Genomic DNA, 57,671 nt, shown 5'->3' on the forward strand with positions numbered 1-57,671 from the left:
CGTTTGGTTTACAAAGTGCTGCGAATGAAACGCTTTTTCTTGAACAGTATATTGATGAGCCGGTAGAGCAGTTGATGTCGCGTCAGTTAGGGCGCTTGATTTTGCGTGACGAAGTGACTTGTATTGGTAATCTTGCAGTTGCCAACCCACGTAATGCCGGTGTGCTGATTGCACATATTATTCAGTACAGCATGAGTTTAAATCTGCCATGGGCGGTTTCAACTGTGCACCACAGTTTGCAAAATGGCCTGATTAAAGGCGGGCGTGATTTGTATCCTTTGGCGGAGGCCAACCCGGATAGGCTATCTGTAGAAGAGCGCCAGAAGTGGGGAAGCTACTATCGTAAAGTACCTCAGATTGTGGCTATTCGCGGTGTCGCAGCACCATAGGCTTAGGCGGAAATAAAATAGGAGTCATCGGTGCTAGACCGTATATATGAGTACGCTATCCGCACACCGGAGGTGATTGCGCTAGAGGGGGCCTCGACGACTATTTCGTATCAGGCGTTACCCATTGAAGTGCAGCATGTAGCTGATTGGCTGGCCGCACATATGCCCCGCTCATCTATTGCTTTGGCAATGGATAATAGCCCTGCATGGGTGCTGGTGGATTTGGCGGCAATGACTTTGTCTTTGCCTGCCATTCCGATCCCGGCCTTTTTTTCTGCCAGTCAAAAACAACACGCCTTGCAAGATGCGGGTGTTGGTATGGTGGTCACTGATGATTTGCAAAGCTGGGAGTTGCTGTATCCGCATGCAGAGGTCATCAGTCAACGCGAAGTGGCTGGGAAAGTGTTGACTCTGCTGCGTGTTTCTTCATCCATCGGCGAGCATGCGGCAGCAAAAATTACCTATACTTCTGGCACCACCGGTCAACCGAAAGGCGTATGTTTGCCTGCGCAGGCCATGTGGCAGGTTGCAAGTGCTGTACATCAGGCAACACAGTCTCCGCAGCATGACCGGCATTTTTGTATATTGCCGTTGGCCACCCTGCTGGAAAATGTGGCGGGTGTTTATGCGTCTTTGTTATCTGGCGCGACGGTCGTCATCTACAGTTGCCATCAGGTAGGGTTTACCGGAAGTCAATTTGATATCCAGCGCTTGTATGCTGGGTTACGCGAAACCCGGTCAACCACTGCAATTCTGATTCCGGAGTTGTTGCGTGCGTTGGTTATGCTGTTGCAAACCGGACAGCACGTGATAGACAGCTTGCGCTTTTTGGCGGTTGGCGGTGCACGCGTTTCACCTGCATTACTAGAGGAAGCACATGCGCTCGGCTTGCCAGTGTACGAGGGCTATGGCTTGTCTGAGTGTGCGTCAGTCGTCACACTGAATACCCCCGGGGCAGGCAAGACGGGCAGTATCGGTAAAGCCTTGCCTCATGTACAGCTCAAGCTGGATGCGGCTGGCGAGTTGTGGGTCAAAGGAGCTGTGTATGATGGCTATACCCACGGTCAGCAGGGCGTCCTGCCCGCCAGTACGGATGCCGATGGCTATATTGCCACTGGCGATCTGGCATTTCAGGATACGGACGGCTTTTGGTATGTGTCTGGGCGCAAAAAAAATGTATTGATTACTTCATTTGGGCGCAATGTTTCCCCTGAGTGGGTGGAAAGCGAGTTGATGTTCAGCCCGCATATTATGCAGGCTTGCGTATTTGGAGAGGCGCGACCCTTTAATGTGGCTGTACTGGTTCCACGCGCGACATCCACTGCGGTCGAGATTGCGCAGGCGGTGGCACAGATTAATGCTGGTTTGCCGGATTATGCGCAGGTGGCTGATTGGGTCATCGCCGAGACATCATTCAGCCCGCACAACAGCCAACTTACCGCCAATGGCCGTCTCAAGCGTGACCAGATCTGGCAATATTATCAACCCGCCATTGAGGCGGTTTATCAGGAAATATTATGAGTTTTTATCAAGAGTTATTGGCAGCAACGGCTGACGAACGCGATGCATTGATGTCTTTGCCGCTGATTGTGCACGGGGCACAGGGAAAAATCACGTTGGAAACTTATCGTGCATTTTTAATCCAGGCTTATCATCATGTCAAACATACCACCCCCTTACTGATGGCCTGTGGCGGACGTTTGTCTGGGGAATACGAGTGGTTGCGCACGGCAATTGGGGAGTACATTGAAGAGGAAATGGGACATCAGGAGTGGGTGCTGAATGATATTGCTGCTTGTGGCGGCGATAACGAGGCCGTACGTCACAGCGTGCGTGAAGACACATCTGCCTGTCATGCCACCGAAGTCATGGTGGCTTATGCCTACGATATGATTTACCGGGTTAACCCTGTAGGTTTCTTTGGCATGGTGCTGGTACTGGAAGGCACCAGTACGGCGGTTGCCACCCAGGCGGGGGAAACGCTGATGACCAGTCTGGATTTGCCTAAAAAAGCATTCAGTTACTTACTTTCGCATGGTTCGCTCGACATTAGCCATGTATCATTTTACGAGCGCTTGATGAATCAAGTAACCAAGCTGGAAGACCAAAAACAGGTTATTCACGCAGCCAAGCGTTTTTACCGGCTCTACGCAGACGTATTTCGGCATCTCGCTGATCAAAGTGCCGACATGGCACAATAAAGATAGGACGCGTCTATACACTTAAGAGGCATCAGCCAGACGCAGCGCGATTGGAAAAATTTGACGAGACGTACAATTGATCTGTGCGGCTAAATTTTGATAAGGGCACCTCTAAAAATTCAAATTCCGTTACTGCGTTGCTCATAAAAAATTTCTCCTTACATATCAACTATATGCGGCATCAAATGGGGTAAGCAGGCAATGCGTGAAACGCATGCTCGCAAAATTTTTTACTCGCGCCAAGGCTAGCTTGGTAATTTGAATTTTTAGAGGCACCCATAAGCAACATTGTCTGGCGATATTTTCTTGTCTCGCAGGCAGTTTACGTTGAAACGCTTGATGGGTTGAATGTATAGAAGTGCCGATCACCATACAAGGGGCAGGATAATGCAATTACACAATCAACATATTGTTTTGACAGGGGCTACCGGCGGACTGGGGCTCGCATTAGCGCATGCACTACAGGCCAAAGGTGCCGTGTTATGCCTGGTGGGGCGAGACCCGAAGAAATTGCATGCTTTGCAGCAAGCCTTGAGTGCCAAGGGTGGGCAAGCGCATTATATCGTGGTGGATTTGACTCAGGCACACATGGCCACTCAGCTGGTCAAACAGGCCGTTGCAGTGGTGGGCACCGTGGATATGGTGATTAATAACGCCGGTGTGATTGATTTTACTGCTTTTGAGCAACAGACGGATGAAGCGATTGCACAGATGATACACACCAATGTGACGGCCACTATCCAGATCAGTCGTGCTTTTGCGGCCTATTTTAAGCAGCGTGAGCATGGCCGTTTTGTGTTTATCGGGTCTATTTTTGGCTCGCTGGGCTTTCCGCATTTTGCCACTTACTGTGCCAGCAAGTTTGCAGTGCATGGATTCAGTCAGGCCTTGCGCCGCGAACTGGCCGATACGCCTATCGGTGTCACTTATGTCGCGCCGCGCGCGATCGCCACAGCCATGAATGATGATCGCACCAATGCCATGTGGAAAGCTTCAGGCCAGGCGATAGACCGTCCGGACGATGTGGCCAGCCAGGTTGTGCGCGGACTGGAGCGCGAAAAACAAGAGATCTTTATCGGCCAGCCGCAAAGCTTTTTTGCCTGGATGAATGGTGTGGCCCCCAGATTGGTAAATCTCGGCCTGAAACAACAGGCCAGTTTGGCGAAGCGTTTTTTATAAGCAGCGTGAGTTTGCTGGCTGGGTTTGTATACCTCAACCTATGCCGTCAACTGTGTATTATTCCCACTCCAGTTGCGGGTAAACCACATTGACATTGCGACGGTTGGCGATGTCAAACAACACCCATTTGTCACGTTCTCCCGAGGCGGCACTGTCCATGGTTTTTTCCATGCTGATGCCTTTTTGAATGCTGATGCGAATATCCGTCAATAATGTATTCAGATAGCGTAGTTCGTTGCCTATGATGACTGTCTGGTCTTTATTTTCCAGCCCATGTCCGGGCACAATCAACGCATATTTTTGTTGGTTGATGCTTTCCAGTACCGCAATCAACCCCTTGATGTCACCCTCTACAACTGGGGTCCGTTGTGCAAATAGTAAATCACCCGCAAACAAGGTGTCGGTCTGTTTGTCCAGCACTGTTAAATCAGTATGTGTATGGGCAACAGACCGAGCCTGCAGCAGCAGGCTTCGGCCGCCGAGCTCAAGCGTAATGTCCTGTTTAACAGCCATGTCTGGCGTAATGGTGGTGCTTGCCTGACCCTCTTCACCCAGCAGGCGTGTATTCAGTTTCTCGTATTGCTCCTTGCGGAGCAGCATGGTGTTGGCCAGCTTTTCATGGCCAACATAATGTGGATGCTCCGTCTGGAACGCAGCATTGCCATAGGTGTGATCCGGGTGCACATGCGTGTTGATGACATAACGGATAGGCAGTGGGCTGACTTTGCGTATCGCCTGCAGTAATTGTTCACCGGTATGTTTGCTGCCACCGCTATCAATGACTGCAATCCCATCTTTGCCAATAATGACGCCCAGATTGCAAATATCCCCTTGGTAGCCTTCATCAATATCGAGATGCTGGCCATGATGCACGTAAATGCCTTCTGTCACTTGACTTAGTTCAAAGTCACTGGCGCAGACAGGCGTACAAAATGATACAAAGCCGAGTATGATGCCAGCGCATAAACTTTTAATTTTTGATACCATGTGATTCACCCCCATGAATGATTCATGCATCATAATCAAAATACAAAATACCACAATGTGACAGCCGTCACATGGATTTAAGGAGACTACATGACTGCAACAACCCGTTATACCAAGGTGGCCATTATTCTGCACTGGTTAATTGCCTTGGCTATTTTCTTCATGATCGGTCTTGGCTGGTACATGACAGACTTGCCCAAAGACGGTCCCAAGCAGATTGCATTTGATTTGTTCGATTTAGGCATCTACAGCTGGCAATTGTCTGAGCCTGGCAGTCCGCGTATGTTCTATTTCAATCTGCACAAGTCGATAGGCCTTACATTATTTGCCCTGATTCTTTTCCGTGTCTACTGGCGTGTAACGCATACCCCTCCGGCCATGCTGAGCAGTTACAAAGCATGGGAACGTAAACTGGCCACAGGCACCCATCATTTTTTGTATTTGTTGATGGTGGCAATTCCATTGACCGGTTTGCTGATGTCACTGAATAGCAAGTTTGGCATTAACTGGTTTGGCATGCATGTGTTTGATGGCGTGGATAATAAAGAGGTGCGTCACACGTTTGAGGAATTGCACGAGCTGGGCGCCAATCTGGTCATTGCGCTGATCATTGTGCATATTGTAGGCGCATTCAAACACCATTTCCTCGACAAGGACGCGACCCTGTCGAAAATGTCGCTCAAATAGACTGCGCTGAAATGGACTGATGGTTGGTCAATGAAAGAAGCCCGCATTTGCGGGCTTCTTTCATTGTAAGGGTGGGAAATGCGCTATTGATGGTATTGCGGACTGAGTCTGCGTATCGTTTCCAGCATGCAGGCCGCGTGTTCTGGCGGTGTCCATTGGGTAATGCCATGACCAAGATTAAACACGTGGCCGTGGCCGTGGCCGTAGCTGGCGAGGACACTGGCAACCTCTTTTTCAATCGCTGCTAGTGAACTCAGTAAAATCGCAGGGTCCATATTGCCTTGTAAAGCGACCTTGTCACCGACACGTTGACGCGCCTGCCCGATGTCTATGCTCCAGTCCAGGCCCAATGCATCTGCGCCAATGTCTGCTTGCGCCTCCAGCCAGAGGCCGCCACCTTTAGTAAAGACAATGCTGGGTACAGTCTTGCCTTCCGCTGTTTTGGTGAGGCCGGTCACAATTTTCTGCATATAGTTGAGTGAAAACTCGCGATAGGCATTGTGTGACAATGCCCCCCCCCAAGAATCAAAAATCATCACGGCTTGCGCGCCTGCGGCGATTTGCGCATTCAAGTACTGAGTCACTGTCTGTGCGGTGATCTCTAAAATATGATGTAGCAGTTCTGGTCTGGCATAGCCCATCTTCTTGGTGTTGAGGAAGTCTGTGCCACCTTTGCCTTCTACCATGTAAGTGGCAAGTGTCCAAGGGCTACCGGCAAAGCCAATTAATGGCACGCGGCCATTGAGGGCTTTGCGGATGCTGCTCACCGCATCAAATACGTATTGCAGCTTAGCCATGTCCGGCACTTCAAGTTTGCGGACATCTGCTTCAGCCTGCAAGGTGCGCTCAAATTTTGGCCCTTCTCCTTCTTCAAAATACAGTCCCAGACCCATGGCATCCGGTACGGTCAGAATGTCACTGAACAAAATAGCCGCGTCCAGTTGCGGGTAGCGATCCAGTGGTTGCAACGTCACTTCTGTGGCAAACGCAGGGCTTTGGCATAGCTGCATAAAGCTGCCAGCGGTTTTACGGCTTTCACGGTATTCAGGCAGGTAGCGTCCGGCCTGACGCATCATCCAAACCGGTGTGTGCTCTGTGGGCTGGCGCATCAGGGCGCGTAAAAAGGTATCGTTTTGCAATGGGCTCATAGGGTGCGGTCTTCAGGCCTTACGCAAACAAAAGGGATCAAATCACTTTTGTTCAGTGTCAGGACCAGTAAAAAAATCAAAACAGCATTATAAAGTGCGCAACGCCGATTCACTGCACAGAATTGTGTTTTTTTGTGCTATCGCAAATAGAAACGCCGATGGTCTCACCATCGGCGTTTGCAGTCTTGCAAGGGCCTTGCCTTAGCGGGGCAGGGTAGAACTACCCATCAGGAAAGCATCGACTTCACGTGCGCACTGGCGTCCCTCACGAATAGCCCAGACCACCAGTGATTGCCCACGGCGCATATCGCCTGCAGCAAATACCTTGGCTTTGTTGGTTTTGTAGCAGCCCTCGCCGTCGGTGGTGGCCTTCGCATTGCCGCGGTTGTCTTTTTCGACACCAAAAGCATCCAGTACTTTTTGTACTGGTGCAACAAAGCCCATGGCCAGAAACACAAGGTCAGCCGGGATGGTGAATTCGGAGCCAGGAATTTCCTGCATTTTGCCGTCTTTCCATTCTACGCGGGCACCTTTGAGCGCTTTGACCTTGCCATTTTCGCCGATCAGTTCCTTGGTGGTAATCGACCAGTCGCGGTTGGCCCCTTCCTCGTGTGAACTGGAGGTGCGCATTTTGAGCGGCCAGTTAGGCCATACCAGTGGTTTGTTTTCTTTTTCCGGTGGTTGTGGCATTAATTCAAATTGTGTGATGGTCAATGCGCCATGACGGTTAGAAGTGCCTACACAGTCAGAGCCGGTGTCTCCACCGCCAATTACGATCACATGTTTCCCTGTGGCCTTGATCTGGTCAGGCACGGTGTCACCCGCGACCATTTTGTTATTCGGTGTCAAAAAGTCCATGGCAAAATGCACGCCATCCAGTTCGCGACCTGGTACCGGCAAGTCACGTGGATACTCTGCACCACCCGCCAGAACCACCGCATCATAGTCACGCTCAAGCTCTGCCGCGCTGACATTTTCCCCCACGTTCTGGTTGACCTTGAATGTGACACCTTCGGCTTCCATTTGCACCATGCGGCGGTCAATGTGTGACTTTTCCATTTTAAAGTCAGGGATGCCGTAACGCAGCAAGCCGCCAATACGGTCATTTTTTTCAAGCACAGTCACGCTATGGCCGGCGCGCGCCAGTTGCTGTGCAGCTGCAAGACCTGCTGGGCCAGAGCCGACTACAGCAATTTTTTTGCCCGTTTTATTCGGGTTGATCTGCGGCGTCACCCAGTTGTTTTCCCAGGCTTTGTCGATAATCGCGTGCTCAATCGATTTAATGCCGACGGGATCATTGTTGATGTTTAAGGTGCAGGCGGCCTCACAGGGGGCGGGACAAATGCGGCCGGTGAACTCCGGGAAGTTATTGGTGGAATGCAATACATCAATTGCATTGCGCCAATCCTGGTGATAGACCAGATCATTCCAGTCAGGAATGATGTTGTTGATTGGACAGCCGGTGGTACAGAAAGGAATGCCACAGTCCATGCAGCGTGCGCCTTGCTGTTTGGCTTGATCGTCTGTCAGATGCAGCACGAATTCTTTGTAGTTTTTGACACGATCCTGCACCGGCAAGTTAGCCTCGCTCAGGCGCTCGAATTCCATGAAACCTGTGACTTTACCCATGTGAAACCATCTCTTCCCTGGCACCCTTAGCAGGTGCACTCTTTACAAATGCCCCGCGATGCAGGGCATTTAATTAACAAAAACGATTATGCAGCTTGTTTGGCAGAAACCGCAGCCATCTCGGTCAGTGCGCGTTTGTATTCGTTAGGGAATACTTTTACGAACTTGCTACGTGCGGCAGGCCAGTCAGCCAGGATATCCTGGGCGCGTGGGCTACCAGTGAGGGCTGCATGCTGCTCGATCAGGCCTTTCAGCGTGACTTCGTCCGGTTGACCTAAATGCTGCACTTTACCGACATCGGCTTCGGCTGCTTCGACTTTTTCCAGGCTGACCATACTCATGTTGCAGCGTTTTGCAAACTGGCCGTCAATGTCATACACGTAGGCAATCCCTCCACTCATGCCCGCTGCAAAGTTCTGGCCGGTTTGGCCAAGAACCGCGACGGTACCGCCAGTCATGTATTCACAGCCATGGTTGCCCACGCCTTCTACGACAGCAATGGCACCTGAATTTCGTACACAGAAACGTTCACCGGCGACACCGCTGAGGAAGCTTTGTCCGGTAGTTGCACCGTACATGACCGTGTTGCCGACGATGATGTTTTCATAAGACAGCCCGCGGAAGGTGGCTGGTGGCTTGATGATGATTTGACCACCACACAAGCCTTTGCCCACGTAGTCATTGCCTTCACCTGTCAGTTCAAAGCTGATGCCTTTTGCAAGGAACGCAGCAAAGCTTTGGCCTGAAGTTCCTGTGAATTTGACACTGATGGTGCCATCAGGCAAGCCAGCGTTGCCGTAACGGCTGGCCACTTCATGCGACAGCATGGTGCCAACGGTGCGGTTGGTATTGACGATAGGCAGCTCGATGGTGACTTTCTCACCTTTTTCCAGTGCCGGTTTTGCCAGTTCTATCAGTTGGTTGTCCAGTGCCTTGATCAGGCCATGGTCTTGTATGTCATTGTTTTTGCGTGATACCGAGGCTGGCATGTCTGGTAAATGAAATACCTTGCTGAAGTCCAGACCGTTTATTTTCCAATGCTCAATCCCGGCTTTCATATCCAGCAAATCAGCACGGCCAATCAGGTCATCAAATTTGGCAATCCCCATGCTCGCCATCAGTTCGCGTACCTCTTCAGCGACAAAGAAGAAGTAATTAACGACATGTTCTGGCTGACCGGTAAATTTTTTGCGCAATGCAGGGTCTTGTGTAGCGACTCCGACCGGGCAAGTATTCAGATGGCATTTGCGCATCATGATACAGCCTTCAACGACCAGTGGTGCGGTGGCAAAGCCGAATTCATCGGCACCTAGCAAGGCGCCAATCAACACGTCACGGCCAGTTTTCATTTGGCCGTCTACCTGTACAACTACACGGCCACGCAACTGATTAAGCACCAAGGTTTGCTGTGTTTCAGCCAAACCAAGCTCCCACGGGGTGCCTGCATGTTTAATCGATGAAATTGGTGAAGCCCCTGTGCCGCCGTCATGGCCAGCCACCACAATATGGTCAGACTTGGCTTTTGCAACACCAGCAGCGACCGTGCCGATGCCTGTTTCAGACACCAGCTTGACTGAAATCGAGGCTTTCGGGTTGGCGTTTTTCAAATCATGAATCAATTGCGCCAGATCTTCAATCGAGTAGATGTCATGATGAGGTGGCGGTGAAATCAGACCTACGCCTGGTACTGAGAAACGCAATTTGGCAATATAAGGTGAGACCTTGTGGCCTGGCAATTGACCGCCTTCGCCCGGTTTTGCACCCTGCGCCATCTTGATCTGAATCTGATCGGCGCTGCTCAGATATTCTGCGGTCACACCAAAGCGACCTGAAGCCACCTGTTTGATGCGCGAACGCATGGAGTCGCCTGCTTTCAACGGCACATCTGCTTCAATCAGGTCGCTACCCAGTACTTTGGCGACGCTAGAGTCGACTTGTACAGGGATGAAGCGTTTGACATCTTCACCACCTTCGCCAGTATTGGATTTTCCGCCAATACGGTTCATGGCAATGGCAAGCGTGGTATGGGCTTCAGTAGAAATTGAACCCAACGACATGGCGCCAGTTGCGAAGCGTTTAACAATATCTTTGGCTGATTCCACCTGATCCAGCGGGATAGCGGCTCTTAAAGGCTTGATTTCAAACAGTCCGCGCAAGGTCATGTGGCGGCGGGTCTGGTCATTAATCAGCGCAGCATATTCTTTGTAAGTTTCGTATTGACCGGTACGGGTCGCATTCTGCAGTTTGCTGATGGATTGTGGTGTCCACAAATGCTCTTCGCCGCGGACACGGAAGGCGTACTCGCCGCCTGCCTCCAGTGCATTGGACATGACCGGATCATGACCAAACGCCAGGTTGTGCATGCGTACGGTCTCTTCAGCTACTTGCTCAAGCCCGATGCCTTCGATCTGGCTAACGGTGCCGGTAAAGTAATCATTTACAAATTGACTGTTAAGGCCGATGGCTTCAAAAATCTGTGCGCCACAGTAAGACTGGTAAGTGGAAATGCCCATTTTGGACATGACTTTATACAGGCCTTTGCCAATGGCTTTGACAAAGTTTTTGCCCGCTTTTTCAGCGTCAATGTTCAGTGTGTTAATGGTTTCATACACCAGCCAAGGACATACTGCTTCCGCCCCATAACCTGCCAATAAAGCAAAATGGTGGACTTCGCGGGCTGAGCCGGTGTCGATGACCAGACCTGTGCTGGTACGCAAACCGGCTTTTACCAGAAACTCATGCGTGGCTGAGCAAGCCAGCAGGGCAGGAATGGCGATGCGTGTCGCAGACACTGCACGGTCCGACAGAATCAGAATGTTGTAGCCATCCGCCACTGCTTTCTCGGCTTGATCATGCAGCGTTTCCAGTGCCTGTTTCATGCCTGCTTTACCAGATTGCGCATCGTAAGTGATATCCAGCACGATGGACTTGAACTGACCTTTGGTCAGCGCTTCGATGTTGATCAGTCGCTGCAATCCGGTCAGGCTGATGACTGGCTGGTTGCTTTCCAATCGGATAGGCGGGTTGGTTTCATCAATGCCGAGCAAGTTTGGCTTGGGGCCAATAAAGGTGACCAGAGACATCACCAGTTCTTCACGAATCGGGTCAATCGGCGGGTTGGTGACTTGCGCAAATAGTTGCTTGAAGTAGTTGTAAAGCGTTTTGGCTTTATTGGATAACACCGGCAGCGCCGCATCGTTACCCATAGAACCAGAGCCTTCTTCGCCGTTATCTATCATCGGCTGTAACACAAACTTAAGGTCTTCTTGCGAGTAACCAAATGCTTGTTGGGTATCCAGTAGGCTGGCGCCCAGGTTGACTTCACCTTTGCCTGCATCGGGCAGGTCGGCCAGGTGGAAGCGGGTCTGCTCAATCCACTGACGGTAAGGTTTGGCCTGCGCCAGTTCTTTTTTCACTTCTTCGTCATCAATAATGCGGCCTTGCTCCATGTCGATCAGCAACATTTTGCCTGGTTGCAAGCGCCATTTTTTGACGATTTTTTCCTGCGGGAAAGTAATCACGCCCATTTCAGAGGCCATCATGACGATGTCATCTTCAGTGACCAGATAACGTGCAGGGCGTAAACCATTGCGGTCCAGCGTGGCACCAATCATTTTGCCGTCAGTAAAAGCAACTGCTGCCGGGCCGTCCCATGGTTCCATGAGGGCAGCATGGTATTCATAGAATGCGCGACGGTCTTCATCCATCAGCGGGTTGCCTGCCCATGCTTCGGGAATCAGCATCATCATGGCATGGGGCAGACTGTAACCGCCAGCGACCAGCAATTCCAGGCAGTTGTCAAAGCAGGCAGAATCGGACTGGCCTTCAGCAATCAGTGGCCACAATTTTTCCAGATCTTCACCGATCACGGCAGACTTCATGGTTTCATGACGGGCAGCCATCCAGTTGACATTGCCTTGCACGGTGTTGATTTCACCATTGTGCGCAATCATGCGGAACGGGTGTGCCAAATCCCAGGCTGGGAACGTATTGGTGGAAAAGCGCTGGTGCACAAGGGCCAATGCCGACACGACACGCGCGTCTTTCAGATCCTTGTAGTAAATGCCCACTTCATTCGCCAGCAGCATGCCTTTGTAGACAATCGTGCGGGAGGAGAAGGATGGCATGTAGAACTGGGCTTTGTCTTGCAGATTGAGCGCGCGAATCGCGTGCTCAATACGCTTGCGAATCACAAAACATTTGCGCTCGAAGCTGATGTTGTCTGTCGTTCTGCTGACAATAAACACCTGGCGCATTACTGGCTCAACTGCGCGCGCAGCATCTGCGATGTTGCTGTTGTCGACGGGTACATCGCGCCAGCCCAGCAAGGTTTGCTGTTCTTCAGCAATGATCTGCGCAAAAATAGCTTCGCATTTGGCACGGCTGTCAGCGCTTTGTGGCAAGAATGCCTGGCCTACGGCGTATTGACCGGCAGCGGGCAGTGTCATGCCTAGTTTGGCGGCCTCTTCACGCATGAAGGTGTCCGGCATCTGCATCAGCAGCCCGGCACCGTCGCCCAGCTTGGGGTCATACCCCGTAGCGCCGCGATGGGTCAGGTTGTCCAGCAACTGCAGGCCTTTAGCGACGATGTCGTGGCTTTTCTGGCCTTTAATATGGGCCACAAAGCCCACGCCACAGCTGTCTTTCTCGTGGCGTCTATCGTATAAACCTTGGGATTGAGGGGCTAAACCAAACTTGTTATCCAGAGTGGTTGCGGTATCTTGAGGCGTACTCATCACGTTGTTGTCAGACTGCATATCCATTGCCAGATTCTTCACTTACAAAACATTTGGAGGAACCTTCAATGATACCGTCAAAGTTTAGCAATTTCAATTGTTTAGCATGCGTTAATTAACGGATAAATGCTTTTTTTGTTCAAAGGTGAGAATGATTTTTATTTACAATGTGCAGCCGGCCAGCCAATGCCTTTTGTGAAGAAAAGAGGTGGTTTTACAGTGTTGAATCGGGCGGATGGGGAAAGGCCGGAGGTCAGATGGCGGCGCCGTCATCCGCGTGGCTGTGTAGCCACGCCAATATTTCATCAATGTGCTGGTCTGGTGGAAACACTGGATAAAATACTTTTATGATCTGCCCTTGACTGCAAATCATGCTGAGTCTTTTATAGAGGGACTTTCCTTCAAGCGCAAAGGTTGGCAGGTTGAGTGCTTGCTTGAGTTGCAGGGAAGCATCACTCAGTAGTTCAAAAGGCAGGTGCAGGCGTTGTTTGGCTTCTTGCTGACAACGGCTGCTTTGCGTGCTGATGCCAAATACCTGCGTATGCAGCAAAGCCAGTTCGTGATGGTGATCCCGAAAGCTGCAAGCCTGCGGTGTACACCCGCGTGCGCCGGGAATGTGATCCCAGCCCTCCGGCAAAGGGTGGCCCGGGCGTCCTGTCATTGGATAAAAGTACAAAACAGTTCTTTGCTGACACTGCGAAAGTGTGACAGTCGCCCCGCTTGTGGTCTCTAGGCCAATAGATGGCAAAAACATGCCCGTTAAATGATCGGCGCCGCCATCATCGCTAGGGCGGGGTAAGTCTGGCGGTAGTGAGGTGAGGGTAGTCACCTGTGATTACAGGGCAGCAAACGCCAGTTCAGCCGCTTGTATGGTTTCTGCGATATCTGCATCAGAATGCGCAGCAGAAACAAAGCCGGCTTCAAATGCGGAGGGCCCTAGATAAATGCCCGCGTCCAGCATGCTGTGAAAGAAATGATTAAAGGCCTTTTTATCAGTCAACATCATTTCAGCAAAGCTGGTCGGATTGCTGTCGCTGAAATATACCCCGAACATGCCGCCAACATTTTGTGCGCTAAAGGTGACGCCAGATTTTTGCGCGGCCTGTTTGAGGCCGTGCATCAGTTTTGCAGTTTGCGCAGCGAGTCGATCATAGAAGCCGGGTGCTTGAATCAGTTTTAAGGTGGTTAAGCCCGCGGAGACTGCGACGGGATTGCCCGACAGGGTGCCTGCCTGGTAAACCGGCCCCAGTGGCGCCAGTACCTGCATAATGTCCTTGCGCCCACCAAAAGCGCCTACTGGCAAGCCGCCGCCAATAATCTTGCCCAGGGTGGTCATGTCAGGGGTGATGCCATACAGTGCTTGAGCACCGCCCAGTGCGACACGGAACCCGGTCATAACTTCGTCAAAAATCAACACTGCTCCATGCCTTGTGCAGAGTGTACGCAGGGTTTGCAAAAACTCCATATGCGGCAAGATCAGGTTCATATTGCCGACGACAGGCTCGATAATCACGCATGCGATTTCATCTCCCATCTGGTTGAAAATGTCCGCAAGTTGCTGCGTATTATTGTATTCTAGTGTCAGGGTGTGCTGGGCAATGCTGGCAGGAACGCCGCCAGAATCCGGCTCGCCAAATGTCAACAGTCCAGAACCGGCTTTAACCAGCAGGCCATCCGAGTGGCCATGGTAGCAGCCTTCAAACTTAATGATTTTATCGCGACCGGTAAATCCGCGCGCGGTGCGAATGGCGCTCATGGTAGCCTCGGTGCCGCTACTGTTCAAGCGTACTTGCTCCATGCTGGGGATCAGTTGGTTGATCAGTGTGGCCATTTCCAGTTCGAGGCCAGTTGGTGCGCCAAAACTCAGGCTGTTGGCAGCTGCCTGATGTACGGCAGCTACTACTTCCGGGTGGGCATGTCCCAAGATCATTGGCCCCCAGGAGTTGATGTAGTCAATATATTCCTTGCCATCCACGTCCCACAATCTGGAGCCTAGCCCTTTTTTAAAAAAAACAGGCGTACCACCCACGCTGCGAAACGCACGTACCGGTGAGTTAACACCGCCCGGAATCAGTTGCTGAGATTGTTCAAACAGATCTTGGTTGCGTGAAGTCATGGTCATTCGAGCGATAACGTAAAAAACAATATTCTAGCAGAGCCATAGGTCGCCAGCGTTGAAATTGTCACTTGCAATCAGTGCGCCAAAGGCGTAACTTTAATGTTACAAAAGGGCGTTTTACGTGTTTACCCGTCCGCATTCACAGTATTTGGCATTAAATTATCTGGGAAGAGGTGTGTATGGATAACAAATACGGCTTGGGTTCGCGTCGTTTGGCGACAGAACATCATCAGGTACATAAGCAGCCGCACAAGCATGCGTCACATCATGCTATGCAGTGTCGAGCCTGCAAAAGTACCCATTTACGATTGTGCCCGACAGTAGAAGACCATCAATGCAATGATTGTGGTGAGTGGCAGCAGGATATGCCAACCGGCTATGCCATTGGTCGGCACAGTCAGTATTGATTGCTTGTCAGTGACCTGTTTCGCTTTCACCTGTTGCATTGCTTGGTCTGGCTGTCGTACTTAGTCTGCTTTTCATGGCTTTATAAGCTTCTTCATCCAGAGCATTTAATTGTCGCATTGATTTTTCGAACAGCGCACTTTGTCCTGATTGTTCTGCCAGAACAGCCAAACCTTGCCAAGCTTCAATATGCGCCGGTTGTAATGCCGTGGTTTGTTCATAAGCGCTCCGTGCTTCTGCAAGTTTGCCTTGACCATGCAATGCGCTAGCCAGATAAAAGTAAGCTTCTGCTAGTTCAGGTGTTTGCGCAATCCATGCCTCTGCGATATTGTGTAAATCATTCCATTCGCTATGCAGGTAAGGTTGTGTGACCTGCATGAAAAAAGGTTGTTGCTGCGTCGGCTGATCCCAGAATGCATTTGTGACCGCTATATTTGCGGTGTGATTTTTGAGTAGTTTTTGTACCCACTCAACTGGAACACTGTAGTAATAGGCAAACTTACCAGGACTTTTAAATGTGTTGATGCCAATTAACTCTCCGGCATTGTTAAACAAAGGGCTGCCACTTGCACCCATAATGAAAGCGGCATCCGTACGAATAACAAGATCCTCTGCATAAGGGTAAAGTGCCCGTATTTTGCCAACTGTCGTCAGCGGTTTGGGCAGGCCTCCGGGAAATCCGATTGAAAATACCTCCTGACCATAATGAAGGTTGTTAGTCGTACTCAGTTTTACTGGCGGGAGATCAAGGTATTGGAAAGTCAGCAGGCATACATCGTGTACCCAGTCAGCATACATGGCGACCGGGGTGATGCTGTCACCAAACTTGGAGATGTTCACGCCGCTGGCATTGGCAAGCACGTGGCAATTGGTGGCGACCACATCAGGCGCGACTACAACCCCGCTGCCGACACCGTGCGCGCCTCCCTGCGTGAGTGCATGAACTTTCACAATCGATGTCTTAAGCTTGTATACCAGTTCAAGATCTGGCGCGGCTGAAGAGGTTTGCAGCAGAAGCACTGGCAGAAACAGAATGCTACTCAAGTAAACCGTTAATTGCTGCATCAGCATTGATCCTTTAAAGTGTGACTCGGGAAAGTATTTCTGGGAATGATGGGTAAACCACCAGAAACAAAAAAATTCCATAGCAATCTTGACAATTTCAGTGAAAAGCCGCCCAAACAGCGCTAGAATAGCCGATATTTTTGATTTTCTAAGGATTTACCATGCTGATTACAAGCGAAATCGTTGATTTGAACACTCCAACAGGAGTGATGCGCACTTATGTTCATCGTCCAAAGCATGATGGAAAAGTGCCTGCGGTTTTGTTTTATTCAGAAATCTTTCAGCAGACTGGCCCGATTGAGCGTGCCGCGCGATTTTTGGCAGGACATGGCTATGCTGTGTTGGTGCCCGAAGTGTTCCATGAGTTAAATCCTATTGGAACCGTACTTGGCTATGACGATGCTGGTCGCGACAAAGGCAATGCAGACAAAATGGCCAAAGATGTGCAGGACTATGATACCGATAACCGTGCCATGATTGATTTTCTGAATGCGCAGCCTTGGTATGATGGCAACCTGGGTGCGGCAGGGTTCTGCATTGGCGGGCATCTGGCCTTTCGCGCAGCTCTGCAGCCAGAAGTGAAAGCCACTGCCTGTTTTTACGCAACCGATTTGCACACGAACATCATTCCGAACAAACCTGGCCAGCACAGCATGGACCGCGTCAACGAGATTAAAGGCGAGTTGCTGATGATCTGGGGCAAGCAAGATCCGCATATTCCTGGTGATAAACGTGCAGAGCTGTATAACCGCTTTGCAGCTATCCCTGGATTGCATTACACCTGGCATGAGTTCAACGGACAACATGCTTTTATGCGCGATGAAGGTGAACGTTACGATGCGCAACTGGTCAACATCGGATATGAATTGACCTTGCAAATGTTTGGTAACGTACTTAAGTGAGCGAGTACTAGAGCCCTCGAGTAAAAAGAAAACTATGGTGCTGAATGTCTTATGCCTGTTGCGACTCTCAAAACAACTTGCGTGCGTCGTTCAATACATGCCCTAGTCCAAGCACAGGCCAAAAGCCTGTGCTTTTTTTTAACTAAATTAACCATTTATTAGAGAACATTATGACTACAAAAAATGCGGATATTGGATTGGTAGGATTGGCAGTGATGGGCCAAAACCTGGCACTGAACATTGCGGATCACGGCTACACCATCGCGGTCTATAACCGTGACCCGAAAAAAATGCTGAATTTTATTGAGGAATGCAAAAAGAACGAGCCTTCGCACGAGCGCGTGGTCGGTCATGCCGATTTGGCCTCTTTTGTATTAAGCATCAAGCGTCCTCGCAAAATCGTGTTGCTGGTCAAGGCAGGGAGCGCAACCGATGTGACGATTAATGCTTTGCTGCCATTTCTGGAGCAGGGCGACATTATTATTGATGGTGGTAACGCGTTGTGGACTGACACCATTCGCCGTGAAAAAGAGCTAGCCGCCAAAGGCATTGAGTTTATTGGCTCTGGCGTTTCTGGGGGAGAAACCGGTGCCCGTTTTGGTCCATCCCTGATGCCATCCGGTACACGTAAGGCCTGGTCCAGCCTGGAGCCCATCTGGCGAGATATCGCGGCCAAGGTTGACCCGGCAACAGGTGCTCCGTTAGAGGGCGGTGCACCTGGTAAGCCTGTTGTAGGTGGTTTTTCATGTGCCGAATATATCGGCCCTGACGGGGCTGGCCATTATGTGAAAATGGTGCATAACGGCATCGAGTACATCGATATGCAGTTGATTTGCGAAGCCTACTGGCTGATGAAAAACCTGCTCGGCATGCCTGCTGACGAAATTGGTAAAGTGTTTGCCGAGTGGAATAAAGGCGAGCTATCCAGCTTCCTGATTGAAATCACAGCGGATATCCTTCAACAAAAAGACCCTGCCGGTAAAGGTTTTCTGGTTGACCAGATTCTGGATACTGCTGGTCAGAAAGGTACTGGACAGTGGACGGCTGCCAACGCCCTTGAGTTGGGTGCGCCAGCGAACGCGATTGCAGCGGCAGTGTATGCACGTGCCTTGTCAAGCCTGAAAGATGAGCGTGTAGAAGCGAGCAAGATTCTCAAGGGTCCGGCGATTGTGCAAGAAAAAGACAAGGCAGCCATTATTGAGGCGATCAAGAATGCGCTGTATTGCTCTAAGATCTGCGCTTACGCACAAGGCTTCCAATTGATTGACAAAGCACAGGTGGCTTACAACTGGAAATTGAACTTTGGCGAAATTGCACAGATTTGGCGTGGTGGTTGCATCATCCGCGCACGTTTCCTGCAAAAAATCACCGATGCCTATGCGTTAAACTCACGCCTTAAAAACTTGATGCTTGACCCTTATTTCACTAATGCAATGAATGAAGGCCAGGCTGGGTGGCGTAAAGTGATCGCTCTGGCGGTGACTAATGGTATTCCTGCGCAAGGGTTTGCTGCCGCGCTGGCATATTACGATGGTTATAGAAGTGCGGATTTGCCTGCCAATCTGTTGCAAGGTCAGCGGGATTATTTCGGCGCGCACACCTATGAACGCAAAGATCAGCCACGTGGTCAGTTCTTCCACCTGGATTGGCCAGAAGCTGGTCGTCCTCAGCTGTCGATCGAGTAGTCATTACTTAATGATGGCGTCCTGAGCGGACGCCTCTGTGATTGAGGATGGCATACCGCCATCCTTTTTTCGTGTAATTGGGATGACAGGATTCAGCGCAAGACAAAAGGAGTCAGGTTAATCCCTGACGGATTAACCTTTACGGCAGTGAATGAACGTTTAATCTAGATGCAGCAGTATCAGTCGTGCGCTATACGCAGTCGCAACTGGATTCAAGGAAGCGGTGTAATTCGTTAATTGCTTTGAGGTGTTCTTGCGCTTTGGTTGCCGCGGCCATTGATTGTTTACCTGGATTGGCTGGGTCATTCAGATTGGGGGCATAAATTTCATCCGTCAAGAAATGGTTGGATGAGACAGCTTGGTATGATTCTACAATTTGCATTTCAAATTTCCTTTTGGGATCTAAATATTATCTGGCTTCAAGACAGCGAATTGTGTTCGCTGTGCATGTGGCGCCAAAATTAACAAAAAGTTCAAGTTACAGCAATTAGTAATCTGCCGTAGTGACTGAAATGGTCCATTTCTAGTCCGTATTTTGCGTCGCTACAACATATAAGCAAACATAGTGCCATGCTTGTGTTACTTTAACGCGGTGGTGTGATTGCAGGATGACAACATCAATTGTCTGGCCTTCTCACCAAAAACTAAAAGCCAAATGCGCTGATTTTTCGTAAAATATCGGTTTGATTAAACAAAAATTAAGAGTAGATGCAGATTTTTGTAAACGGGAAAAAAATACAGTTGCCTGTGGATGGATTGTCCGTTATGGGGCTGGTGGTGCATATGCAACTGGTGGGTAAACGCATTGCGATTGAGCGGAATGGCGATATCCTGCCACGCAGCCAGTTTGACCAAGTGTTTTTGCGCGATGGCGACAAGCTTGAAATAGTAGGCGCTGTGGGTGGTGGTTAATTGGCTGTCAGGGATGGCAGCCAACATTTTGATGATTGAAGAGAATACGTTATGAGTGACACACTGGCCATTGCCGGTAAAAATTATGCGTCCCGCCTGCTGGTGGGTACAGGCAAATACAAGGACTTTACTGAAACGCGGGCTGCAATTGATGCGAGTGGCGCAGAAATTGTCACTGTTGCCATTCGCCGTACCAATATTGGTCAGGATGTCAGCACGCCATCGCTGCTGGATTATTTGCCGCCCTCTGAGTTTACTTATTTGCCAAATACGGCTGGTTGCTACAGTGCTGAGGATGCTGTGCGCACCTTACGGCTTGCGCGCGAGCTGCTGGATGATCACCGTCTGGTCAAGCTGGAGGTACTGGGCGACCCGAATACCTTATATCCCAATGTCACTGAAACGCTGGCGGCGGCAAAAACCCTTGTCAAAGAGGGCTTTGAGGTCATGGTCTATACTTCTGATGACCCGATTATCGCCAAACAGCTAGAAGATATTGGCTGTGTTGCCGTGATGCCACTGGCCTCCCTGATTGGTTCAGGGATGGGGATTTTAAATCCGTGGAACCTGCAAATTATTATTGAGAGTGCCAATATCCCGGTGCTGGTGGATGCCGGTGTTGGCTGTGCATCAGATGCTGCAATTGCGATGGAGTTGGGTTGTGCCGGTGTGTTGATGAACACCGCAATTGCAGCTGCGCGTGACCCTGTCATGATGGCAGGTGCCATGAAAAAGGCCATCGAAGCCGGTCGCGAGTCTTTCCTGGCTGGACGCATGGCCAAAAAACTGTATTCCGCAACCCCCAGCTCTCCAACAACCGGCATGATAGGCTAATGGCACACGACCCGAATCAATATGCTTGTGAGGTCACCGTTGTGACCGAGTATCTGCAAGACCAGTCTTCCGCTGAAAGCGGCCAGTATGTGTATGCGTACACTATCACTATCCGCAATACCGGACAGGTGCCAGTGCAGTTGATTAGCCGGCACTGGGTTATTACGGATGCCATGCAGCAAGTGCGTGAGGTCAAGGGGTTGGGTGTGGTGGGTGAACAGCCCTTGCTGGCACCGGAGGCCGAATATAGTTACACCAGCAGTGTCATGTTCAGTACGCCCAGTGGCGAGATGTATGGCACTTATCAAATGGTCGCAGTGGATGGCACCTGGTTTGAGGTGGATATCCCGACCTTTTGGTTGCATCAGGCGGCCGGATTACATTGATTACGCAGGTAATGCGAATAGTTAACCTACGGATAGTGCATTGGTCAGATACAAAATACAGTTAAATTCATGCTGGGTCGCGTACATGTGTGCGCTGGTGTTGGCTGCCTGTCAGGCAACGGCGCCGTTGCCCAGGCCTGATAGCAAGCCGATTAAACCTGGTAGCGAGACCTCTCGTCCATCAGGCAGTGTGGCGCAGTCTGGCCAGTCACAGCCATTCGCGTTGTTAAAACCAGCCACATGGTCCGAATTGCCAGGCATCAACCAGGAAAACTGGCTGGCAAGCTGGCCGGTGTGGCTGAAAAGCTGTCAGGGACTCAAGCTCAAGCCTGACTGGCGGGAGGTTTGTGCGCAGGCACAAACGGTGAACGCGAATGATGGCGCTGCGATTCAAGCCTATTGGAAGCAGTATTTCAATGTGTACACAGGCAGCCAGAGCGATGCCACACAGCAAGGGCTGATTACCGGCTACTACCAGCCGGTATTAAAAGGCGCTGCTGCCAGCAGTCCACAGTACAGTGTGCCTTTGTATCAGCCTCCGCCGGATCTGATTACAGTGAATTTGAGCGCGCTGTTTCCTGAACTCAAATACAAGCGCGTGCGCGGGCGTGTGCAGGGGCAAACGCTGGTGCCATACCTCACACGTGCCGAAATCGAACAGCCAATCTCTCCATTGGCAGGAAGCGAATTGCTGTGGGTTGAAGATGCTGTCGAGGCTTTTTTTCTACAGGTCCAAGGCTCAGGTGTGGTGGAGTTAGAAAATGGCGAACGTGTGCATGTGGGCTATGCTGACCAGAATGGCCATCCATACCTGTCGATTGGAAAACTGCTGGTCGAGCGTGGTGAGATGACGGCAAGTGAGGCTTCCATGCAAAGCATTAAGGCATGGGGCCATCAGCACCCCGAGCAGTTGCGTGAGTTACTGAATGCGAATCCAAGTTATGTGTTTTTCAAGCGGCTTCCTGTCGGGCTGAGCGGGCCGCTGGGAGCATTGGGCGTGCCTTTGACTGCTGAGCGCAGTATCGCGGTGGATCCTTTTCATATTCCATTGGGCTCACCTGTTTATTTGTCCACCACATACCCAAATAATGAATCACCACTTCAGCAACTGATGATGGCGCAAGATACCGGCGGCGCCATCAAAGGCGGTGTCCGCGCTGATGTTTTTTGGGGCGAGGGTGCGTCTGCTGGAAAGTTGGCGGGTGCGATGCGTCAGCAAGGACGTCTGTGGGTATGGCTTCCAAAAACGTTCAAGCTAGCTCAATAATATCCTGCATGGAAGCTCGGGTATGAAAGCTGTGTTACACCGGCATGATGCTTATTGGCTACGAAAGCTGGTCGGTCAGCAGCAGGCATTGAGAAGCTGGCTGCTGGAAAGTGGATCACTTACTGCCAGGTTAAAAAAACAGTATGCAGACTTCTCTGTCATCCCGCTCAGACAGGAATGGCTTAGACCTCATCGCGATGAACGACAGATACTCGGTATTGCTTCCAGTCAGTCAGCCTGGGTGCGTGAAGTCTGGCTCACCGGCAATGGTCAACCCAAAGTGTTTGCCCATAGCGTGATCAGCCGTCATCATTTGCGCGGCCCTTGGTATGCGTTGCGCAAAATGGGGCGTCAACCCTTGGGGGGCGCATTGTTCGCAGATCCCAAGGTTAGGCGTGGCATTCTGCATTACAAAAAATTGTCAGTTGCACACCCTCTTTATCAGTTAATTGCCTCTAGAATGGTGGTTGCGGATGGAGAAGTGCTTTGGGCTCGGCGATCATTGTTCAGGTTAAATCAATACAGTTTGCTGGTGACCGAGGTGTTCCTGCCAGGATTTTTTACGGATATCAATTAACTGGCGGGTGAAATGATCATGATTTCTGCGCAGAAATGGCATGCCTATTATCGATTGACGCGGCTGGATAAACCGGTCGGAATCTGGTTGTTAATGTGGCCTACTTTGTGGGGGCTGCTGGTCGCTGGTAAAGGGTATCCCGATCTCAAAATTGTGATGGTTTTTGTGGTCGGCACCATTTTAATGCGGTCTGCCGGGTGTGCCTTTAATGATATTGCTGACAGGCATTGGGATGGTGCAGTTTCCAGAACAAAGTCTCGCCCCTTGGCTGCAGGCGAGATATCGGTACGGGAAGCCTATATTGTGGCTGCAGGGCTGGTTCTTCTTGCATTTATTGTTGTGTTGCAGCTTGATCGTGCAGTCGTACTTTGGTCGGTCCCGGCATTGTTGGTTGCCATCAGTTATCCCTATACCAAGCGTTTTTTTGCCATCCCGCAGGCTTATCTTGGGGTGGCATTCGGATTTGGCATTCCGATGGCCTTTGTCGCAGTACAGCATTCTGTACCAATGATTGCATGGTGGTTGCTGTTGGCTAACCTTTTTTGGTCTGTGGCCTATGATACGGCGTATGCCATGGTGGATCGCGAAGATGACTTGAAAGTCGGCATCCGTTCCTCGGCCATTACATTTGGCCGCCGGGATGTGCTGGCAATGATGCTTTGTTTTACCTTGATGTTGCTAATCTGGGCTATGTTGGCCGTGCAGTTGCAGTTTGCCTGGCCATTTTGGTTGGGGTGGGTGCTTGCATGGGGGCAAGTGTACGCACAATATCAACTGGTTAAGCTTAGAATGCCAGCGGCCTGTTTTACCGCATTTTTACAGAATATATGGATAGGTGCCAGTTTGACAATCGGTTTGGCTCTTGCCTTCTGGTTAGGCTGATTTACGTTGTTTGGGGTATTCTTCAAGCTCAAATGTGAAGTCAGACCAATACTGGAATGCGGTGCTGTCAGAAGGAGACAGTGCACCAATATCCTCTGAAAGTTGCTGTAGATCACGTAGCCCCTGGTGTTCATCCGTGGCGACTTGTTCTTGGGGAGCTTGCTGGTTGTTTGGTAAGGCTTGCGTAATGCATGCAATGGCTCTCAGCAACATCAGATCCTCAAATACGGTACGCTCAAAGCCGATACGTGGCACCAGACGCGTGTTGTAAATCAAATCATCTATCAATGTTACCACGGCAGGCGAGCCCCAGGCTTGTTGCAGTGCTCTGGTGATTCTGCTGAATGACTCTATGCCATGCAATGCGGAGTCAGGGTTGCGCTCAACATTGATATTGAAATATTTGCGGCATTCACTGGCGGCCAAGTCAAACTCTTGTTGTTTGCCCTCTCTACCCAATAAATCCAGCAAGTACAGCCAAACCCATGGCGAACATTTGGGTTGTTGCGCCAAGTGGTTTTGCAAGTGTTGTATGGCTTGATTGATCCTGCCGTGTGTCAGAAAGTGAGAAGCATTTTTAATAACCTCCTCACTGTCTGGTGCTGTCACTACACCAGGCTTTTTGCGGGGAGATAGCTCGTCATCGTTGGCATGTCGGGGAAGTGGCTGCACTCTGCTCATGGATGACTTGCTGATGTTGGATGGCGTGTTTGGCAACTCAGTTGAAGCTGGATTAACCAGAGGTTTGCCATGTGCAGGCGTAGCAGCAATGGGGCGCTCGCTCATGGCCTGGTTTTCTTGTGCGCTAATTTTATGTGAAGGATTAGTTGTTTGACGTGTGGTGCGAGGGGTTGCGGAGTGTCTGCGCAGCCAGTCAGCAAAAAAATAGCTGCTGCACAATAGTACAAAACCCAAACACATAACCAATGTCCGCAGTAGGTGGTTTTCGGATTTTATATGCGTGAGCTCAGTATTGCGTGTCTCAACTATATGCGATTGCTGTAGGTTGACCTTGTAGAGTGCATCTAATTGGCGTTGCAATTGTCCAAAGTTTTCCTGTAGTTGCGAGATTTGTTGCTCTAGTAACTCAAGCTCCTGGTCATTAAGCGGTGCGCTTGCTAGTGCCGAAATTTTGACTGATGTTTGGGCTGGTGGACTTTCTCTCAATGGTGTTGCAATGGCGCGGCTGGTGGAGACTCGAGTGATTGGGTCTATATCGAAAATATAGCTGGTACGCTGGCATTTGTTGCTCACCCGCAGTATGAAGGGTGTCATGGCAGCACTGTCAGACCAGATCGTCAAAATGCCTTGAGCACTTCCCAACGTTGTATATTCAGTCTGCATGGTTGAATCTTCGATAGACGACCTCGCTGAAAAACAACCCAGATCAGTGTCTGTTGAGAGATTACTGAGGCTAAGTTCGGCAATAAAAGGCTGATTAGGCACTGAAACTATGGTGAGTAGATTCTGTGAGTTTACTGTTGCACATGCAACAGACGTCATAAGCCACAACCAGCAAGCGGTTGAAAAAATAAGAGCCTGTTTAGAAAGGTGCGCGCTAAAACACATTCTTGATTAGAAATGATACTTTAGTAAGCTTTTGTAACCGGCATTATGATGTTCACTATTGCGCTTAACAACATCCAATTCAAATTTTCTGAGGGCAACAAAGTTCTATAAATCTGATTATATATTGTACACTTATACAACTATACTTGGTGCGCTGGAAATCAAGCATAAAGTGACGCGCGTTTAGTTGTGGCATGAGGCTCCAAATGCTTGAATTATTTTGGAATAGCCGTTGACAAGGTTTTTCAGCGGGCATATAATCCGCCCTCTTAATTTATACGCTATAACTCGGTAGTTATAAAATGAAAACATTTTCAGCAAAATCGCATGAAGTACAACGTGACTGGTTCGTGATCGACGCCACTGATCTGGTGTTAGGTCGTTTGGCTAGCGCCATTGCTCACCGTTTGCGTGGCAAACACAAAGCTATTTACACACCGCACGTGGATACTGGTGATTACATTGTTGTAATCAACGCGGACAAAATTAAAGTAACAGGTAACAAGGCTGGTGATAAATTGTATCACCGTCACTCTGGTTATCCAGGCGGCATTACGACGACTTCATTTGCAAAAATGCAAGATCGTTTCCCTGGTCGTGCATTGGAAAAAGCTGTTAAAGGCATGTTGCCAAAAGGTCCTTTGGGCTACGCAATGATCAAAAAAATGAAGGTGTATGCTGGCGACAAGCATGAGCATATTGCTCAGCAACCTCAACCATTAACACTTTAATATTAGACGATTAGGATAAAAGATGATCGGTAAATACAACTATGGCACAGGCCGCCGCAAGAGTTCAGTGGCACGTGTGTTTTTGAAGTCCGGTAGCGGTAATATCGTAGTAAACGACAAGCCAGTTGACATTTATTTCTCACGCGAGACCTCTCGCATGATTTTGCGTCAGCCCCTGGAATTGACTAACAATACAGCTAGTTTTGATATTTTGGTCAATGTGCATGGTGGTGGTGAGTCCGGTCAAGCCGGCGCTGTGCGTCACGGCATTACCCGTGCATTGATTGACTATGATGCTGCGCTGAAAAGTGCATTGTCTCACGCTGGTTTTGTAACGCGTGACGCGCGTGAAGTAGAACGTAAAAAAGTGGGTCTGCGTAAAGCACGTCGCCGGAAACAGTTCTCCAAACGTTAATTTTCAACGTTTGTTCCGAGAGTTGTGCAAAAAGGTCGCATTGGCGGCCTTTTTCATTTATTGTTTCATCTTTGCGCTTTTGTTTGGTTTGGCCATTTGTGATTTAACATGAAAAAAATTAAAGTCGGCATTGTTGGTGGTACCGGATATACTGGGGTGGAGTTGCTGAGACTATTGGCACGTCACCCAAATGTCCAGATACAGGTGATTACCTCACGTGGTGAAGCAGGTCTCCCTGTGGCTGACATGTTCCCAAGTTTGCGGGGGGGGGTGAAGTTAGCATTTAGTGATCCGGCCACGGTAGATTTGACACAGTGTGATATTGTATTCTTTGCAACCCCACATGGGGTTGCTATGCGTCAGACACCGGCACTGGTTGCTGCCGGCGTAAAAGTGATTGATCTTGCTGCCGACTTTAGATTGCAGGATGCAGCGGAGTTTGAGAAGTGGTACAAACTCCCCCATGATTGTATGGATATTCTGGAAAAAGCAGTCTATGGCCTGCCAGAACTCTATGCGCGGGATATTGCCCAAGCCGAAGTGATTGGTAATCCCGGCTGTTACCCGACCACCGTGTTGCTTGGCCTGGCGCCTCTGCTGGAACATGGCTGGATTGATTATTCAGCGCCTATTATTGCAGATGCAAAATCCGGCGTGTCAGGTGCTGGTAGAAAGGCCGAAGTCGGCACTTTATTTTCCGAGTCGAGTGACAATCTAAAGGCGTATGGTGTGGCAGGGCACCGGCATCATCCGGAGATTCTGGCGCAACTAAAGAAACTCTCCGGTCATAATGCAGTCCAGTTGATTTTTGTGCCACATTTAATTCCGATGATACGTGGTATGTTGACCACTTTGCATGTTAAGTTGAATGCCGAGGGTAAAAGGCAGTCTCTGCAATCGGTTTACGAGCAACGTTATGCTAATGATTATTTCGTTGATGTGATGCCTGCTGGCGCTTTGCCTGAAACTCGTTCGGTCAGAGGTGCCAACTATTTGAGGCTGGCCTTGTATCCTCAAGCGGCTGATTATGTCACAATCATTGTGGTACAAGATAATCTGGTCAAAGGGGCATCTGGGCAGGCGGTGCAAAACATGAATCTAATGTTTAATTTACCCGTAGATACCGGTTTGCAAATATTGCCGCTGTTGCCATAATGATACGACCCATACGCCGAAGGCTCAGAAATCATTTTGGGTTGACCGCCAGACAGGTTGCGGTGCGCTCACATCGGCCATGGTATTTTCAAAGCATGCTGGCAGTATCGTTTGTGGTGGTAGGGTTTGCATTGGCCTATTGGGCGTTGCATGACGACGATAGTGAACATGTACGCTTACGTTTGCAGCAAGTGACTTCCGAGAATATCGAACTTCAGAAAAAGCTGATTGCTTCGCAGCGGGAGTTGCAGGTTGAATTGGCCACCAGTAACAATCTGGCCAAAACCTTGACTGCTCAGCAAGATGAAAATATCAAGCTGAAAGAGGAGTTGGTGTTTTACAAAAAAATGACTAAACACTGATAATGTATCGTGAATGGTTACTTTAATTTGTCGTGATCGTGTATAAGTGAAGTTAATCTGGAATAGAAGGCATCATGTTTTTCAAAAAAAGTATTCAAATTGATAGTCATATTGACACACTGGTCGGGCATGAAACACATATCCATGGTGACATGCAGTTTGCAGGGGGCTTACGCGTCGATGGCGCTATTATTGGTAATGTGATTGAAAATCGTGAGCATCCAAGTACCTTGATCATCAGTGAGAATGGTAGCGTGACCGGCGCGGTTGAAGCCTCTAAAGTAGTTTTAAATGGCATCATTCGTGGACCGGTAAAGTCATCAGTGTTCATTGAGTTGCAAAACAAGGCACGTATTATTGGCGATTTGTATTACAAATCGCTGGAGATGCATACGGGAGCCGTCATTGAAGGAAAGTTGATTTATTTAGGCGAGCAGGCAGAAATTGTGCCGCCAGTTGATGCGCCTTGAAATAAATTAATTCATCGCCATATTGTAAAGACAGATTGATAGGAGTCCATGATGACCACAGCAGAAGCAATGATAGAAATGCCTAGCCCGTTGGTGTTTACCGACAATGCGGCCAAGAAGGTGAAAGAATTGATTGACGAAGAAGGTACACCAGATTTGAAGTTGCGTGTATTTGTGAGTGGTGGTGGCTGCTCCGGGTTTCAATACGGTTTTACCTTTGAAGAAGAGGTGAATGATGACGATACGCAAGTCGATAATGACGGCGTCACCTTGCTGATCGATCCGATGAGCTTGCAGTATCTGATGGGTGCTGAAATCGATTACACAGACAGCCTCCAAGGTTCCCAGTTTGTCATTCGTAACCCAAATGCGACGACGACTTGTGGTTGTGGCAGTTCGTTTTCTGTATAAAGGTGTTCAAATGCAAAAAAGCCGGGCATAGCCCGGCTTTTTTGCATTTGAACACCTGCTAGCGTTTATGCAGTGGCATAAACTCTCTGCGGGCTGAGCCCACATACATCTGGCGTGGTCGGCCGATTTTTTGTTCTGGGTCAGCGTTCATTTCGCACCATTGCGAGATCCAACCTGCGGTGCGGGCGAGAGCGAAAATGGCGGTGAACATTGAGTTTGGTATGCCCATGGCGCGCATGACGATGCCACTATAGAAGTCGACGTTGGGGTACAGTTTGCGGGTAACAAAGTAATCATCTTCCAGCGCAATTTTTTCCAGTTCCATGGCTAATTTGAACATGGGATCGTCGTGCAGGCCAAGTTCATTGAGCACTTCGTGACAGGTTTTACGCATGATGGAGGCACGCGGATCCATATTGCGATAGACGCGGTGACCAAATCCCATCAGTTTGAAGCTGTCAGATTTATCCTTCGCGCGCTTGATAAATTCGCCAATGCGGCTAACATCGCCCATTTCTTCGAGCATTTTGAGCGTGGCTTCGTTAGCCCCGCCGTGAGAAGGCCCCCATAGAGAGGCAATCCCAGCCGCGATACAGGCAAAGGGGTTGGCGCCGGAGGAGCCGACCAGGCGCACGGTCGAGGTCGACGCGTTTTGCTCGTGGTCCGCATGCAAAATGAGGATACGCTCAAATGCGCGTGCCAGAATCGGATTGGGTACGTATTCTTCACAAGGCGTGGCGAACATCATGTGCATGAAGTTCTCGGCGTACCCTAATTTGTTTTTGGGATACATAAATGGCTGGCCGATGTTGTACTTATAACTCCAAGCGGCAATGGTAGGAACTTTTGCCAGCAGGCGCATGGCGGCCACTTTACGTGATTCCGGGTCGGCCACATTGTTGTTGTCCGGATAGAACGCCGCCATGGCCCCAACGACAGCGATCATGACTGCCATCGGATGCGCATCGCGGCGGAAACCACGAAACACATTGCTCATCTGGTCGTGCAGCATGGTGTGTTCGCTGATGGTGCTGATGAATTCTTCACGTTGCTTGTGGTCAGGCAGTTCCCCGTGCAGCAACAGGTGAGAGACCTCGAGAAAGTCACAACTTTCAGCCAAATCCTCAATCGGATAGCCGCGATAGTAAAGTAGACCCTGCTCACCATCGATGTAGGTAATTGCCGAGTTGCAGGCCGCCGTCGACATGAAACCCGGGTCGTAAGTGAAATAGCCGTGTTTACCCAGATTGCGAATGTCGATGACATCAGTGCCCAGGGAGCCTTTCAGAATAGGGAGATCAATTGACGGACTGTTATTATCAAAAGAAATGGTCGCTTTGGTTGCCATAACGCACTCTATTTGTAGATGGGATTAAACTAAATTATACGCAATCAACTCATAAAATGGGGACTGGGCAAGTCTTGGGCAAAGAAAACATACAAAATCACTCAAAATCATGCACCAGATTAAAACAAACGTATCGTGCGATTGCACTGGATAAGTGAATATAGGTACAAGCGCCGGTTAGGCTGGGTAAATCGCCCCTAAAATACGTGGCCCAGCTGCGCCGGTGACTGCTGGCAGGTTGCCGCTTAATCCGTCTACGCAGCGTTGCGCCAGCCAGGCGAAAGCCACGGCTTCTACCCAGTCCGCCCCAATGCCCAGCTCCTCGGTTTTTTGCACCGGCATGTGGAGGGCTGCAGCGATGCGTGACATCAGCATGCCATTATGTACCCCCCCGCCGCAAACAAATATTTCATGCACGTCAGGGCAGTGTTTATGGATGGCATCGGCAATCGTCAGTGCCGTAAATTCAAGCAGCGTCCGCGCTACGTTTTGCGGAGTGTCTGTCATCTGTTGCAAATGGTGCGTCAGCCAGATCTGATTAAACAGGTCCCGGCCGGTGCTTTTTGGCGGGGTAATCTGCAAATAGGGCTCGGCCAGCATGGCCTGTAATAATGCATTATTCACTGTTCCGCAGGCAGAAAACGCCCCGTCTGCGTCGTAAGGTTTGCCCGTATGCTGGTTGATCCACTGGTCCAGCAACATATTGCCAGGGCCAGAATCAAACCCCGTCACTGCACCTTGCGCTGGCAGCCAGCTGATATTGGCAATGCCGCCAATGTTGATAATCGCACGGTTGTTTGTTGCATGCGCAAATACGGCCTGGTGAAATGCCGGTACCAATGGGGCACCTTGACCGCCCGCCGCGATGTCGCGACTGCGAAAGTCGCCGACAACGCTGATATTGGTCAATTCTGCCAGTCTGGCCAGATTGCCGATTTGGCTGGTGTAGGCCAGCCCGTCTTGCAAGTCCGGACAGTGGCGTATCGTTTGACCGTGACAGCCAATCGCTGAAATGGCTGAGGCCGGGATTGCCGCTTTCGCCAGCAGTTGATGTACGGATTCAGCATACAGGCGCGCGAGCGCGTTTGCTGTGATCGCTGCCTCATGCAGTTCGTTCATCGCGGGGTGATGCAGCGCAAGCAGCGTCTGTTTGATATTTTCAGGGTAGGGCAGGAAGTGTTCGGCCAGTTGCCGAACGCCCTCTACAGACTGTTGCACAAGCACGGTATCGACACCGTCAAGACTGGTGCCGGACATCATGCCGATAAAATAGCGGGAATGGAGAGGCGTGGCTGGGTTCATGGCGTGTAATAGTATCATTCTAGATTGACTTGCCTACAGTTAAGCGCTGTATTACGCTAAAATAGCAGCTTTTATTTCTTTGAAAAAGCACCTGCATGTCAAGACATGTTGCGTGTAAAACCAATATGACAGAAGCAACCCAAGTCAATGACGCACCAAAAAACGCAGTCAGCCTCAGCCCGGAGTTAATGCAAGCGTTAGCCGTCATCAAGCGTGGCGCAGATGAACTGCTGATCGAGCAAGAACTGATTGAAAAGCTGAAAACAGGCAAGCCTTTGCGCGTGAAAGCTGGATTTGACCCGACAGCGCCTGATTTGCACTTGGGCCATACCGTACTCATCAACAAGTTAAGACAATTGCAAGACCTGGGTCATCAGGTGCTGTTCTTGATTGGTGATTTCACCGGCATGATAGGCGATCCCACTGGCAAAAGTACCACGCGTCCACCACTGACTAAAGAGCAAGTGGCAGAGAATGCCAAGTCTTACGCTACCCAGGTATTTAAAATTCTGGATCCTGACAAAACCCAGATTGTATTTAACTCGCAATGGCTCACCGAGTTAGGTGCAGCAGGCATGCTCAAACTCGCCGCCAGCCATACCGTTGCACGGATGCTCGAGCGCGATGATTTTTCCAAGCGCTTTAAGGGTAATCAGCCGATTGCGATTCATGAGTTTTTATACCCCCTGTTGCAAGGCTACGATTCGGTCGCCCTCAATGCCGATTTAGAGTTGGGTGGCACAGACCAGAAATTTAACCTGCTGATGGGGCGCGAGTTGCAGAAACAGGCCGGTCAATCGCAACAGTGTGTGTTGATGATGCCATTGCTGGAAGGCCTGGATGGTGTCAATAAAATGTCCAAGTCACTGGGCAACTATATTGGTATTCACGAAGCCCCTGAGATTATTTTTGCCAAGCTCATGTCCGTTTCAGACCAGCTGATGTGGCGCTATATTGATTTGCTCTCCTTTGCTTCACTGGAGACCATTGCACAATGGAAAGCGCAAGTGGCTAACGGTGAAAATCCCCGCAATATCAAAGTAAGTTTTGCGCAGGAAATAGTCGCCCGTTTTCATGGGCAAGCCGCCGCTGAAAAAGCGTTGTTGGACTTTCAGACGCGGGCAAAAGGCGGGATTCCTGATGATGTGCCTGACGTTGAGGTGGCCCTTGATGCTGACAGTATAGGGATCAGTCAATTATTAAAAATGGCCGGGCTGGTAGAAAGTACCAGCGAGGCGATGCGCGCAATTCAACAAGGTGGTGTAAAGCTCGATAGCGTGAAGGTGGAAGATAAAAACTTGCAACTCAGCAAAGGGGCAGTAGTGGTTGCTCAAGTGGGTAAAAGGAAATTTGCAAAAATTACCTTGATATAGTCGTTCAGACGTTTTGTTAGGCTATAAAAAAGGGCTCTCAGAGCCCTTTTTTGTTGTGCCACTGTAGCCGCGCCTGGGATCAAAGTGATTTACGCAGATTGGCTGGAGGAATGCTAAGTGATTCACGGTATTTTGCAATGGTTCTGCGCGCCACCACAATGCCTTGCTGCGCGAGGGTGTCGGTAATCTGGTTATCAGACAGCGGTTTTTTAGGGTTTTCCTCCGCGACCATTTGTTTGATCAATGCACGGATCGCAGTGGCTGAACAGGAGCCGCCAGCATCGGTGGCAACCGAGCTGCCAAAGAAGTATTTGAGCTCGTAGACACCGCGCGGTGTCAGCATGTACTTATGCGTAGTCACGCGTGAAACTGTACTTTCGTGCAGGTCGAGCTCTTCAGCAATTTCGCGTAGCACCAGAGGGCGCATGGCAATGTCCCCATGCTCAAAGAAGTTGCGCTGGCGGTCTACAATTGCCTGAGAGACCCGCAGAATGGTCGAAAAGCGTTGCTGGATGTTTTTAATCATCCATTTGGCTTCCTGCATCTGGCTTTGCAAGTATTGCCCAGAATTTTCACGGTTGCGCTTCAGTATATCTGCATACATCTGGTTGATACGCAGTTTTGGAATGGCGCCATCGTTCAACGTGGCGATCCAGATCCCTTTGATTTTTTTCACCACAACATCATGCTGAATAAAATGATCATGACTGAATGAAGAAAATGCACTCCCGGGTTTAGGATTTTGTTGGCGTATGAGCTGTTGCGCACCCTTGAGGGTTTGTTCATCGCACGCCAAAACCTTGCGTAGTTTGACAAAGTCTTTGTTTGCCAGTAACGCAAGATGGTCTTTGACTATGTTCATGGCTTGTACGCGAAATAGTGTTTCAGTATCCAACCGCTGAAGTTGAATCAGCAAACACTCTCGCAAATCACGTGCGCCAACGCCGATAGGATCGAGGTTCTGGATGAGTTTGAGCGCGGTCTCAAGCTCCAGAAGTTCCACTTCAAGCTCTGGCGGCAGTTGCTCTGAAATTTCTTGCAAGTCCAGTTCCAGATAACCGTCATCATTAATGCTATCAAGCAGAAGTTTGACCAGGCTCATGTCACGCTGTGACAAATGCGCTAGCTGCATTTGGTCTATCAGATGTTCGCGCAGGCTGATGCTGTGGGTGTCCTGGCGGGTGAAATCACTGTCATCATCGTCGTGATTGCTGCGCCCTGATTCATCCCAGCTGCTGGTGCTGCCAAATTCCTCATAGCTGTCTTCAAATTCGGGGGGAGAAAATTCTTCATTGAGATTGGGTTGTTCTCCTTCCACGCCCCCCAGCTCGTCATGTAATTCCTCGCGTAATGTTTCTGAAGGGGCGGTAATGTCTTTTTGTGTGGCTACATCAAATGAGCTGGCCTCTTCGGCGGAGGCTGGCGTTGATATTTCGCTTGCAGCCGAGGTTTCCTCAAACTCACCTTCTTCGCCATCTGCCATTTCCAGTAATGGATTTTCCTGCAAAATGGCTTCCAGCTCCTGAGTTAATTCCAGGGTTGACAGTTGCAGCAGCCGAATAGACTGTTGTAACTGCGGGGTCAGCGCCAGATTTTGTGAAATACGTAATTGCAGATTTTGTTTCATCACGGATTACAGCCTAAAGTTCTTGCCAAGATAGACTTCACGTACACCTTCATTCTGAATGATTTCATCTGGTGTACCAGCAGCAAATATGGCGCCATCATTCACAATGTAAGCCCGATCACAAATATCCAGTGTTTCACGTACGTTATGATCCGTAATCAAAATACCAATGTGCTGGCTACTGAGATAACGAATGATTTTCTGTATTTCGATGACGGCAATCGGGTCAATCCCGGCAAAGGGTTCATCCAGTAAAATAAATTTTGGTTCAGTCGCCAGGCAGCGGGCAATTTCCACTCGGCGACGTTCACCGCCAGACAGGCTCACTGCCTGGCTGTTGCGAATATGCTGGATATGTAATTGATCCAGTAATGATTCCAGTTTTGCTTCTCGTGCTTCTTGTGAACTATCTCGTGTTTCAAGAATTGCCATGATGTTGTCGCTCACCGACATTTTTCTGAATATCGACGCTTCCTGTGGCAAATAAGCAAGACCCATACGCGCCCGTTCATGCATTGGCGCATGGCTTACGTCGATGCCATTCATGGTAATGCTGCCGCCATCCAGCGCAACCAGTCCAACAATCATGTAAAAGCTAGTGGTTTTGCCCGCGCCATTGGGACCTAGCAGGCCTATGACTTCGCCACTACGCAGCTCTAACGTCGTATTTCTGACCACGGTACGGCCTTGGTAAGCTTTTTTTAGATGGTTGACGCGCAGGTGATTGTGATCGTCAGAAAGGGTGGATTGCATGTCTGTCACTTTATGGCTTCGTCTCTGTGTCTGCGGGTGCCGCCTCAATCTTGAACTGTAATGCACGGTTCATTTTAAGGCCTTGCTGGCTTGCTGGTTTGTTGTCTATGACAGGAGGCGTATTTTTGCTTTTGGGTTGTATCGTGGCTTTCACGCGGCTGTTAACGGTGCCGTTCGGGTTGGCTTTGGTGCCACCGATCACTTCTGCATATTCGGCATTGGCGTCATAGCTAATGTAATCACCATTCACGATATCTTCACCGCGCTTTACCCAGGCTTTGGTATAAAGCTGTACCTTGTCCATGCGTCCATTGTATTCAATACGTTGTGCGCTGCCTTGCATCCATTCATCCTTGCCGGTCCGCTTTTGCTTGAAGGTTGTTGGATTGCCCGTGCAAGTGCTGTGCTGGAAGCCATCCTGATCTTCGCGCACAATCATTTTGTCGGCCTTGATTTGTAAGGTGCCTTGATTCAGGATGACATTGCCGGTGTAAATGCTAATTTTCTTGGCATCATTGACGGTGACAGTGTCTGCTTCCAGCTCTATTGGCTGTTCACGGTCTGATTCTTCTGCATGTGCTGTGATGGGTGGCAGAAGTGCTAGCCATAAAATCAGGCCGGGCTTTTTAAAAAGGTGCTTACACATATTCAAAACAGTCTCCATCATTAACGTGGCCTGGCAGAAGATTGATCAACAGATGATCTGGTTGACGATGCCGTTTTACCCGCACTGGGCACGCGCTCGTAATGGACGTGTACCCGATTAAATAATTGTATGGTGCTGGCTTTATTGTCAAAAGTCATTCCTGTGGCGGTAATCACGGTCGCAGGCTCTTGTTTGATGACCACAGGATAATCAGTGTGTGCGATTTCCCGGTCAGGTTCCAGCGTGAGTTGGTCTGTGCTTAATTGCATTTCACCTTTGGTGGGTGTCGCCTGGCGAATCACTTTTACATGTTGGCTAAATTCAACTTGCTTACCGTTTGGTGAAATTTTGCCATGCTGTCCATGAATCTGTGTATAAGGTTTATCTTGTCCAAACTGCGTAAATCGAGGCCGCTGCAACTCCGTGGTGTCACTGTCAGGGTAGTGGCGCATTTGTGCGGCTGCCAGTACATACTTGGTAAAGCCGCTGGCATCCGTGCGTGTGCTGACGAAATTGTAAAGCATGTAATCCGGGTCATGCCGGCCTTGGCTGCTTAATCTGACACCTTGCTGTTGTACCGTCTGGTTAATCCAGAACGTCAGCAGCGCCAGAAACAGCAATAAGGCAATGGGTAAAATAATCGGCTGCTTTAACATGGGTAGTTATACCACTTTTGCCTTGAGTAAGTCATGCATGTTAAATGCACCCACGAGCTGTTGTGATGCATCCACCGCCAAAAAACCATTGATTTTATGGTGCTCCATCAGACTCACAGCATCTACTGCCATTTGCTGAATCCCTAATAGTCTGGGCTGATGGTTCATCACTTCACTAATCGGCGTATTGCCATCAGTCTGCCCCTGCACAAACAGGCGCCGCAAATCACCGTCGGTAAAAATGCCGACCGGAGTACTCGTTTGATCAATAACAGCAGTAAACCCCATTCCTTTGCTGGTGATTTCCTGAATAGCTTGCTGGATATTCGCTTGCACACTGATGCAAGGAATTGCATCTCCTGTGCGCATGACATCTTTGACGCGCACCAATAAGCGGCGACCCAGGCTGCCGCCAGGGTGCGAGCGTGCAAAATCTTCAGCTGTGAACTCGCGTGAGTCCAGCACACACAGAGCAAGGGCGTCGCCCAGTGCCAGTGCGGCGGTGGTACTGGCTGTTGGCGCAAGCCCGAGCGGGCAGGCTTCGTGGCTGACTGCTGCACTCAGGTGTACGTCTGATTCACGCGATAGGGTGGAGTCTGCAGTTCCGGTGATACTTAGAATGCGTGCGCCAATGCGCCGGATGGCTGGCAAAATGTTAATAATCTCATCGCTTTCACCTGAGTTTGATAAAGCGATGACCACATCCTCCGCTGTAATCATGCCGAGATCCCCATGGCTGGCCTCAGCCGGATGCATGAAGAACGCAGGCGTACCGGTGCTGGCAAGTGTGGCGGCAATTTTTCCACCAATGTGTCCTGATTTCCCCATCCCTGTGACAACTACGCGGCCACGACATGACAGAATCAGCTGCACTGCAGCTTCAAAGTCGCGACTCACGCGCTTTGCCAGCTGGTGGATTTCCTCGGCTTCGTGTAACAGTACTTGCCGCGCTCTTTCCAGCACGTTAGGTTTATTCACAAGACTGACACCTGATTTTGCTATACTCATGGCCAAATAGTATAGCAAGTGACTGCGTGGGCAAAAAGTAAAACTCCACTTTTTTTCATGAATATTTTATATCAGGCACATTTTTTGCATAATTTATAGGTTTGTGGCACGATGTTGGCTGTCTGCGAAGGCTCCGTCCCAACAAACATGCGCTTGCGCATGGTTTTTATGTGGTGACAGTGCTTGCCGGCGAGCGCCACTATTATTAGAAATTGCCAAGAGCTTTACATGTTTGATTCCCTGATTAATTTACTTTTATTGCTGACAAGCTCTGTATTTGCTGTCGGGTTGTTCCGCATACTCGGATTACCTGCCATGCTGGCTTATTTTATGATCGGCATTGTGCTCGGTCCGCATGCGCTTGGGCTATTGCAAGACGAAGAATCGGGCCGTCAGGTGGCAGAGTTTGGCATTGTCTTCCTGATGTTCAGCATCGGGCTGGAGTTCAGTCTGCCCAAGTTGTATGCCATGCGTAAAACCCTGTTCGGGCTGGGTGGCGGGCAAGTGGTGCTGACTTTGCTGGCCAGTTTGCTGCTGGGCAAGCTGGCTGGCCTCAGCCTGACCAGCGCCTTTATTATCGGCGCGGCACTCACCATGTCATCCACCGCGATTGTTTCCAAAATTCTGATGGAGCGCGTGGACCTGAATTCGCGCCATGGCCGCCTGAGTATTGGTGTGTTGCTGTTTCAGGATCTGGCCGTGATCCCGATTCTGGTATTAATACAGACGCTAGGGTCGCACAGTGATAACTGGCTGGATGTGCTCGGGCTGACCTTGCTGAAATCTTCTATCCTGTTGTTTTTACTGTTCAAGTTTGGTAAGAACATACTCAATTTCTGGTTTGAGCTGGTGGCTAAGCAACGCTCGCGCGAATTGTTTGTACTGAATGTGCTGATGATTACTTTGCTGATGTCAGCAGCCACCAACTTTGCCGGATTGTCTTATGCCTTGGGTGCTTTTGTTGCCGGGATGTTGATTTCCGAGACTAAATTCCGCTATCAGGTGGAGTCGGATATTGCGCCTTTCCGCGACATTCTGCTCGGCCTGTTTTTCATCAGTGTTGGCATGCTGCTGGATGTCTCGGTGCTGTTTGATCATATTCTGCTGATTGTGTTATTGCTTGCCCTGTTCCTGGTGTTTAAGGTCGGCCTGGTGGCCATGCTTACCCGGTTTTATGGTTTTGAGATGGGCGTTGGCATCCGTACCGGTATTATTTTGGGGCAGGCAGGGGAATTCAGCTTTGTGATTCTGGCCTTGGGTTTACAAACGCGCCTGATCAGCGGGGATGCCTTGCAACTGGTCTTGTCTGTAGCCGTGCTTTCCATGCTGGTTGCCCCCTTTATTATTCAATACAACGGCAAGATCGCCCGCAAGCTGGTTAAAAGCTATACCAGAAACAGCAGCAAGGTGGTCGATAATATCCAGGAACAAAGTCTGGAGTTGCGTGACCACGTCATTATTTGTGGCTATGGCCGGAGTGGACAATATCTGGGGCGTTTTTTGCGCGAGGAAAATATCCCGTTTGTGGCGCTGGACATGGATGCCAGCCGCGTACAAGAAGCCGCTGCCGCCGGTGAGAATGTGATTTATGGCGATGCCGGACGGCGTGCAGTACTAGAGGCTGCAGGCCTGAAACGTGCCAAGGCCGTGATTATCAGTTATGCCGAAACCCGTGGCACGATGAAGGTGCTGCATGTCATCAAAGAAGGGCATCCCAATTTGCCGGTGATTGTGCGTACACATGACGACAGTGACATGGACGTTTTAAGGGATGCAGGCGCAGCAGAAGTGGTGCCGGAAATTCTGGAAGGTAGTTTGATGCTGGCCTCGCATGCGCTGGTGACCTTGGGCGTGCCGCTTAATCGCGTGGTCAAGCGTATTCGCTTGTTTCGTGAAGAGCGCTACAAAATGTTCAAAGGCTATTTCCGCGGCGTGAGCGATACCGATAACACGACAGCCGCTTTGCCCCAATTGCATTCAGTGGAAATGTATAAAAACTTCTATGCGCATGGCTTGCGCCTCGATCATATCCCGTTCGGAGATTTTGCCGTCGAAGTGAAGCAGTTGCGGCGCATCAATATGCCAGAACCTGTGTCACCGCGTCCAGACATTGTGCTTGCAGAGGGTGATGTGCTGGTGTTGCTAGGCAGCAATACTGCACTGATTGCGATGGAAGTGTATTTGATTTCCGGTCGTCGGCCATAACCGTGTTCAGGTCTGAATAGGCCATGCGCACCCTTCATGCATTATTAAAAGTCAGTTGATGAGCAAACCAACGGTAATGGTTGTAGGTGGTGGCATTGTCGGCTGCATGACCGCTATGCAACTGCACAAGCAAGGCTTTGCGGTCACGCTGGTTGAACGCAATGTGATTGCCGCACAAACCTCGGGCGAATCTTCTTGGGCGGGTGCAGGCATCGCATTTCCTTTGCTGCCGTGGTTCTATCAGGACGTAGTCAATACATTGGCGCTGGCTGGTGCCCTGGCCTATCCGGCAGTCTCCGCCGAGTTATTTGCAGAGACAGGTATAAACCCGGAATGTACGCGCAGTGGCATGCTGATTCAGCCGCCATTTGACCTTGCAAGGGCCATGGACTGGTGCACGCGTTTTGGCCTCGCCTACCAACAGCAAGGGGATAAGCTGCTGATCCCGGAAGTCGTACAGATCCGCAATCCACGTTTATTGCAATCACTCAAAGCCTGGTTAATGAAACAGGGCGTCGAGTTGCGCGAACGGACCCAGTTAATGCCATTACAGGAAGGGCATTCGACCATCCATGGCTGGCAAACCACCCATGGCGAAACCTTGAAGGCTGATGTGTATGTGGTGACCTCCGGGGCGTGGAGCTTTGAATTACTCAAGCAAACTGCCCTGCAACTGGATATCAAACCCATGCGCGGGCAAATGCTGTTGTACCAGATGGCCCCGGGCTTATTACCACATATTCTCTACCGCGACGGTTTTTATATGTTGCAGCGCCGGGATGGCCACCTGTTGGCGGGCAGCAGTCTGGAAGATGTAGGGTTTGATACAGGGGTGACAGACTGCATGCGGCTGGAAATGCTGCAAAAGGCAGAAGCCTTGTTACCTGCTTTGCGCGGACAGCCAGTCATTAAACACTGGAGCGGTTTGCGCCCGGGCACCCCGCACAATATCCCCACCATCGGCCAGCATCCGCACATCAATAATCTATATCTAAACACCGGTCATTTCCGCTATGGCGTCACCATGGCGCCAGAATGCGCAAGACAAATCGCTGCACTCATTAGCGGTGCTTGAAGCGGGTGACAGCCTTTCACGATGAGCCGAGTGGCGATTCATACACCAGAAAGTACACCTATCGCAGCTACCAAGATGAATGGGTTAAAAGGTAGGTGTTAATCATGACTGCGTGCGTGAAGAAACGAAATATTTACAATAGGCAAAGCGGTCGTTTTATTTCACCAAAAGCCGCACGAAATAAAGATGGTGGAAGGTCTTCATTCTTCTTGATGTGATATTTTCAGATGTATATTGCCCAATGAATGCGTATATATCCATACTATATATGCGCGCTTTAACTGCTCTGCGCGACCCAATCCCCACTTTTTCCACCATGCTTTTCCAGCACACGGATATCAGTGATGGTCATGCCGCGGTCTATGGCTTTGCACATGTCGTAAATCGTTAGCAAGCCGACTTGTACTGCTGTCAGTGCCTCCATTTCCACGCCGGTTTGTCCGGTGGTTTCGCATTGCACGCGGCATACGATGCTTGAAGCCTCTTCGTCAGCCACAAAACTGACATCGACGCGGCTTAAACTGAGCGGGTGGCACAAGGGAATGAGGTCGCTGGTTTTTTTGCTGGCCTGGATCGCGGCAATGCGGGCAATGCCAAGTACATCGCCTTTTTTTGCGTTGCCAAGGGCGATGGTCTGGAATGTGGCGGGCAGCATGGCAATGCGCCCTTCGGCGATGGCGATGCGTTTGCTATGCGCCTTGTCGCTGATGTCGACCATATGGGCGTGGCCCTGTGCGTTGAAGTGCGTTAATTCGGACATGATGAAAGAGGCGTAAGGTTAAAAAGGGTGAACTCAGGCGCTGAAGCCGTTATCATAACAAGTTTAACTGACTGCACACGCAGTGTGCGGGCGGAACATGGTTATTTAATATTTTTATGCGCTCGCGCTCATTACTCAAGTCATCTCGCTATCGCTTGTCCTCCTGCCTTTTGCCTTGGCTGGCAGGTGTTGCTATGTCTATGCTTGGGGGGGCGCTTGTGATGGCAGGTGATTCTACCGGGCTTTATTCTGGCAAACCTTACGAGCCCGAACTGGATATCAGTTTGCCGTCAGATTCGTCCAATCAATTGCCCGAGCTTGGTGATGCTTCGCAAACGGTGTTGTCGCTGCTGGATGAAGAAAAAATTGCGAATCAGATTTTAAAGCAGGTGGCGACCAGTGAAGATGTGCTGGATGATGCAGAGGTGACGGATTATTTGCAGGCGCTTGGGCAGCGCTTGGGTAAAAGCAGCCCGGATAAACAGCAGGTGTTTCATTTTTTTGTGGTGCAGGATAAAACGATCAATGCATTTGCCATGCCGGGTGGCGTGATCGGGGTGCATACCGGATTGTTTTTGGCGGCCAATAGTGAATCAGAGCTGGCCAGTGTGCTCGGTCATGAAATCGGCCATGTTACTCAGCATCATCTGGCACGCATGCTGGCCTCGCAAAAATATGACATGTTTAAAAATATTGCCGCTACGGCGCTGGCTTTGCTGGTGGCGCGCTCCAATCCGCAAGCCGGTGCAGGCGCGCTGACTGCGGCGTCTGCAGCCGGTGTGCAGCGTCAGATCGATTACACCCGTGAGCATGAGCGTGAGGCAGACCGGGTCGGTTTGACGATTCTGGAAGATGCGGGGTTTGATGTGCGTGCGATGCCGGCTTTTTTTACCACCATGCAACGGGCGACCCGCTTTTCTGACGGCAACATGCCCAGCTATTTGCGTACCCACCCGCTGACCAGCGAGCGCATTGCCGATATTGGTAACCGCGTTCAGAATCGTCCTTACAAGCCAGCAAACGAGAGTCCTGCATTTGGGCTAATGCGTGCAAAAATCAGGGCTTTTCAAGGGATGCCGACCCAAGCTATCGAAGAGTTTAACAATAATATCGCCGATGGCCGTTATCAGAATGAGCAGGCGGAGCACTTCGGCCTGGCTTACGCTTATTTGCGCGCAAATCAAGCAACGCAAGCACAGCAACAAGTACAGTGGCTGGAGCAACATCGCATGGTGAACGCTTATCTGGTGACATTGAAAGCGCTGACTTTGGCCAAGTTGGGGCAAGTTGCACAGGCGCAGACACAGTTCATGCAGGGCTTGCAGCAATATCCGCAGCATCGTGCGTTGGCATTGGGTGAGGCCGAGCTACTGATACGTAGCAGTCAATGGTCGCAAGCCATCACGCATATCCAGAAGCAACTCATGACATTTCCAGATGATCCCAAGTTATATGACTGGTTGGCTGCCGCCTATCAGGGCTTGGGTAAACAGATGTTACTTCATCAGGCGCTGGGGGAATCTTATGTGCGCAAATATGATTTGCAGCGTGCGATAGATCAGTTTGAAATCGCCAGTAAAACGAAAGACGGGGATTTTTATTTACAATCCAGAGTCGAAGCAAGACTAAAAACGCTGCGTCAGGAGTTAGAACGCGAACAAGACCCCAAGCGTTAATGGTGGCGGAAGTTAAATGAAAGGGAAGGCATCATGCAAAGAAGAACGCTGTTGAAAGGCTTGCTGGTTTGGGCAACCCTGCCGCTTGGATTTCTGGCAGATAAGTTGCATGCGGCGCCATGGTTTGCCAAGGCATTTGAGGCAACCAAAACTGCGGATGTAATGGGCGCATTGCAGGCAAGTGCTGTCCCTCTGGCTTCGGAAATTCAGATAGATGCGCCACAGAAAGCCGAAAATGGTGCAGTGGTGCAGGTAGAAATCACCTCGCCAGCTGCTGCAGGTACGGTGAACAGCATACGCTTGCTGGCTGATGCCAACCCCACCCCGCTGGTGGCGAGCTTTGAATTCGGTAAACAGGTGATGCCCAAGCTGGTGACGCGTATCAAGCTGGCACAGTCTGGCGAGATTATTGCGCTGGTGCAACAGTCCGCCGGGCAATTGCAGCAACAGCGTCGACAGGTGATTGTTCTGGAAGATGGCTGTGCCAGCAATGAGCGCGACGAACCCTTTGCCAGCAGTATAAAAATGCGTGCGCGGCCACTGGATGCCGATTTGGTGGAGCTTAAAATCATCATCCTGCATCCTATGCGTACCGGGCGTAGTAAGGGTGATGATGGTCAACTTGTTCCGGCACATTTTATGCAGATGATGCAGGTCGTGTTGAATGGCCAGGTGGTGGTGGATGCGCAAACCGGTACTGCGATTTCCCGTAACCCTTATTTCACTTTTTATTTGCGTGATACCAAGGTCGGAGACGTGATTACAGTCAACTGGCAGGATAATCGTGGCTATGAAGGCCATGGGCAGGTGACGGTCAGTGCTTGATAACCGTCCGCTTGGTCACGGTCAGATATATTCATTAATTATATTTATCAATTGAATTAATATAATCAATTTTACATATTGTTTGTGTGTGTCTACAATGCATCCATTCGCTGATTACACGCAGCCAATTTTAAGTTAACCCGTGTTTTTAAATCACTCTAAAGGAGAACTATATGTCATTGATTAATACACAAGTACAACCGTTTAAAGCGCAGGCATTTCATAACGGCAAATTTATCGAAGTATCCGACGAAAGTTTGAAAGGCAAGTGGTCAGTGTTGATTTTCATGCCAGCTGCATTTACTTTCAACTGCCCAACCGAAGTGGAAGATGCCGCTGATAACTATGCCGAGTTTCAGAAAGCCGGCGCTGAAGTGTATATCGTGACCACTGATACACACTTCTCACACAAAGTTTGGCACGAGACTTCACCGGCTGTTGGTAAAGCCAAGTTCCCGCTGGTTGGTGACCCAACCCACGTGTTGACCAATGCATTTGGTGTGCACATTCCTGAAGAAGGCTTGGCATTGCGCGGTACTTTCGTGATCAACCCTGATGGCGTGATCAAAACTGTTGAAGTGCACAGCAACGAAATTGCCCGTGATGTGAAAGAAACATTGCGCAAATTGAAAGCGGCACAATACACCGCTGCCAACCCAGGTCAGGTGTGCCCGGCCAAGTGGAACGAAGGCGCGAAAACATTGACGCCTTCATTGGATCTGGTAGGCAAGATCTAAGTGGACTGTGCGGACTGAGGTTCAAAAGACTGAAGCCTGAAACAGCCTCGCCCCTGAAATGTGTCATCTGTATTTCAGGGGGCTGAGGGGAGTGCATCCTCTGGTGTATTCCCCTCAGCGAATCCCCCCAACGCATTTAAAACACCATACATTGGTGATGGGTGCTTGCACCCTCAAGAAACGGAGATTGACATGTTAGACGACACCTTAAAAGGACAACTGCAAACCTATCTGGGCATGCTGCGCCAACCAATTCAGCTGATTGCCAGCCTGGATGGCAGCGACAATGCGACAGAAATGCGTACATTGCTGCAGGAGATTGCCAGTTTGTCTGACAAAGTAACGCTCGACGAAACCGGCGATGATGTACGCAAGCCTTCATTTGTGATTGCGCGTGAGGGCGAAACACACGGTGTACGTTTTGCAGCGATTCCGCTCGGGCATGAATTCACCTCGCTGGTGTTAGCGCTGTTATGGACAGGTGGCCATCCGCCCAAAGTCGAGCAGGACGTGCTGGACCAGATCAGAGCGCTGGAGCGTGATCTGAACTTTGAAGTGTACATGAGCTTGTCATGCCACAACTGTCCGGACGTGGTGCAGGCCACCACCCTGATGACGGTGTTTAACCCGCGCATCCAGACGACCGTGATTGATGGCGCGCTGTTTCAGGATGAAGTAAACGATCGCAATATCATGGCAGTGCCCGCCACCTTCATGAACGGCGAAATGTTTGCCTCTGGCCGCATGCTGGTAGAAGAAATTCTGGCCAAGGTAGATACGGGTGTTATCGCCAAGGAAGCTGAAAAGCTCAATGCCAAAGCCCCATATGATGTATTGGTTGTTGGTGGCGGACCTGCGGGTGCGGCTGCAGCGATTTATGCGGCGCGCAAAGGCATCCGTACTGGCATTGTCGCCGAGCGTTTTGGTGGCCAGGTGAACGACACACTGGCGATTGAAAACTTCATTTCAGTCAAAGAAACCGATGGTCCGAAACTGGTCATGGCGCTCGAAGAGCACGTCAAAAGCTATGATGTGGATATCATGCCGTTGCAGCGTGCGGCAGGCTTGGCTGAACCAGAGAAAGCGGACAATAAGCATGCTGGATTGATTGAAGTGAAGCTGGAAAGTGGCGCGACCTTACGCAGCAAGTCTGTGATACTGGCGACTGGTGCACGCTGGCGCAACCTGAATGTGCCCGGTGAAGAGGCCTACAAAAACAAAGGCGTGGCGTATTGTCCGCACTGCGACGGCCCCTTGTTTAAAGGCAAGCATGTGGCAGTGGTTGGTGGTGGTAACTCGGGCGTTGAAGCTGCGATTGACCTGGCAGGTGTGGTTGGCCATGTCACCTTGTTGCAGTTCGATACTGAACTGAAAGCTGATGCCGTATTGCAACGTAAGCTGCGCACACTGGAAAATGTAACCATTTTAACCAGCGCACAAACCACTGAAGTCACGGGTGATGGTACCCGCGTCAATGGGCTAACCTATACTGACCGTGTGACGGGTGAAAGCAAGCATATTGCACTGGAAGGTGTATTTATCCAGATTGGCCTTGTCCCCAACAGTGACTGGTTAAAAGGCACGCTTAATTTGAGCAAGTATGGCGAAATTGAGATTAACAGCCATAATGCGACCTCGCTGCCAGGCGTGTTTGCTGCCGGGGATGTGACGACAGTGCCTTACAAGCAAATCATTATTGCGATGGGGGAAGGTGCCAATGCCGCTTTAGGTGCATTTGATTATTTGATTAGGCAATAAGCTGTGTTTAAGATGCAATGGAAACCAGATGGCTATCGAGAGATGACCATCTGGTTTGGCGCGACATTTCTATTTAAGAGATGCGGAAATTTCATAATCCTACATATGTTGCATTTTATGTGCAACATATGTAGGATAGCAAAATATGCAAATCACTAAATTCACTGACCTTAGCCTAAGGGTGCTAATGTACCTCACATACGAGGCTAATGGCGCAATTGTGACGATTAATGAAATTGCTCAGCAATTTGATGTGCCTAGAAACCACTTGATTAAGGTGGTGACTAGGTTAAATAAACTCAACTGGGTGATTACCACGCGCGGCAGAAATGGCGGGCTTAAGCTTGCGATGCAGGCGAGTGAGCTGAAATTAGGCAACATTTTAATGGAGCTTGAAAATAAAACCTCGCTCATTAATTGTGCTGAACCACCTTGTGTTTTAGCGGGGAGATGTAATTTAAAGAATATTTTGGATCATGGATTACATGCTTTTTACCATGAAATGAATCAATACTCTTTAAAAGCGATTATGGATAAAACAACACAAAATGCTGTTATACAACTGCATCAACGCTATGCAACTGCATTATAAATTGGTGATTTAAGAAGTTTAAACCACGCCAAGTAACACTCTAGTGAGTGTTTTTTTTGAAGTTAAATGTTGTATTTAATATGCAACTTATTGGGAGCTATGATGTTATCTGCAAAATCTAAACCTTATATTGATGCCAGCGTACCCGTGTTAAGAGAGCATGGGCTAGCCATCACTGCAGCGTTTTATCAGAACATGTTTGAGGCGCACCCTGAGCTAAAAAACTTATTTAATATGGGCAACCAAGCCAATGGCTCTCAGCAGCAATCGCTTGCAGCAGCAGTGTTTGCTTATGCCGCCAATATAGAAAACACTGCTGCTTTGGCACCTGTGATTGAGCGCATCGTGCATAAGCATGTGTCTGTTGGTATAAAAGCAGAACATTATCCGATTGTCGGCAAGCATCTACTTGGGGCGATTAAACAAATATTAGGCAATGCCGCTACAGCAGACCTGCTAGACGCTTGGGCAGAGGCTTATGGCCTATTAGCAGATGCTTTAATGGTGGCAGAAGCCAAACTTTACCAGCAAAACAATCAGCAGCCAGATGAGTGGCTAAAAGTAAAAGTATTAGAAAAAATCCATCATACAAATGACATGGTCTCTTTTATATTGCAAGCAGATAACGGTAGTGAATTACCTAAGTTCAAAGCTGGCCAATATATCAGCGTGGCCGTTCAATTGGCTGAGTCAAACCTAAGGCAAATTAGACAATATAGCTTGTCTGATGCTAGCGATAAACACACTTACAGAATTACAGTAAAACGTGAAAATGCGGATGAATACAAACCCAAAGGCAATGTTTCAAACTGGCTGCATACATATGTTAAGGTAGGTGGCATTTTAGAAGTCAGTCATCCTTGCGGTAACTTCACGCCTAATCTGCTTGAGAAAAGGCCCATAGGGCTGATTTCTGCAGGCGTTGGCATTACGCCTATGCTATCTATACTCAATGCGTTAGCGTTAACTAATCAAAATAGACCTGTTTTATTTGCACATGCAGCTAGAAGCCAAAACCACATCGCGCATTTTGCTGAAATTTTAAACACTAAGACCTTGTTAACGTATGCAGAACTCGCCTTCTTTTTAAATGAAGTAGATGACACACGATCACATCAAATTAAAGGAAGAATGAATCTAGGCAAGTGCGTGCCCGCCACCTATCAAGATGCTGTGTTTTACATTTGCGGACCGCAAGTGTTTATGGATGAGCAGCGCGATGTTTTGTTAGCACTTGGCATCAAAGCCAGCGATATTCATAGAGAGGTATTTGGCCCAGAAAGCCTTAACCACATCATCTAAATGGATAACACATGAACGAATGGATATTTTGTGACATCCACCCGTTCATGAATAGCAATCTATTGTAGTTGGGTCATACTCAAGGCTACCGCTTCCGCCACTTTAATTCCATCCACACCGGCCGATAAAATGCCCCCCGCATAGCCCGCGCCCTCACCACACGGGAACAACCCTTTGGTGTTGATGCTTTGCAAGGTATTGTCATCCCGCTTAATGCGAATCGGGCTGGAAGTACGCGTTTCGACGCCGGTGAGCACGCCATCTGCCAGATCAAAGCCCGGCACTTGTCTGGCAAAGGCAGGAATGGCTTCGCGCATGGCGGTGATGGCGAATTCTGGCAAGGCGGTATCGAGGTTGGTGAGCGTAACGCCCGGGGTGTAGGAGGGCATGACTTCGCCAAATGTTGTTGAAGGGCGATTGGCCAAAAAATCGCCAATCAGTTGTCCAGGGGCATTGTAGTTGCCACCACCGAGCACAAAGGCGTGGCTTTCGAGTGTGCGTTGAAATGCCATGCCAGCCAGCGGATGGTCCGGGTAATCGACTTCGGGCGTGATGCCGACCACAATGCCAGCATTGGCGTTGCGCTCGTTACGCGAGTATTGGCTCATGCCATTGGTCACCACGCGATTGGGCTCTGAAGCCGCCGCAACCACAGTACCGCCAGGGCACATGCAAAAGCTGTAGACGCTGCGGCCATTTTGGGCGTGATGCACGAGGCGATAATCGGCTGCGCCCAGTTTGTTTAAAATATCTTCAGAGTAGCTTTTTCCGTAGCGCGCACGGTCAATCAGGCCTTGCGGATGTTCAATACGAAAGCCGATAGAGAAGGGTTTGGCTTCGACATAAATGCCTTTGTGATACACCATTTCGAAGGTGTCGCGTGCGCTGTGACCGACGGCCAAAATCAGGTGATGGGTGGCGATAAATTCACCTGTTTGTAGGGTTACGCCCTGTACTTGATTGTTTTCAATATGAATATCGTCAACACGACTTTCAAAGCGGATTTCACCGCCAAGTGATTTGATGGTGTTGCGCATTTCTTCCACCATGCCCACCAGCCTGAATGTGCCGATATGGGGATGACTCACATACTGAATTTCTGGCGGTGCACCTGCTTTGACAAACTCCTGGATGACTTTGCGGCCATAATGTTTGGGATCTTTGATTTGGCTATACAACTTGCCATCTGAAAACGTGCCTGCGCCGCCCTCACCAAACTGTACGTTGGATTCTGGATTGAGCGTGTTTTTGCGCCACAAGCCCCAGGTGTCTTTGGTGCGTTTGCGCACTTCTTTACCGCGTTCCAAGACGATGGGCTGAAAGCCTGACTGTGCCAGAATCAATGCAGCGAAGATTCCGGCGGGACCAAAGCCAACCACCACCGGACGCAGCTTTGGTGGGTGTGCTGCGGTCGCCACAACGTGGTAACTGGTATCCGGCGCTGGTTTGATATGGGGGTCTTTTTTAAACTTGGCTAAGATTCTCGCTTCATTTTTAACTTCTACATCTAGGTTATACACATACAAAATCGCATGTGTTTTACGTGCATCCACGCCACGTTTGAATATTTCGAAGCGGATGAGCTCACTGGCCGGAATATCCAGCCGTTTGAGGATTGCGGTCTGGATTTGTTCGTCCTGATGAATCAGTGTATCTGCTTGCTCGATGGGGAGCTTGAGTTCGGTGATGCGTAACATAAGATCTCTTGGATAGTGGTTATCTATCAAAAACCGTATTTTATTACATTCGGCAGCGTCTTAGGCTAGATTTTCATTGGGCTTGGGGTTAATCTGGCTTATAGATTGACGATATATATTTGTATGTTTAATTACAAACGACGAATAGTTGTTCCGCTAATCATTGCTGCTGCACTTTTGTGCCTGGCAATGGTCTGGCTATTTATCGCCATGTATCAATTGGTCTACTACTCGGAGCTGAAAGATCTGGTAGATCGCCAGCGTTACGATATTGTTGCACTGGGGAAAGCGATTACCAATGCTGAAAGCGGCCAGCGTGGCTATTTGCTGACTGGACATACGTTGTTTTTGGATACGATGGAGCAAGGGCGGATGGAGGCGAAAAGCGTCATGGCCCGGTTTGATCAACATGCCAATCAGCTCACTGAAATTGGGCCTCAGTTAAAAAGAATAAATCAGTTGGTGCATGAAAAGTTCGATGTGATGGATCGAGGCATTCAAGTGCAGTTAAGTGCCGGCTCTTATGCTTCGCATTTATCGTTGAGTAAAGACAAAGGCCATGTCTTGATGATGCAAATTAACCATTTGTTAAGTGAGGCGGATGGTAAACTTGAGTCCCTGCGGGCTGATTATGAGCAACAGATTCGGGAGCGCATGGTCGCTTCAGTGCTTGGGGCGATTCTGTTGGGCATGCTAATTATCAGCGTGTTGATATTTTCATATCGCAGCACGATGCATTTGATTGAACAAGTGATTAAAAATCAGGCGGTGGCCGAACAGCTCAGCCATCATGCTGAACACGATTTACTGACTGGCTTGCCTAACAGGCGCAGTGTGGATACCCATCTCCATCATATCCATCAACTGGCGAGAAACACTTCGCGGCCATTTGCCATATTTTTTATGGATTTGGATGGCTTTAAGAAAGTGAATGATGAATATGGCCATGCATTAGGTGACGCGCTGTTGGTGGAGGTCGCGAGTCTGTTTAAAAAGGTCCTGCGACAAACAGACTTTCTGGCACGGCAAGGGGGGGATGAGTTTGTGCTGGTGGTGAGTATCTATTTACATCGTGCTGAGCTGATACAGCTGGCACAGCGGTTAATCCAGTTGTTTGCAGAACCGGTCATGGTCAGAAATATTCCAATTGAAATAGGTGTCAGTATAGGCATTGCAGAATATCCGCACCATGGCCAACAAATAAAGCAGCTATTGCTGGCCGCGGACAAGGCGATGTATGACTCCAAAAAGAATGGTAAAAATCGTTACAGCTTCGTTGCCGAATAAGCTGACAGATGTTGGCTACCTCGAAATCAAACCTGCGCCACTTTCAAATTACATTCTCAGAAAATTACATTTCTGGCGCTAATTGCAGCATTTTTTTAAGCAGAGGCACTGTCACTGGTTTTTTGGTCGTCAGTGACCATTTATCAACCGCATCCAGTACTGCCATCAGTGTCTGCAAGTCCCGGCGCAGATAGCGCAGGCAGTAAGCAATCACATCATCTGGCAGTTTCATGCCGCGGTCACGTGCATGCGCACGCAGCGCGTCGGCTTTTTCATCATCACTTAAAGGCTGCAACTGATAAACCAGTCCCCATGCCAATCGCGTGGCAAGGTCGTCACGCAAGCCCATCTGGCCCGGGGCGTGCTGACCGGCCGTGATGAATACGCCACCTTCGGCTTTGATATGGTTAAACGCATCAAACAGCGTGATTTGCGCCTCGTCATCCAGTGACTGCACATCATCCGCGATATGGGCGCCCATGGCTTGCGCTGCCAGCAACAAGTGTGTTTTTCCGCTGCCGTGCTCTCCCCACACATAAAGAAAACGCGTGGTGGAACGACCCTGCATCACATCGTGAAGGCTGCGAAGCACCTCCGCATTTTGACCAGTAATAAAATTGTCAAAGCTGGGTGCTGCCGGTGGTTGTATATTGAGTAACAGCTGTTTCAAGATGTGGGTTTTCAAATGTCGGTTAGTGGGGGACTGGCGTTGCTCAGTAATCTTCCGGGGTTTGAATGATGTTAGGCTCACCTCTGCGATAGGCGTCACTGCGTAAATAACTTTGTTTGGTATAGCGTAAGCCGACAGCAATCGCCGCACTCACCGGTAATGCCAGCAATACGCCGGCAAAGCCGAACAGTTGGCCGCCTGCCATCAATGCCAGAATCACAATCACCGGATGCAAGCCAATACGGTCGCCAACCAGCAGCGGGGTCAGGATAAAACTTTCTACCACTTGTCCGATACCAAATACCATCAGTACTGGAAATACCTCCGGAAACGAAGCAAATTGCAGTAATGCCAACACCACTGCCATCAAAAAAGCCAGCGCAAACCCCAGGTAGGGTACAAAACTGAGCAGGCCCGCGATCATGCCGATGGAAAGTGCCATGTCTAACCCGACCAGCCATAATCCCGCACTGTAAAACACACACAATGACAGCATCACTGAGAGCTGGCCGCGTAGAAACTCCGCAACCACGCTATCAATATCTTGACCGATTGTGTGCGCCCGACCGATCCAGTCACGCGGGATCAGTTCACCTACTTGCGTGACCATATGGTCCCAATCACGTAAAAAATAAAACAACACCACAGGTAACAGGCAGATATTGGCAAACATGCCGATCAGGCTCAGTCCTTTCTGTCCTGCGCTAAGCAACACACTGCCCAGCACACTGCCTGCAGTTTGCCAGTGCTCGCTGATGAGTTTTTGAACATAGTCATGGCTGATGTTGAGGTGTATTCCAAACTGCTGCAACAACCATGGCTCGACTTGTTGATGTAAATGGTCAATCAGTAAAGGCAAGCGCTGGGCAATCAGAAATGACTGTTGCTGCAGTAGTGGAATTAAAATCAGCAACAGGCCAAACAGCGCGAGGATAACGCCAGCCATGACCAGCAAGGTGGCCGGTGTGCGGCCGACTTTCCAGTGCCCCGAGCCAACCTCGCTCAGACGATCTACCAGCGGATCCAGCATGTATGCAATCACCGCGGCTGCCAGAAAGGGCGTCAGGATCGGTTCCAGCAAATAAAACATGTAGATAAAGGCGCCGATGACCAGCCACCAGCGATGGTCGCTTATAAACTGGGTGGCACCGGCTTTCGGGTGTTCAATATCGGGCATGGAGTCATGGGCGCATTCTGCGTAATCCGGCATAGGTCGAACGGACAAGATGCGTTAAAATAATGATTATTTTAAAATTATACTGAATTTCGTCACTGCATTACGGATTGTTGCAATCAATCACCGCAACAACCAGCCTATGCAGTGGTGCAATCCTGATTCGAATTAATAGAAACGAGCTGATTTTGACGACTTCTTCTGATAAAACTTCTATCACCTATCGTGATGCCGGCGTGGATATGGAAGCCGGGGATGCTCTGGTAGAGCAGATTAAGCCTTTTGCCAAGCGCACCATGCGCCCTGAGGTCATGGGCGGTATTGGTGGTTTTGGTTCATTGTTTGCCATGCCAAAAAAATTCAAGGAACCGGTGCTAGTCTCCGGCACTGACGGTGTCGGTACCAAATTGAAACTGGCCTTTCAACTGGACAAGCATGACACCGTGGGTATCGATCTGGTCGCGATGAGTGTCAATGATATTCTGGTGCAGGGCGCCGAACCGCTTTTTTTCCTGGATTATTTCGCCTGTGGCAAGCTCGAAGTCGCTACTGCCGCTGCAGTGATCAAAGGCATTGCCCAAGGCTGTGAAGAGTCTGGTTGTGCGCTGGTGGGCGGTGAAACGGCCGAAATGCCTGGCATGTATCCGGCAGGTGAGTACGATTTGGCAGGATTTGCGGTTGGTTGTGTGGATAAAGCCAATATAATTGATGGCTCGACCATCCGGTCTGGTGACGTGGTACTGGGACTTGCCTCCAGTGGTGCGCACTCAAATGGCTATTCACTGATTCGCAAATTGATTGAAAAATCAGGCATTGATATGGCGTCTGATTTCCATGGCCGCAGTTTTAAGGATGCGGTGATGGCCCCCACCAAACTCTACGTGAAATCCATTCTCAAATTGTTGGAGACCTTGCCAGTCAAGGGCATGGCCCATATTACCGGTGGCGGGATTACGGAAAATATTCCGCGCGTATTGCCAGCAGGTCTGACTGCCGAAATTCAGAAGTCCAGCTGGAATCTTCCACCATTGTTCCAGTGGTTACAGACCCAAGGCAATATCGAGCCGATTGAAATGTATCGTACCTTCAACTGCGGCATTGGCATGGCAGTGATTGTTGCTGCCGAGCATGCTGAACAGGCACACGCGCTGCTGCAAGCCAATGGTGAAACGGTTTACCGCATTGGATGTATTCGTCCACAACAGATGGGCGAAGCGCCTACTGTGGTGGTGTAATGCATCTTTTGCGTTTGCAATGGGTGGCCGTCATTATGTTGACGGCAGTGGGGTTGCTGTTGGCACTCTCGGCCCATGCCGCGCCCAAACAACTGACGATTGAGTATGACTTGCTGCAGCAAGGCGTTAAAGTGGGGACGGTGCATGATGCACTTGCGGTGAGCGGGAATCAGTACAAGATTACTTCGCTGACTGAAGGCGTTGGTATTTATAAGTTGATGGGTGAGCGCACACTCTCCAGCCAAGGTCAGGTTGTCGGCAATGCCCTGCGGCCAGGCCATTTTGAATCGTTGCAATCTAGCCATCCAAACAAGTCATTGATCAGTGATTTTGACTGGAGCAAAAAAACGCTGAATATGCAGGTTAAGGGGGAGCAGGCAAGTGTGCCGCTTGGCAAAAGTGCGCAGGACCTGCTGAGCGTGATGTATGCATGGATGTGGCAACCACCCAAAATCGGGCAAATCACGCTGTCAGTCGCCAATGGTAAAAAGCTCACGCCACGCAAATTTATCATCACTGAAGAAAAAACACCGATGCAAACCGAAGCCGGTCGCTTTAACGTGATCAAGCTGGCGGACAGTGATGGTGAGAAAATACTGTACCTGGCCAAAGATAAAGGCTACTTGCCGGTAAAGCTGGTGGTGATCGATGATCACAAGCGTATGGAACAGGTGATTACCCGTGTCACCGGACAGTAATTAATCAGCGTGACAGGATGGCGCATGATCAGCAACCATGGCCTGCTCAAGTGGATAAAGGCACGGGTGACCTGGCAGCTGGGGCTGGGTCTGCTGCTTTCACTGATGCTGCATTTGTGTGTGTTGTCGCAAAGTGGCTGGATCAGCTTGTTTTCAGGTGAAGATGACGTGCCCTCAGTGTTGCAGGCACGCTTGGTGATCCCGCCACCGCCACCAGTCGCATCAACTCCCGCGCCACCGCCTGCGCCAGCCGTCAAAAAAGCATCACCAGGGCCTGATGCGCTGCCGGATACTGCTGTTGACGTTGCGCAGCAGCCACTGCCGGCGCTACCTGAAGCACCGGTTTCTGACACTGTGCAACCGGAGACAGAAACAGAAATGCAGGCCGAGGATGAAACGCGTGTGGCCGAGCTTGAGCAGGCGGTTGATGCTGCTGAACAGCCTGCCCCATATCAGCAGGTGAGTACCCACTATGAGGTGTTTGTGAATGGTGAAACCAGCGCAGCGGGTACAGCCAGTATTGAATATGCTGTGACGCCCGATCAGCAATACACCCTGGCGTGGACGGTTGAAGGGCGTGGCCTGTTAAAATTGCTTTACCCAAAACTGGTACAGGAAAGCCGGGGTGCGGTGGGGCCACGTGGTTTGAAACCCGCTTATTATCGGTATGCTTTTGGTAGCCGTGCAGACAAAAGCTATGAGGCCAGCTTTGATTGGGAAACACGCTTGCTAACCCTTAAAACTGGCAAAGGCGAGCAAAGTCATGATTTGCCCGCCAACACGCTGGATATCCTGAGCTTTATGTACCAGTTTATGTTTGTGCCACCCTTGCAGGAAATGCATGTGGCGCTGACCAATGGCAAGCGGCTGGGGGAATATGATTATGCATTTGAAGGTGAAGAATCCCTGCAGTTGGGGGAGCAAACCGTACAAACCTTGCATATTGCCCATAGCCGTGGCGATACCGATGAAAAAATAGAGTTGTGGCTGGCCAGCGAGTATCGCTACGTGCCGGTCAAAATCCGTAAAGTTGAAAAGAACGGCATGGTGATCGAGCAGGTAGCGACCCAAATTCAAGCCCGTTAATTTAAAAAACATAGCATAGAGAGCACACAATGACCCCCTATTTAATGCGCCAGACGGCGGTATTACTCACCCAGTTGCTGACTTTTGAAAGTCCTGCCGATGCCGTGGTGGGCGCCTATTTCAGAGAGCATCGCGATTTGGGCACCAAAGACCGCGCATGGATCGCTGAAACCGCTTATGGCATATTGCGCCGCTATCGCTATTTAAGCGAAATCACTGCCAATAACGATGAAGACGCGACCGAAGATGCCCGTAAACTGATTTTGGCCTGGTTGATGAAAATTGAAGGCAAAAGCATCCGCGATCTCGAAGAGGTGCTCGATGAGCGGCAAAAGGAATGGGCCGTCGCCATTAAAAGCAAAAACAGTGAAGGCCTGAGCCCCGCAGCGCTGGCTGATGTGCGTGACTGGTTCTGGGAAAAGCTGGTCGCACAATATGGCGAAGCCGAAGCCATGACCATCTGCCGCAGCATGTTCGAGCAAGCCAGCCTCGATTTGCGCGTCAATACCATCAAAGCCAGTCGCGAAGATGTACTCACCCGCATGCTGGCCGAAAACACCGTCAAAGACAACGTGATTGCTGTCACCCCATACTCGCCTTTGGGTATTCGTATGGGCGCACGCCTCAATATCAGCAAACATATATTGTTTACCGAAGGCCAGATTGAAGTGCAGGATGAAGGTAGCCAGTTGCTCAGCTACCTGGTCGCCCCCAAACGCGGGCAAATGGTGGCCGACCTCTGTGCAGGTGCGGGCGGCAAAACCCTTGCACTGGGTGCATTGATGAAGAACACGGGTCGCTTGTACGCTTTTGATGTCTCTGAAAAGCGCCTGAATAACCTGGGCAAACGCCTGAAACGCTCCGGCCTTTCCAACCTGCAAGCGCAAGTGATCAATAACGAAAACGACCTCAAACTCAAGCGCCTCAACGGCAAATTTGACCGTGTTCTGGTCGATGCCCCTTGCAGTGGTTTGGGCACATTAAGAAGAAACCCCGATTTAAAATGGCGTCAAACCGAGCAGGATGTGACCGAACTCAATGTCAAACAAAGCAATATCCTCGCCCGCGCCGCAAAATT

The 57,671-nt window shown here is 49.9% G+C and carries 54 protein-coding genes (2 of these 54 cut by a window edge); 34 read left to right on the top strand and 20 right to left on the bottom strand.

What is annotated here, in order from left to right; all coding sequences use genetic code 11:
- From Q9291_RS01205 to Q9291_RS01220, 4 genes are all read left to right on the top strand, one after another.
- On the top strand, positions 1-389 hold the 3' portion of the coding sequence (locus Q9291_RS01205) for a thermostable hemolysin (RefSeq protein ID WP_306388155.1). It extends 304 nt beyond the left edge of the window; the window shows 389 of its 693 coding nt (coding positions 305-693); its start codon lies beyond the left edge, outside the window; the stop codon is at positions 387-389.
- A gap of 30 nt (positions 390-419) precedes the next feature.
- Complete coding sequence (locus tag Q9291_RS01210) at positions 420-1,910, top strand: AMP-binding protein (RefSeq protein WP_306388156.1); 1,491 nt, start codon at positions 420-422, stop codon at positions 1,908-1,910.
- The gene (locus Q9291_RS01215) at positions 1,907-2,590 is read left to right on the top strand and encodes an iron-containing redox enzyme family protein (protein ID WP_306388157.1); all 684 of its coding nucleotides are present in this window, start codon (positions 1,907-1,909) and stop codon (positions 2,588-2,590) included. Before Q9291_RS01210 ends, Q9291_RS01215 begins: the two co-directional genes overlap by 4 nt.
- 387 nt (positions 2,591-2,977) lie before the next feature.
- On the top strand, positions 2,978-3,769 hold the full coding sequence (locus tag Q9291_RS01220; protein WP_306388158.1) for an SDR family oxidoreductase: 792 nt from the start codon (positions 2,978-2,980) through the stop codon (positions 3,767-3,769).
- A gap of 57 nt (positions 3,770-3,826) precedes the next feature.
- Here the strand turns inward: Q9291_RS01220 and Q9291_RS01225 are convergent, their stop codons facing one another.
- Entirely contained in the window at positions 3,827-4,756 is a 930-nt protein-coding gene (locus Q9291_RS01225; protein WP_306388160.1) for a quinoprotein relay system zinc metallohydrolase 2, read from the bottom strand.
- A gap of 90 nt (positions 4,757-4,846) precedes the next feature.
- Here Q9291_RS01225 and Q9291_RS01230 point away from each other — a divergent pair, with 90 nt between their 5' ends.
- The gene (locus tag Q9291_RS01230) at positions 4,847-5,443 is read left to right on the top strand and encodes a cytochrome b (RefSeq protein ID WP_306388161.1); all 597 of its coding nucleotides are present in this window, start codon (positions 4,847-4,849) and stop codon (positions 5,441-5,443) included.
- An 83-nt stretch (positions 5,444-5,526) separates the two neighbouring features.
- On the opposite strand, the gene hemE is transcribed toward Q9291_RS01230, so the two are convergent.
- From hemE to hemL, 5 genes are all read right to left on the bottom strand, one after another.
- Positions 5,527-6,591 (bottom strand): uroporphyrinogen decarboxylase, encoded by a 1,065-nt coding sequence (hemE, locus tag Q9291_RS01235; protein WP_306388162.1) that lies wholly within the window; start codon positions 6,589-6,591, stop codon positions 5,527-5,529.
- Between the two features lie 201 nt (positions 6,592-6,792).
- Positions 6,793-8,220, bottom strand: coding sequence for a glutamate synthase subunit beta (locus tag Q9291_RS01240; protein ID WP_306388163.1), 1,428 nt, complete (start codon positions 8,218-8,220; stop codon positions 6,793-6,795).
- Between the two features lie 86 nt (positions 8,221-8,306).
- Positions 8,307-12,956: a glutamate synthase-related protein gene (locus Q9291_RS01245; RefSeq protein ID WP_370530722.1), complete on the bottom strand. Its 4,650-nt coding sequence runs from the start codon at positions 12,954-12,956 to the stop codon at positions 8,307-8,309.
- 253 nt (positions 12,957-13,209) lie between these two features.
- Positions 13,210-13,710: a peroxiredoxin gene (locus Q9291_RS01250; protein WP_306388263.1), complete on the bottom strand. Its 501-nt coding sequence runs from the start codon at positions 13,708-13,710 to the stop codon at positions 13,210-13,212.
- Positions 13,711-13,791: 81 nt separating this feature from the next.
- Entirely contained in the window at positions 13,792-15,072 is a 1,281-nt protein-coding gene (hemL, locus tag Q9291_RS01255) for a glutamate-1-semialdehyde 2,1-aminomutase (RefSeq protein WP_306388164.1), read from the bottom strand.
- 182 nt (positions 15,073-15,254) lie between these two features.
- On the opposite strand from hemL, the gene Q9291_RS01260 reads away from it, so the two are divergent.
- A complete protein-coding gene (locus Q9291_RS01260; RefSeq protein WP_306388165.1) occupies positions 15,255-15,482 on the top strand; it encodes a hypothetical protein in 228 nt (75 codons plus the stop codon).
- Positions 15,483-15,489: 7 nt separating this feature from the next.
- Here Q9291_RS01260 and Q9291_RS01265 read toward each other — a convergent pair whose 3' ends face one another.
- The gene (locus Q9291_RS01265; protein WP_306388166.1) at positions 15,490-16,545 is read right to left on the bottom strand and encodes a S1 family peptidase; all 1,056 of its coding nucleotides are present in this window, start codon (positions 16,543-16,545) and stop codon (positions 15,490-15,492) included.
- Between the two features lie 161 nt (positions 16,546-16,706).
- On the opposite strand from Q9291_RS01265, the gene Q9291_RS01270 reads away from it, so the two are divergent.
- Both Q9291_RS01270 and gnd read left to right on the top strand, forming a co-directional pair.
- On the top strand, positions 16,707-17,447 hold the full coding sequence (locus tag Q9291_RS01270) for a dienelactone hydrolase family protein (RefSeq protein WP_306388167.1): 741 nt from the start codon (positions 16,707-16,709) through the stop codon (positions 17,445-17,447).
- A gap of 170 nt (positions 17,448-17,617) precedes the next feature.
- Positions 17,618-19,132, top strand: a complete 1,515-nt coding sequence (gnd, locus tag Q9291_RS01275; RefSeq protein WP_306388168.1) for an NADP-dependent phosphogluconate dehydrogenase — start codon at positions 17,618-17,620, stop codon at positions 19,130-19,132.
- A gap of 190 nt (positions 19,133-19,322) precedes the next feature.
- Here gnd and Q9291_RS01280 read toward each other — a convergent pair whose 3' ends face one another.
- Entirely contained in the window at positions 19,323-19,514 is a 192-nt protein-coding gene (locus Q9291_RS01280; RefSeq protein ID WP_306388169.1) for a hypothetical protein, read from the bottom strand.
- A gap of 326 nt (positions 19,515-19,840) precedes the next feature.
- Here Q9291_RS01280 and thiS point away from each other — a divergent pair, with 326 nt between their 5' ends.
- From thiS to ubiA, 6 genes are all read left to right on the top strand, one after another.
- The gene (gene thiS / locus Q9291_RS01285) at positions 19,841-20,044 is read left to right on the top strand and encodes a sulfur carrier protein ThiS (protein WP_306388170.1); all 204 of its coding nucleotides are present in this window, start codon (positions 19,841-19,843) and stop codon (positions 20,042-20,044) included.
- A 51-nt stretch (positions 20,045-20,095) separates the two neighbouring features.
- Positions 20,096-20,878, top strand: a complete 783-nt coding sequence (locus tag Q9291_RS01290; RefSeq protein ID WP_306388171.1) for a thiazole synthase — start codon at positions 20,096-20,098, stop codon at positions 20,876-20,878.
- Positions 20,878-21,264, top strand: coding sequence for a Co2+/Mg2+ efflux facilitator ApaG/CorD (apaG, locus tag Q9291_RS01295; RefSeq protein ID WP_306388172.1), 387 nt, complete (start codon positions 20,878-20,880; stop codon positions 21,262-21,264). The genes Q9291_RS01290 and apaG overlap by 1 nt, the downstream gene beginning before the upstream one ends.
- Before the next feature lie 85 nt (positions 21,265-21,349).
- On the top strand, positions 21,350-22,531 hold the full coding sequence (gene mltA / locus Q9291_RS01300; RefSeq protein ID WP_306388173.1) for a murein transglycosylase A: 1,182 nt from the start codon (positions 21,350-21,352) through the stop codon (positions 22,529-22,531).
- A gap of 22 nt (positions 22,532-22,553) precedes the next feature.
- Complete coding sequence (locus tag Q9291_RS01305; protein ID WP_306388174.1) at positions 22,554-23,108, top strand: chorismate--pyruvate lyase family protein; 555 nt, start codon at positions 22,554-22,556, stop codon at positions 23,106-23,108.
- A gap of 18 nt (positions 23,109-23,126) precedes the next feature.
- On the top strand, positions 23,127-23,990 hold the full coding sequence (gene ubiA, locus Q9291_RS01310; RefSeq protein WP_306388264.1) for a 4-hydroxybenzoate octaprenyltransferase: 864 nt from the start codon (positions 23,127-23,129) through the stop codon (positions 23,988-23,990).
- Here ubiA and Q9291_RS01315 read toward each other — a convergent pair.
- Positions 23,982-25,334, bottom strand: a complete 1,353-nt coding sequence (locus Q9291_RS01315; RefSeq protein ID WP_306388175.1) for a type IV pilus assembly protein FimV — start codon at positions 25,332-25,334, stop codon at positions 23,982-23,984. The genes ubiA and Q9291_RS01315 overlap by 9 nt on opposite strands.
- Positions 25,335-25,861: 527 nt before the next feature.
- Between Q9291_RS01315 and rplM the strand changes: the two genes are divergently transcribed.
- From rplM to erpA, 6 genes are all read left to right on the top strand, one after another.
- The gene (gene rplM / locus Q9291_RS01320; RefSeq protein ID WP_306388176.1) at positions 25,862-26,290 is read left to right on the top strand and encodes a 50S ribosomal protein L13; all 429 of its coding nucleotides are present in this window, start codon (positions 25,862-25,864) and stop codon (positions 26,288-26,290) included.
- 22 nt (positions 26,291-26,312) lie between these two features.
- Complete coding sequence (gene rpsI, locus Q9291_RS01325) at positions 26,313-26,705, top strand: 30S ribosomal protein S9 (protein WP_306388177.1); 393 nt, start codon at positions 26,313-26,315, stop codon at positions 26,703-26,705.
- Between the two features lie 108 nt (positions 26,706-26,813).
- Positions 26,814-27,860, top strand: coding sequence for an N-acetyl-gamma-glutamyl-phosphate reductase (argC, locus tag Q9291_RS01330; RefSeq protein WP_306388178.1), 1,047 nt, complete (start codon positions 26,814-26,816; stop codon positions 27,858-27,860).
- Between the two features lie 95 nt (positions 27,861-27,955).
- Positions 27,956-28,222, top strand: a complete 267-nt coding sequence (locus tag Q9291_RS01335) for a hypothetical protein (RefSeq protein WP_306388179.1) — start codon at positions 27,956-27,958, stop codon at positions 28,220-28,222.
- 74 nt (positions 28,223-28,296) lie between these two features.
- Positions 28,297-28,692 carry a bactofilin family protein gene (locus Q9291_RS01340; protein ID WP_306388180.1) on the top strand — a complete coding sequence of 132 codons (396 nt, stop codon included), beginning with the start codon at positions 28,297-28,299 and terminating at the stop codon, positions 28,690-28,692.
- Positions 28,693-28,743: 51 nt separating this feature from the next.
- Positions 28,744-29,103, top strand: coding sequence for an iron-sulfur cluster insertion protein ErpA (gene erpA, locus Q9291_RS01345; RefSeq protein WP_306388265.1), 360 nt, complete (start codon positions 28,744-28,746; stop codon positions 29,101-29,103).
- Positions 29,104-29,161: 58 nt separating this feature from the next.
- Here the strand turns inward: erpA and gltA are convergent, their stop codons facing one another.
- Positions 29,162-30,451: a citrate synthase gene (gene gltA / locus Q9291_RS01350; RefSeq protein WP_306388181.1), complete on the bottom strand. Its 1,290-nt coding sequence runs from the start codon at positions 30,449-30,451 to the stop codon at positions 29,162-29,164.
- 177 nt (positions 30,452-30,628) lie between these two features.
- Positions 30,629-31,771 (bottom strand): anhydro-N-acetylmuramic acid kinase, encoded by a 1,143-nt coding sequence (locus Q9291_RS01355; RefSeq protein ID WP_306388182.1) that lies wholly within the window; start codon positions 31,769-31,771, stop codon positions 30,629-30,631.
- Positions 31,772-31,941: 170 nt separating this feature from the next.
- Here Q9291_RS01355 and tyrS point away from each other — a divergent pair, with 170 nt between their 5' ends.
- A complete protein-coding gene (gene tyrS / locus Q9291_RS01360; protein WP_306388266.1) occupies positions 31,942-33,126 on the top strand; it encodes a tyrosine--tRNA ligase in 1,185 nt (394 codons plus the stop codon).
- A gap of 79 nt (positions 33,127-33,205) precedes the next feature.
- Here tyrS and Q9291_RS01365 read toward each other — a convergent pair whose 3' ends face one another.
- Genes Q9291_RS01365 through Q9291_RS01385 form a run of 5 tightly spaced genes read right to left on the bottom strand, consistent with a single transcriptional unit; the run spans position 33,206 to position 37,816 of the window.
- A complete protein-coding gene (locus tag Q9291_RS01365) occupies positions 33,206-34,753 on the bottom strand; it encodes an RNA polymerase factor sigma-54 (protein WP_306388267.1) in 1,548 nt (515 codons plus the stop codon).
- 6 nt (positions 34,754-34,759) lie between these two features.
- The gene (lptB, locus tag Q9291_RS01370) at positions 34,760-35,506 is read right to left on the bottom strand and encodes an LPS export ABC transporter ATP-binding protein (RefSeq protein WP_306388183.1); all 747 of its coding nucleotides are present in this window, start codon (positions 35,504-35,506) and stop codon (positions 34,760-34,762) included.
- Positions 35,507-35,516: 10 nt separating this feature from the next.
- A complete protein-coding gene (lptA, locus tag Q9291_RS01375) occupies positions 35,517-36,158 on the bottom strand; it encodes a lipopolysaccharide transport periplasmic protein LptA (protein ID WP_370530714.1) in 642 nt (213 codons plus the stop codon).
- Between the two features lie 14 nt (positions 36,159-36,172).
- On the bottom strand, positions 36,173-36,808 hold the full coding sequence (lptC, locus tag Q9291_RS01380; protein WP_306388185.1) for an LPS export ABC transporter periplasmic protein LptC: 636 nt from the start codon (positions 36,806-36,808) through the stop codon (positions 36,173-36,175).
- A gap of 6 nt (positions 36,809-36,814) precedes the next feature.
- Positions 36,815-37,816 carry a KpsF/GutQ family sugar-phosphate isomerase gene (locus Q9291_RS01385; protein ID WP_306388186.1) on the bottom strand — a complete coding sequence of 334 codons (1,002 nt, stop codon included), beginning with the start codon at positions 37,814-37,816 and terminating at the stop codon, positions 36,815-36,817.
- A gap of 228 nt (positions 37,817-38,044) precedes the next feature.
- Between Q9291_RS01385 and Q9291_RS01390 the strand changes: the two genes are divergently transcribed.
- Both Q9291_RS01390 and Q9291_RS01395 read left to right on the top strand, forming a co-directional pair.
- On the top strand, positions 38,045-40,021 hold the full coding sequence (locus Q9291_RS01390) for a cation:proton antiporter (RefSeq protein WP_306388187.1): 1,977 nt from the start codon (positions 38,045-38,047) through the stop codon (positions 40,019-40,021).
- A 58-nt stretch (positions 40,022-40,079) separates the two neighbouring features.
- Positions 40,080-41,096 carry an NAD(P)/FAD-dependent oxidoreductase gene (locus Q9291_RS01395; protein WP_306388188.1) on the top strand — a complete coding sequence of 339 codons (1,017 nt, stop codon included), beginning with the start codon at positions 40,080-40,082 and terminating at the stop codon, positions 41,094-41,096.
- Positions 41,097-41,373: 277 nt separating this feature from the next.
- Here the strand turns inward: Q9291_RS01395 and moaC are convergent, their stop codons facing one another.
- Positions 41,374-41,856 carry a cyclic pyranopterin monophosphate synthase MoaC gene (moaC, locus tag Q9291_RS01400; RefSeq protein ID WP_306388189.1) on the bottom strand — a complete coding sequence of 161 codons (483 nt, stop codon included), beginning with the start codon at positions 41,854-41,856 and terminating at the stop codon, positions 41,374-41,376.
- Between the two features lie 194 nt (positions 41,857-42,050).
- On the opposite strand from moaC, the gene Q9291_RS01405 reads away from it, so the two are divergent.
- From Q9291_RS01405 to Q9291_RS01430, 6 genes are all read left to right on the top strand, one after another.
- Positions 42,051-43,532, top strand: a complete 1,482-nt coding sequence (locus Q9291_RS01405) for a M48 family metalloprotease (RefSeq protein WP_306388190.1) — start codon at positions 42,051-42,053, stop codon at positions 43,530-43,532.
- A gap of 33 nt (positions 43,533-43,565) precedes the next feature.
- On the top strand, positions 43,566-44,357 hold the full coding sequence (gene soxZ / locus Q9291_RS01410) for a thiosulfate oxidation carrier complex protein SoxZ (RefSeq protein ID WP_306388191.1): 792 nt from the start codon (positions 43,566-43,568) through the stop codon (positions 44,355-44,357).
- 173 nt (positions 44,358-44,530) lie between these two features.
- A complete protein-coding gene (gene ahpC, locus Q9291_RS01415) occupies positions 44,531-45,094 on the top strand; it encodes an alkyl hydroperoxide reductase subunit C (protein WP_306388192.1) in 564 nt (187 codons plus the stop codon).
- Positions 45,095-45,286: 192 nt separating this feature from the next.
- Positions 45,287-46,852, top strand: coding sequence for an alkyl hydroperoxide reductase subunit F (gene ahpF, locus Q9291_RS01420; RefSeq protein WP_306388193.1), 1,566 nt, complete (start codon positions 45,287-45,289; stop codon positions 46,850-46,852).
- 145 nt (positions 46,853-46,997) lie between these two features.
- Positions 46,998-47,444 (top strand): RrF2 family transcriptional regulator, encoded by a 447-nt coding sequence (locus tag Q9291_RS01425; RefSeq protein WP_306388194.1) that lies wholly within the window; start codon positions 46,998-47,000, stop codon positions 47,442-47,444.
- Positions 47,445-47,543: 99 nt separating this feature from the next.
- On the top strand, positions 47,544-48,746 hold the full coding sequence (locus Q9291_RS01430) for a globin domain-containing protein (RefSeq protein WP_306388195.1): 1,203 nt from the start codon (positions 47,544-47,546) through the stop codon (positions 48,744-48,746).
- A gap of 59 nt (positions 48,747-48,805) precedes the next feature.
- Here Q9291_RS01430 and Q9291_RS01435 read toward each other — a convergent pair whose 3' ends face one another.
- Entirely contained in the window at positions 48,806-50,443 is a 1,638-nt protein-coding gene (locus Q9291_RS01435; RefSeq protein WP_306388196.1) for an NAD(P)/FAD-dependent oxidoreductase, read from the bottom strand.
- Between the two features lie 189 nt (positions 50,444-50,632).
- Between Q9291_RS01435 and Q9291_RS01440 the strand changes: the two genes are divergently transcribed.
- Positions 50,633-51,730: a diguanylate cyclase domain-containing protein gene (locus tag Q9291_RS01440; RefSeq protein WP_306388197.1), complete on the top strand. Its 1,098-nt coding sequence runs from the start codon at positions 50,633-50,635 to the stop codon at positions 51,728-51,730.
- A gap of 64 nt (positions 51,731-51,794) precedes the next feature.
- Here Q9291_RS01440 and Q9291_RS01445 read toward each other — a convergent pair whose 3' ends face one another.
- Together Q9291_RS01445 and Q9291_RS01450 are read right to left on the bottom strand one after the other, a co-directional pair.
- On the bottom strand, positions 51,795-52,400 hold the full coding sequence (locus tag Q9291_RS01445) for an HdaA/DnaA family protein (RefSeq protein WP_306388198.1): 606 nt from the start codon (positions 52,398-52,400) through the stop codon (positions 51,795-51,797).
- A gap of 43 nt (positions 52,401-52,443) precedes the next feature.
- Positions 52,444-53,577 (bottom strand): AI-2E family transporter, encoded by a 1,134-nt coding sequence (locus tag Q9291_RS01450; protein WP_306388199.1) that lies wholly within the window; start codon positions 53,575-53,577, stop codon positions 52,444-52,446.
- 185 nt (positions 53,578-53,762) lie between these two features.
- Here Q9291_RS01450 and purM point away from each other — a divergent pair, with 185 nt between their 5' ends.
- The 4 genes in view from purM to Q9291_RS01470 are tightly spaced (at most 29 nt apart) and all read left to right on the top strand, a layout consistent with a single transcriptional unit that may run on beyond the window.
- Positions 53,763-54,809, top strand: a complete 1,047-nt coding sequence (gene purM, locus Q9291_RS01455; RefSeq protein WP_370530715.1) for a phosphoribosylformylglycinamidine cyclo-ligase — start codon at positions 53,763-53,765, stop codon at positions 54,807-54,809.
- The gene (locus Q9291_RS01460; RefSeq protein WP_306388200.1) at positions 54,809-55,507 is read left to right on the top strand and encodes a DUF3108 domain-containing protein; all 699 of its coding nucleotides are present in this window, start codon (positions 54,809-54,811) and stop codon (positions 55,505-55,507) included. The genes purM and Q9291_RS01460 overlap by 1 nt, the downstream gene beginning before the upstream one ends.
- Positions 55,508-55,531: 24 nt before the next feature.
- A complete protein-coding gene (locus Q9291_RS01465; RefSeq protein ID WP_306388201.1) occupies positions 55,532-56,593 on the top strand; it encodes a DUF3108 domain-containing protein in 1,062 nt (353 codons plus the stop codon).
- A 29-nt stretch (positions 56,594-56,622) separates the two neighbouring features.
- Positions 56,623-57,671: the 5' portion of an RsmB/NOP family class I SAM-dependent RNA methyltransferase gene (locus Q9291_RS01470; RefSeq protein WP_306388202.1), read on the top strand. The gene runs 232 nt beyond the window's last position; 1,049 of the gene's 1,281 nt are visible here — the first part of the coding sequence; its start codon is at positions 56,623-56,625; the stop codon falls past the right edge of the window.

It is taken from the genome of Methylophilus aquaticus, from assembly GCF_030769565.1.
Classification (GTDB): domain Bacteria; phylum Pseudomonadota; class Gammaproteobacteria; order Burkholderiales; family Methylophilaceae; genus Methylophilus; species Methylophilus aquaticus.

Excerpts from the sequence above, each read along its gene's own strand:
- Q9291_RS01215 (WP_306388157.1), top strand. The coding sequence starts at position 1,907 with ATGAGTTTTTATCAAGAGTTATTGGCAGCAACGGCTGACGAACGCGAT.
- Q9291_RS01220 (WP_306388158.1), top strand. The coding sequence starts at position 2,978 with ATGCAATTACACAATCAACATATTGTTTTGACAGGGGCTACCGGCGGA.
- Q9291_RS01225 (WP_306388160.1), bottom strand. The coding sequence starts at position 4,756 with ATGGTATCAAAAATTAAAAGTTTATGCGCTGGCATCATACTCGGCTTT.
- Q9291_RS01230 (WP_306388161.1), top strand. The coding sequence starts at position 4,847 with ATGACTGCAACAACCCGTTATACCAAGGTGGCCATTATTCTGCACTGG.
- hemE (WP_306388162.1), bottom strand. The coding sequence starts at position 6,591 with ATGAGCCCATTGCAAAACGATACCTTTTTACGCGCCCTGATGCGCCAG.
- Q9291_RS01240 (WP_306388163.1), bottom strand. The coding sequence starts at position 8,220 with ATGGGTAAAGTCACAGGTTTCATGGAATTCGAGCGCCTGAGCGAGGCT.
- Q9291_RS01245 (WP_370530722.1), bottom strand. The coding sequence starts at position 12,956 with ATGAGTACGCCTCAAGATACCGCAACCACTCTGGATAACAAGTTTGGT.
- Q9291_RS01250 (WP_306388263.1), bottom strand. The coding sequence starts at position 13,710 with ATGTTTTTGCCATCTATTGGCCTAGAGACCACAAGCGGGGCGACTGTC.
- hemL (WP_306388164.1), bottom strand. The coding sequence starts at position 15,072 with ATGACTTCACGCAACCAAGATCTGTTTGAACAATCTCAGCAACTGATT.
- Q9291_RS01260 (WP_306388165.1), top strand. The coding sequence starts at position 15,255 with ATGGATAACAAATACGGCTTGGGTTCGCGTCGTTTGGCGACAGAACAT.
- Q9291_RS01265 (WP_306388166.1), bottom strand. The coding sequence starts at position 16,545 with ATGCAGCAATTAACGGTTTACTTGAGTAGCATTCTGTTTCTGCCAGTG.
- Q9291_RS01270 (WP_306388167.1), top strand. The coding sequence starts at position 16,707 with ATGCTGATTACAAGCGAAATCGTTGATTTGAACACTCCAACAGGAGTG.
- gnd (WP_306388168.1), top strand. The coding sequence starts at position 17,618 with ATGACTACAAAAAATGCGGATATTGGATTGGTAGGATTGGCAGTGATG.
- Q9291_RS01280 (WP_306388169.1), bottom strand. The coding sequence starts at position 19,514 with ATGCAAATTGTAGAATCATACCAAGCTGTCTCATCCAACCATTTCTTG.
- thiS (WP_306388170.1), top strand. The coding sequence starts at position 19,841 with ATGCAGATTTTTGTAAACGGGAAAAAAATACAGTTGCCTGTGGATGGA.
- Q9291_RS01290 (WP_306388171.1), top strand. The coding sequence starts at position 20,096 with ATGAGTGACACACTGGCCATTGCCGGTAAAAATTATGCGTCCCGCCTG.
- apaG (WP_306388172.1), top strand. The coding sequence starts at position 20,878 with ATGGCACACGACCCGAATCAATATGCTTGTGAGGTCACCGTTGTGACC.
- mltA (WP_306388173.1), top strand. The coding sequence starts at position 21,350 with ATGTGTGCGCTGGTGTTGGCTGCCTGTCAGGCAACGGCGCCGTTGCCC.
- Q9291_RS01305 (WP_306388174.1), top strand. The coding sequence starts at position 22,554 with ATGAAAGCTGTGTTACACCGGCATGATGCTTATTGGCTACGAAAGCTG.
- ubiA (WP_306388264.1), top strand. The coding sequence starts at position 23,127 with ATGATTTCTGCGCAGAAATGGCATGCCTATTATCGATTGACGCGGCTG.
- Q9291_RS01315 (WP_306388175.1), bottom strand. The coding sequence starts at position 25,334 with ATGCAGACTGAATATACAACGTTGGGAAGTGCTCAAGGCATTTTGACG.
- rplM (WP_306388176.1), top strand. The coding sequence starts at position 25,862 with ATGAAAACATTTTCAGCAAAATCGCATGAAGTACAACGTGACTGGTTC.
- rpsI (WP_306388177.1), top strand. The coding sequence starts at position 26,313 with ATGATCGGTAAATACAACTATGGCACAGGCCGCCGCAAGAGTTCAGTG.
- argC (WP_306388178.1), top strand. The coding sequence starts at position 26,814 with ATGAAAAAAATTAAAGTCGGCATTGTTGGTGGTACCGGATATACTGGG.
- Q9291_RS01335 (WP_306388179.1), top strand. The coding sequence starts at position 27,956 with ATGCTGGCAGTATCGTTTGTGGTGGTAGGGTTTGCATTGGCCTATTGG.
- Q9291_RS01340 (WP_306388180.1), top strand. The coding sequence starts at position 28,297 with ATGTTTTTCAAAAAAAGTATTCAAATTGATAGTCATATTGACACACTG.
- erpA (WP_306388265.1), top strand. The coding sequence starts at position 28,744 with ATGACCACAGCAGAAGCAATGATAGAAATGCCTAGCCCGTTGGTGTTT.
- gltA (WP_306388181.1), bottom strand. The coding sequence starts at position 30,451 with ATGGCAACCAAAGCGACCATTTCTTTTGATAATAACAGTCCGTCAATT.
- Q9291_RS01355 (WP_306388182.1), bottom strand. The coding sequence starts at position 31,771 with ATGATACTATTACACGCCATGAACCCAGCCACGCCTCTCCATTCCCGC.
- tyrS (WP_306388266.1), top strand. The coding sequence starts at position 31,942 with ATGCAAGCGTTAGCCGTCATCAAGCGTGGCGCAGATGAACTGCTGATC.
- Q9291_RS01365 (WP_306388267.1), bottom strand. The coding sequence starts at position 34,753 with ATGAAACAAAATCTGCAATTACGTATTTCACAAAATCTGGCGCTGACC.
- lptB (WP_306388183.1), bottom strand. The coding sequence starts at position 35,506 with ATGCAATCCACCCTTTCTGACGATCACAATCACCTGCGCGTCAACCAT.
- lptC (WP_306388185.1), bottom strand. The coding sequence starts at position 36,808 with ATGTTAAAGCAGCCGATTATTTTACCCATTGCCTTATTGCTGTTTCTG.
- Q9291_RS01385 (WP_306388186.1), bottom strand. The coding sequence starts at position 37,816 with ATGAGTATAGCAAAATCAGGTGTCAGTCTTGTGAATAAACCTAACGTG.
- Q9291_RS01390 (WP_306388187.1), top strand. The coding sequence starts at position 38,045 with ATGTTTGATTCCCTGATTAATTTACTTTTATTGCTGACAAGCTCTGTA.
- Q9291_RS01395 (WP_306388188.1), top strand. The coding sequence starts at position 40,080 with ATGAGCAAACCAACGGTAATGGTTGTAGGTGGTGGCATTGTCGGCTGC.
- moaC (WP_306388189.1), bottom strand. The coding sequence starts at position 41,856 with ATGTCCGAATTAACGCACTTCAACGCACAGGGCCACGCCCATATGGTC.
- Q9291_RS01405 (WP_306388190.1), top strand. The coding sequence starts at position 42,051 with ATGTCTATGCTTGGGGGGGCGCTTGTGATGGCAGGTGATTCTACCGGG.
- soxZ (WP_306388191.1), top strand. The coding sequence starts at position 43,566 with ATGCAAAGAAGAACGCTGTTGAAAGGCTTGCTGGTTTGGGCAACCCTG.
- ahpC (WP_306388192.1), top strand. The coding sequence starts at position 44,531 with ATGTCATTGATTAATACACAAGTACAACCGTTTAAAGCGCAGGCATTT.
- ahpF (WP_306388193.1), top strand. The coding sequence starts at position 45,287 with ATGTTAGACGACACCTTAAAAGGACAACTGCAAACCTATCTGGGCATG.
- Q9291_RS01425 (WP_306388194.1), top strand. The coding sequence starts at position 46,998 with ATGCAAATCACTAAATTCACTGACCTTAGCCTAAGGGTGCTAATGTAC.
- Q9291_RS01430 (WP_306388195.1), top strand. The coding sequence starts at position 47,544 with ATGATGTTATCTGCAAAATCTAAACCTTATATTGATGCCAGCGTACCC.
- Q9291_RS01435 (WP_306388196.1), bottom strand. The coding sequence starts at position 50,443 with ATGTTACGCATCACCGAACTCAAGCTCCCCATCGAGCAAGCAGATACA.
- Q9291_RS01440 (WP_306388197.1), top strand. The coding sequence starts at position 50,633 with ATGGTCTGGCTATTTATCGCCATGTATCAATTGGTCTACTACTCGGAG.
- Q9291_RS01450 (WP_306388199.1), bottom strand. The coding sequence starts at position 53,577 with ATGCCCGATATTGAACACCCGAAAGCCGGTGCCACCCAGTTTATAAGC.
- Q9291_RS01460 (WP_306388200.1), top strand. The coding sequence starts at position 54,809 with ATGCATCTTTTGCGTTTGCAATGGGTGGCCGTCATTATGTTGACGGCA.
- Q9291_RS01465 (WP_306388201.1), top strand. The coding sequence starts at position 55,532 with ATGATCAGCAACCATGGCCTGCTCAAGTGGATAAAGGCACGGGTGACC.